This is a genomic window from Methanobacterium bryantii (assembly GCF_002287175.1).
Lineage (GTDB): Archaea > Methanobacteriota > Methanobacteria > Methanobacteriales > Methanobacteriaceae > Methanobacterium_D > Methanobacterium_D bryantii.
In genome coordinates this window covers 1-57,671 of the sequence record NZ_LMVM01000004.1, presented here as the reverse complement: position 1 = coordinate 57,671, position 57,671 = coordinate 1, and the positions used below count along the sequence as shown (strand labels likewise).

Annotated in this window: 52 protein-coding genes (1 of these 52 running past the window's edge); 21 read left to right on the top strand and 31 right to left on the bottom strand. The window is 30.9% G+C overall.

Annotated elements, in window-relative coordinates; translation table 11 throughout:
- The 3 genes from ASJ80_RS04580 to uvrB all read right to left on the bottom strand — a co-directional run.
- Window positions 1-401: the 5' end (the start) of a CHASE4 domain-containing protein gene (locus ASJ80_RS04580; RefSeq protein WP_083241047.1), read on the bottom strand. It extends 1,687 nt beyond the left edge of the window; only the first 401 of its 2,088 coding nucleotides appear in the window; its start codon is at window positions 399-401; its stop codon lies off the left edge, out of view.
- 227 nt (window positions 402-628) lie between these two features.
- Entirely contained in the window at window positions 629-3,535 is a 2,907-nt protein-coding gene (gene uvrA, locus ASJ80_RS04575; RefSeq protein WP_069585144.1) for an excinuclease ABC subunit UvrA, read from the bottom strand.
- The gene (uvrB, locus tag ASJ80_RS04570; RefSeq protein ID WP_069585147.1) at window positions 3,535-5,490 is read right to left on the bottom strand and encodes an excinuclease ABC subunit UvrB; all 1,956 of its coding nucleotides are present in this window, start codon (window positions 5,488-5,490) and stop codon (window positions 3,535-3,537) included. Before uvrB ends, uvrA begins: the two co-directional genes overlap by 1 nt.
- A gap of 686 nt (window positions 5,491-6,176) precedes the next feature.
- Between uvrB and ASJ80_RS04565 the strand changes: the two genes are divergently transcribed.
- The 4 genes from ASJ80_RS04565 (at window position 6,177) to ASJ80_RS04550 (ending at window position 10,832) form a co-directional block, all read left to right on the top strand.
- The gene (locus ASJ80_RS04565; protein ID WP_245837451.1) at window positions 6,177-6,902 is read left to right on the top strand and encodes a DUF169 domain-containing protein; all 726 of its coding nucleotides are present in this window, start codon (window positions 6,177-6,179) and stop codon (window positions 6,900-6,902) included.
- Between the two features lie 71 nt (window positions 6,903-6,973).
- Entirely contained in the window at window positions 6,974-8,749 is a 1,776-nt protein-coding gene (uvrC, locus tag ASJ80_RS04560) for an excinuclease ABC subunit UvrC (RefSeq protein ID WP_069585151.1), read from the top strand.
- Window positions 8,750-8,827: 78 nt separating this feature from the next.
- Window positions 8,828-10,078, top strand: coding sequence for a methanogen output domain 1-containing protein (locus ASJ80_RS04555; protein ID WP_069585153.1), 1,251 nt, complete (start codon window positions 8,828-8,830; stop codon window positions 10,076-10,078).
- A 46-nt stretch (window positions 10,079-10,124) separates the two neighbouring features.
- Window positions 10,125-10,832 carry an ATPase domain-containing protein gene (locus ASJ80_RS04550; RefSeq protein ID WP_069585155.1) on the top strand — a complete coding sequence of 236 codons (708 nt, stop codon included), beginning with the start codon at window positions 10,125-10,127 and terminating at the stop codon, window positions 10,830-10,832.
- 42 nt (window positions 10,833-10,874) lie between these two features.
- On the opposite strand, the gene ASJ80_RS04545 is transcribed toward ASJ80_RS04550, so the two are convergent.
- The 3 genes from ASJ80_RS04545 to ASJ80_RS04535 form a co-directional block, all read right to left on the bottom strand.
- A complete protein-coding gene (locus ASJ80_RS04545; RefSeq protein ID WP_069585158.1) occupies window positions 10,875-11,135 on the bottom strand; it encodes a hypothetical protein in 261 nt (86 codons plus the stop codon).
- Window positions 11,136-11,571: 436 nt separating this feature from the next.
- Complete coding sequence (locus ASJ80_RS04540) at window positions 11,572-12,600, bottom strand: M42 family metallopeptidase (protein ID WP_069585160.1); 1,029 nt, start codon at window positions 12,598-12,600, stop codon at window positions 11,572-11,574.
- A 110-nt stretch (window positions 12,601-12,710) separates the two neighbouring features.
- Complete coding sequence (locus ASJ80_RS04535) at window positions 12,711-12,965, bottom strand: hypothetical protein (RefSeq protein ID WP_069585162.1); 255 nt, start codon at window positions 12,963-12,965, stop codon at window positions 12,711-12,713.
- Between the two features lie 443 nt (window positions 12,966-13,408).
- Between ASJ80_RS04535 and ASJ80_RS04530 the strand changes: the two genes are divergently transcribed.
- The 3 genes from ASJ80_RS04530 to ASJ80_RS04520 all read left to right on the top strand — a co-directional run bounded on the left by ASJ80_RS04530 (window position 13,409) and on the right by ASJ80_RS04520 (window position 15,478).
- Complete coding sequence (locus ASJ80_RS04530; protein WP_069585164.1) at window positions 13,409-14,158, top strand: 4-phosphopantoate--beta-alanine ligase; 750 nt, start codon at window positions 13,409-13,411, stop codon at window positions 14,156-14,158.
- Between the two features lie 54 nt (window positions 14,159-14,212).
- Window positions 14,213-14,767 carry a nucleoside monophosphate kinase gene (locus ASJ80_RS04525; RefSeq protein WP_069585167.1) on the top strand — a complete coding sequence of 185 codons (555 nt, stop codon included), beginning with the start codon at window positions 14,213-14,215 and terminating at the stop codon, window positions 14,765-14,767.
- 324 nt (window positions 14,768-15,091) lie between these two features.
- Complete coding sequence (locus ASJ80_RS04520) at window positions 15,092-15,478, top strand: RNA-binding domain-containing protein (RefSeq protein WP_069585169.1); 387 nt, start codon at window positions 15,092-15,094, stop codon at window positions 15,476-15,478.
- Between the two features lie 203 nt (window positions 15,479-15,681).
- On the opposite strand, the gene ASJ80_RS04515 is transcribed toward ASJ80_RS04520, so the two are convergent.
- The 7 genes from ASJ80_RS04515 to ASJ80_RS04485 all read right to left on the bottom strand — a co-directional run bounded on the left by ASJ80_RS04515 (window position 15,682) and on the right by ASJ80_RS04485 (window position 22,514).
- Complete coding sequence (locus tag ASJ80_RS04515) at window positions 15,682-16,362, bottom strand: diphthine--ammonia ligase (protein ID WP_069585172.1); 681 nt, start codon at window positions 16,360-16,362, stop codon at window positions 15,682-15,684.
- A gap of 9 nt (window positions 16,363-16,371) precedes the next feature.
- Entirely contained in the window at window positions 16,372-17,166 is a 795-nt protein-coding gene (locus ASJ80_RS04510) for a hypothetical protein (protein WP_069585175.1), read from the bottom strand.
- Window positions 17,167-17,521: 355 nt separating this feature from the next.
- Window positions 17,522-17,941 carry a hypothetical protein gene (locus ASJ80_RS04505; RefSeq protein ID WP_069585178.1) on the bottom strand — a complete coding sequence of 140 codons (420 nt, stop codon included), beginning with the start codon at window positions 17,939-17,941 and terminating at the stop codon, window positions 17,522-17,524.
- A 21-nt stretch (window positions 17,942-17,962) separates the two neighbouring features.
- Window positions 17,963-18,367, bottom strand: coding sequence for a hypothetical protein (locus ASJ80_RS04500; RefSeq protein WP_069585180.1), 405 nt, complete (start codon window positions 18,365-18,367; stop codon window positions 17,963-17,965).
- 10 nt (window positions 18,368-18,377) lie between these two features.
- Window positions 18,378-19,460 carry a hypothetical protein gene (locus ASJ80_RS04495; protein WP_069585182.1) on the bottom strand — a complete coding sequence of 361 codons (1,083 nt, stop codon included), beginning with the start codon at window positions 19,458-19,460 and terminating at the stop codon, window positions 18,378-18,380.
- A 10-nt stretch (window positions 19,461-19,470) separates the two neighbouring features.
- On the bottom strand, window positions 19,471-21,621 hold the full coding sequence (locus ASJ80_RS04490) for a hypothetical protein (RefSeq protein WP_069585184.1): 2,151 nt from the start codon (window positions 21,619-21,621) through the stop codon (window positions 19,471-19,473).
- Entirely contained in the window at window positions 21,621-22,514 is an 894-nt protein-coding gene (locus ASJ80_RS04485; RefSeq protein WP_069585186.1) for a hypothetical protein, read from the bottom strand. Before ASJ80_RS04485 ends, ASJ80_RS04490 begins: the two co-directional genes overlap by 1 nt.
- A 220-nt stretch (window positions 22,515-22,734) precedes the next feature.
- Here ASJ80_RS04485 and ASJ80_RS04480 point away from each other — a divergent pair, with 220 nt between their 5' ends.
- The 3 genes from ASJ80_RS04480 (at window position 22,735) to ASJ80_RS17840 (ending at window position 24,006) form a co-directional block, all read left to right on the top strand.
- Window positions 22,735-23,160, top strand: a complete 426-nt coding sequence (locus ASJ80_RS04480) for a TadE family protein (protein WP_069585189.1) — start codon at window positions 22,735-22,737, stop codon at window positions 23,158-23,160.
- Window positions 23,161-23,347: 187 nt separating this feature from the next.
- Window positions 23,348-23,500: a hypothetical protein gene (locus tag ASJ80_RS16615; RefSeq protein WP_141705210.1), complete on the top strand. Its 153-nt coding sequence runs from the start codon at window positions 23,348-23,350 to the stop codon at window positions 23,498-23,500.
- Window positions 23,501-23,853: 353 nt separating this feature from the next.
- The gene (locus ASJ80_RS17840) at window positions 23,854-24,006 is read left to right on the top strand and encodes a transposase (protein ID WP_083241050.1); all 153 of its coding nucleotides are present in this window, start codon (window positions 23,854-23,856) and stop codon (window positions 24,004-24,006) included.
- A 201-nt stretch (window positions 24,007-24,207) separates the two neighbouring features.
- On the opposite strand, the gene ASJ80_RS04470 is transcribed toward ASJ80_RS17840, so the two are convergent.
- The 9 genes from ASJ80_RS04470 to asnB form a co-directional block, all read right to left on the bottom strand.
- On the bottom strand, window positions 24,208-25,095 hold the full coding sequence (locus ASJ80_RS04470; RefSeq protein WP_069585191.1) for a DUF2101 family protein: 888 nt from the start codon (window positions 25,093-25,095) through the stop codon (window positions 24,208-24,210).
- Between the two features lie 31 nt (window positions 25,096-25,126).
- Window positions 25,127-25,594: a class III signal peptide-containing protein gene (locus tag ASJ80_RS04465; protein WP_069585193.1), complete on the bottom strand. Its 468-nt coding sequence runs from the start codon at window positions 25,592-25,594 to the stop codon at window positions 25,127-25,129.
- Between the two features lie 94 nt (window positions 25,595-25,688).
- Complete coding sequence (locus tag ASJ80_RS04460; RefSeq protein ID WP_069585195.1) at window positions 25,689-26,852, bottom strand: A24 family peptidase C-terminal domain-containing protein; 1,164 nt, start codon at window positions 26,850-26,852, stop codon at window positions 25,689-25,691.
- A 48-nt stretch (window positions 26,853-26,900) separates the two neighbouring features.
- Window positions 26,901-28,499 (bottom strand): glutamine hydrolyzing CTP synthase, encoded by a 1,599-nt coding sequence (gene pyrG / locus ASJ80_RS04455; RefSeq protein ID WP_069585198.1) that lies wholly within the window; start codon window positions 28,497-28,499, stop codon window positions 26,901-26,903.
- A 160-nt stretch (window positions 28,500-28,659) separates the two neighbouring features.
- Window positions 28,660-29,853 (bottom strand): cofactor-independent phosphoglycerate mutase, encoded by a 1,194-nt coding sequence (locus ASJ80_RS04450; protein WP_069585200.1) that lies wholly within the window; start codon window positions 29,851-29,853, stop codon window positions 28,660-28,662.
- A 58-nt stretch (window positions 29,854-29,911) separates the two neighbouring features.
- Window positions 29,912-30,934, bottom strand: a complete 1,023-nt coding sequence (locus tag ASJ80_RS04445) for a homoserine dehydrogenase (RefSeq protein WP_069585202.1) — start codon at window positions 30,932-30,934, stop codon at window positions 29,912-29,914.
- 34 nt (window positions 30,935-30,968) lie between these two features.
- A complete protein-coding gene (locus ASJ80_RS04440) occupies window positions 30,969-31,457 on the bottom strand; it encodes an amino acid-binding protein (protein ID WP_069585204.1) in 489 nt (162 codons plus the stop codon).
- Between the two features lie 34 nt (window positions 31,458-31,491).
- Window positions 31,492-31,707: an Asp-tRNA(Asn) amidotransferase subunit GatC gene (gene gatC / locus ASJ80_RS04435; RefSeq protein WP_069585206.1), complete on the bottom strand. Its 216-nt coding sequence runs from the start codon at window positions 31,705-31,707 to the stop codon at window positions 31,492-31,494.
- 52 nt (window positions 31,708-31,759) lie between these two features.
- Window positions 31,760-33,238 (bottom strand): asparagine synthase (glutamine-hydrolyzing), encoded by a 1,479-nt coding sequence (gene asnB / locus ASJ80_RS04430; RefSeq protein ID WP_069585208.1) that lies wholly within the window; start codon window positions 33,236-33,238, stop codon window positions 31,760-31,762.
- A gap of 1,520 nt (window positions 33,239-34,758) precedes the next feature.
- On the opposite strand from asnB, the gene ASJ80_RS04420 reads away from it, so the two are divergent.
- From ASJ80_RS04420 to ASJ80_RS04410, 3 genes are all read left to right on the top strand, one after another.
- Window positions 34,759-35,469 carry a hypothetical protein gene (locus ASJ80_RS04420; protein ID WP_069585766.1) on the top strand — a complete coding sequence of 237 codons (711 nt, stop codon included), beginning with the start codon at window positions 34,759-34,761 and terminating at the stop codon, window positions 35,467-35,469.
- 566 nt (window positions 35,470-36,035) lie between these two features.
- A complete protein-coding gene (locus tag ASJ80_RS04415) occupies window positions 36,036-36,302 on the top strand; it encodes a hypothetical protein (protein ID WP_069585765.1) in 267 nt (88 codons plus the stop codon).
- Window positions 36,303-37,088: 786 nt separating this feature from the next.
- Window positions 37,089-37,595 (top strand): hypothetical protein, encoded by a 507-nt coding sequence (locus ASJ80_RS04410; RefSeq protein ID WP_069585764.1) that lies wholly within the window; start codon window positions 37,089-37,091, stop codon window positions 37,593-37,595.
- Between the two features lie 1,468 nt (window positions 37,596-39,063).
- On the opposite strand, the gene ASJ80_RS04405 is transcribed toward ASJ80_RS04410, so the two are convergent.
- Window positions 39,064-39,360, bottom strand: coding sequence for a hypothetical protein (locus ASJ80_RS04405; protein ID WP_048082527.1), 297 nt, complete (start codon window positions 39,358-39,360; stop codon window positions 39,064-39,066).
- Between the two features lie 485 nt (window positions 39,361-39,845).
- Here ASJ80_RS04405 and ASJ80_RS04400 point away from each other — a divergent pair, with 485 nt between their 5' ends.
- A complete protein-coding gene (locus ASJ80_RS04400) occupies window positions 39,846-41,036 on the top strand; it encodes an AAA family ATPase (protein ID WP_069585763.1) in 1,191 nt (396 codons plus the stop codon).
- A 517-nt stretch (window positions 41,037-41,553) separates the two neighbouring features.
- Here ASJ80_RS04400 and rbr read toward each other — a convergent pair.
- Window positions 41,554-42,135 (bottom strand): rubrerythrin, encoded by a 582-nt coding sequence (rbr, locus tag ASJ80_RS04395; RefSeq protein ID WP_069585762.1) that lies wholly within the window; start codon window positions 42,133-42,135, stop codon window positions 41,554-41,556.
- A gap of 368 nt (window positions 42,136-42,503) precedes the next feature.
- On the opposite strand from rbr, the gene ASJ80_RS04390 reads away from it, so the two are divergent.
- From ASJ80_RS04390 to ASJ80_RS04360, 7 genes are all read left to right on the top strand, one after another.
- The gene (locus ASJ80_RS04390) at window positions 42,504-43,328 is read left to right on the top strand and encodes an outer membrane protein assembly factor BamB family protein (RefSeq protein WP_338036861.1); all 825 of its coding nucleotides are present in this window, start codon (window positions 42,504-42,506) and stop codon (window positions 43,326-43,328) included.
- Between the two features lie 92 nt (window positions 43,329-43,420).
- Entirely contained in the window at window positions 43,421-44,149 is a 729-nt protein-coding gene (locus ASJ80_RS04385; protein ID WP_069585760.1) for a hypothetical protein, read from the top strand.
- 132 nt (window positions 44,150-44,281) lie between these two features.
- Entirely contained in the window at window positions 44,282-44,779 is a 498-nt protein-coding gene (locus tag ASJ80_RS04380; RefSeq protein WP_069585759.1) for a hypothetical protein, read from the top strand.
- Between the two features lie 9 nt (window positions 44,780-44,788).
- Entirely contained in the window at window positions 44,789-45,217 is a 429-nt protein-coding gene (gene hjc / locus ASJ80_RS04375; RefSeq protein ID WP_069585758.1) for a Holliday junction resolvase Hjc, read from the top strand.
- A complete protein-coding gene (locus ASJ80_RS04370; RefSeq protein WP_069585757.1) occupies window positions 45,217-45,846 on the top strand; it encodes a hypothetical protein in 630 nt (209 codons plus the stop codon). The genes hjc and ASJ80_RS04370 overlap by 1 nt, the downstream gene beginning before the upstream one ends.
- A 9-nt stretch (window positions 45,847-45,855) precedes the next feature.
- Complete coding sequence (locus tag ASJ80_RS04365; protein ID WP_069585756.1) at window positions 45,856-46,839, top strand: metal-dependent hydrolase; 984 nt, start codon at window positions 45,856-45,858, stop codon at window positions 46,837-46,839.
- A complete protein-coding gene (locus tag ASJ80_RS04360; RefSeq protein ID WP_069585755.1) occupies window positions 46,840-48,105 on the top strand; it encodes a CARDB domain-containing protein in 1,266 nt (421 codons plus the stop codon).
- 265 nt (window positions 48,106-48,370) lie between these two features.
- On the opposite strand, the gene ASJ80_RS04355 is transcribed toward ASJ80_RS04360, so the two are convergent.
- From ASJ80_RS04355 to ASJ80_RS16890, 7 genes are all read right to left on the bottom strand, one after another.
- Entirely contained in the window at window positions 48,371-48,847 is a 477-nt protein-coding gene (locus ASJ80_RS04355; RefSeq protein WP_069585754.1) for a RipA family octameric membrane protein, read from the bottom strand.
- Entirely contained in the window at window positions 48,844-49,254 is a 411-nt protein-coding gene (locus tag ASJ80_RS04350; RefSeq protein WP_069585753.1) for a TIR domain-containing protein, read from the bottom strand. Before ASJ80_RS04350 ends, ASJ80_RS04355 begins: the two co-directional genes overlap by 4 nt.
- 128 nt (window positions 49,255-49,382) lie before the next feature.
- On the bottom strand, window positions 49,383-50,690 hold the full coding sequence (locus ASJ80_RS04345) for a restriction endonuclease subunit S (RefSeq protein ID WP_069585752.1): 1,308 nt from the start codon (window positions 50,688-50,690) through the stop codon (window positions 49,383-49,385).
- A 9-nt stretch (window positions 50,691-50,699) separates the two neighbouring features.
- Complete coding sequence (locus ASJ80_RS04340) at window positions 50,700-52,244, bottom strand: type I restriction-modification system subunit M (RefSeq protein WP_069585751.1); 1,545 nt, start codon at window positions 52,242-52,244, stop codon at window positions 50,700-50,702.
- A 15-nt stretch (window positions 52,245-52,259) separates the two neighbouring features.
- A complete protein-coding gene (locus ASJ80_RS04335; RefSeq protein ID WP_069585750.1) occupies window positions 52,260-54,959 on the bottom strand; it encodes a type I restriction endonuclease subunit R in 2,700 nt (899 codons plus the stop codon).
- Window positions 54,960-55,006: 47 nt separating this feature from the next.
- A complete protein-coding gene (locus tag ASJ80_RS04330) occupies window positions 55,007-55,891 on the bottom strand; it encodes a DUF5655 domain-containing protein (RefSeq protein ID WP_218105081.1) in 885 nt (294 codons plus the stop codon).
- A 182-nt stretch (window positions 55,892-56,073) separates the two neighbouring features.
- Window positions 56,074-56,223, bottom strand: coding sequence for a hypothetical protein (locus ASJ80_RS16890; RefSeq protein WP_176720341.1), 150 nt, complete (start codon window positions 56,221-56,223; stop codon window positions 56,074-56,076).
- Window positions 56,224-57,671: the final 1,448 nt, after the last annotated feature.

Here is a 57,671-nt window from a genome sequence, read left to right as displayed (position 1 = left end):
TACTTCTTAATACTTGCAGAAACAGGTTTTTCTTCCTTTTTTTGAAGATCGAATTCTTTGCCATAGACAATATTTCCTGAATTATCAACATAAATAACCAGATTAAGCTTCAAACCAGTAAAAGTAGAATTTAAAAGATTACTTTGTATATATCTTGAATTATGATTCTGTATGAAGATATAGGTGTCATCCCAGACTGCCCAGTCATTAATAGTTTTATTTAAATCAGAAATTTCGCCTGAAAGCATATTTGTAGCTAGCTGGATATTCTGGAGTGTGTTCTGTTCTTCAAGTGTTTGAAATCCCCCCATTAAAACAACATTTGAAGCCATGTATATAACAATAATTGAACATATTATTGTTATTCCAAGGAGTACCAGTGTTTTCTCTCGTAATTTCATTGTTGCACACACACTTTAGATCTTAGAAATACACTTTTCATCACTGACACTATTTAGTGTTATATTAAAATCTTTCATTAATAAAACTAATAGTTTTAATAGGTTATTATACGATTTTAAACAAATCATACAAACTTATACTCAAAAAAAAGAAGTTTGAGATGAAATAAATAAGTTAAAAAAAGTAAATTTACTTTTTAGAATATTCTACAAACTACAGATTAAATTTACTTGTTACCCGAAGACCCCTCAGAGATTATGTCCTCGTCAGTTTCAATGGCAGAAATTAGTGGTTTTTCATTTAAAATTTTGTTTAAAAATTCTCCTGTATATGTACCGCTTAATGCAACTTCTTCAGGAGTACCTTCTGCAATAACAAGACCTCCCTCATCCCCTCCTTCGGGGCCCAGGTCTATAATATAATCTGCTGTTTTTATAACGTCCAGATTATGTTCTATGACCAGGACTGTGTTTCCAGAATCCCTTAATCTACCAAGAACCTGGAGAAGTTTTTTAATATCTGCAAAGTGAAGTCCTGTGGTTGGTTCATCTAGTATATAAAGGGTTTTACCAGTGCTCTGCCGGCTTAACTCTTTTGAAAGTTTCACACGCTGGGCTTCTCCACCTGAAAGTGTTGTTGCGGGCTGTCCAAGTTTAATATAGCCAAGCCCAACATCATCAAGGGTTTGAAGTTTTTTCTGTATACGTGGAACATTTCTGAAGAAGTGAAGTGCCTCTTCAACTGTCATATCCAGCACATCTGCAATGTTTTTACCTTTATACCTCACATCCAGAGTTTCCTTGTTGTAACGCTTCCCTTTGCATACTTCACACGGCACATATACATCTGCCAAGAAGTGCATCTCAATTTTAATTATTCCATCACCACTGCATGCTTCGCATCGTCCGCCTTTTACATTGAAACTAAACCTACCTGGTTTATAACCTCTCTTTTTAGATGCAAGAGTTTCAGCAAATATTTCTCTGATATATGTAAATACGCCGGTGTAAGTAGCTGGATTCGACCTAGGAGTACGTCCAATTGGGGATTGGTCAATTATAATTACCTTGTCAATATTAGAGACCCCTGTGATCTCATCATGTTTTCCTGTAGTTATAGGCTTTCTATTAAATTCCCCATAAAGACCTTTATAAAGCACATCATTTACTAAAGTACTTTTTCCAGAGCCAGAAACTCCAGTAACACATGTAAATACCCCAAGAGGTATTTTTACATCTATATTTTTTAGGTTATTCTGTCTTGCACCTTTTACAGTAATGAACTTCCCGTTAGGTTTTGTACGCTCTTCTGGAAATTCTATAGTCTCATTTCTAGATAGATATTTTCCTGTTATTGATTCAGGATTATTCATTATTTCTAGTGGTGTTCCACTTGCAGTTACCCTTCCACCATGCTCACCTGCTCCAGGACCTATATCCACAACATAGTCTGCAGAGAGTATAGTTTCTTCATCGTGTTCTACAACAATCAGAGTATTTCCAATATCCCTCAATTTTTTCAGCGTTTCAATAAGTCGAGTATTGTCCCTCTGGTGCAGTCCAATACTTGGTTCATCAAGTATATAAAGAACTCCCACTAGACCAGAGCCTATTTGTGTTGCAAGACGAATTCTCTGGGCTTCCCCTCCAGAAAGTGTACCAGAAGACCTATCCAAGGTAATATAATCAAGCCCAACATCAGATAGAAATCTTAAACGTTCCCTTATCTCTTTTAGGATTTCTTTTCCAATGAAATGCTGCATTTCTGTAAGTTCAAGCTCTTCAAAGAATTTATATGACTCTTTTATAGGCATTGCCACAACTGCAGATATAGTCCTGTCACCTACTGTAACAGATCTGCTCTCAGGGCGTAACCTTGTACCATTACATGCAGGGCACTTCCTATCACTCATAAACTGTCCTATGTAACTTCTCATGTAATTTGATTTGGTATCCATAAATAGACGTTCCATTCTCTTTACTACACCTTCAAATTTCCGTTTTACATGGTGCACTCTTCCTTTTCGTCTAAATGTAAAATCGATTCTTTCAGATGACCCGTAAAGAACTATGTTCTGGTATTTTTTAGGTAATTCGTCAAAGGGAATGTCCATGTTAAACCCATAGCAGTCTGCAACTGCTTCAAGCATCTGGTGGTAGTAATTATCCTTGTTCTTGGATTTACTCCATGGGAGGATTGCCCCTTCTTCAAGTGATAAACTACTATCAGGGACTACTAAGTCTGTATCTATCTCCATTTTACTTCCAAGCCCATTACACTCTGGACATGCCCCGTGCGGGTTGTTAAATGAAAATGTCCGGGGACTTATTTCTTCAAAGTTTATATTACAGTCCGTACATGCAAAGTGCTCGCTGAATACTTTTTCTTCCTTTTCGCCATTTTTTTCGTAGAGCACTACTATTAAGCCTTCACCAAGCTCAAGAGCAGTTTCAACTGAATCGGCAAGTCGCCTTTTAAAATCAACATCGTATCTTATAACTAATCTGTCTACAACGACTTCAACGGTGTGTTTTTTGTTCTTGTCAAGATCAATATTTTCATCCAGACTTAATATATCACCGTCAACCCTTACTCTTACAAATCCCTTTTTTTGGAGGTCTTCGAACATTTTTTGATGTTCTCCTTTCCTATCTTTAACAACAGGAGCCAGGATCTGTACTTTAGTCTTTTCTTCTTCTTTGTAGATATTATCAACTATCTGGCCTGAAGTTTGCTGAGCTATAGGTTTTCCACAGTTGTAACAGTGTGGAATACCAATCCGTGCATATAAAAGCCTTAAATAATCATATATCTCTGTTACTGTCCCTACTGTTGATCTAGGATTTACTTTAGTGGTTTTCTGGTCAATGGATATAGCAGGAGAAAGTCCTTCTATATAATCAACTTCAGGTTTTTTCATCTGCCCTAAAAATTGCCTCGCATAAGCTGAAAGAGATTCCACATATCTCCTCTGCCCTTCAGCATAAATTGTATCAAATGCAAGGGATGATTTTCCAGAACCGCTGAGTCCTGTAATTACAACGAATTTATCCCTTGGTAGTGTAACATCTATATTTTTAAGATTGTGTTCCCTTGCACCCTTTATGGTTATATTATCTTTCTTTGTATTCATTACTTTGAAACCCCTTCTAGAATGCTGATTTTATCTCTAAGCTTTGCAGCTTTTTCAAAATCAAGTTTTTTTGCTGCCAATGTCATTTCCTGCTCTAAATCCTTAATAAGTAAGCGAAGTTCATCTTTTGGCATGCTTTCAATATCATCTATTAATTCAATTTTATCCTTTTTCTCTTTTTCCTTAATGGATCTTACCACAGTTTTTGGTGTTATATTGTGCTTTTTATTATAATCTATCTGCAGTTTTCTCCTATTATTAGTAATTCTAACTGCCGATTCTACAGATTTTGTGATTTCATCAGCGTATATAACTACTTCTCCTTCTACGTTCCTTGCTGCCCGCCCTATTGTCTGTATAAGTGATGTTTCAGAACGGAGAAATCCTTCTTTATCTGCATCAAGAATTCCGATTAAAGATACCTCTGGAAGGTCCAGTCCTTCCCTGAGTAAGTTTACTCCCACAAGACAGTCAAATTCACCACGTCTGAGGTCATCGATAATTTCAATACGTTCCAGCGTACTTATTTCTGAATGGAGGTACCTTACTTTAACTCCAATTTTTGCATAATAATCTGTAAGGTCCTCTGCCATTTTTTTAGTTAATGTAGTTACCAGTATTCTCTGATTTTTCTTAATCCTTTTTTGAACTTCCCCTAAAAGGTGATCTACCTGTCCTTTAACTGGTTTGATTATCACCTTTGGATCAATAAGTCCTGTAGGTCTTATAATCTGTTCTACAGTATTCTGACTTTTTGCGAGTTCATAATTTGCAGGAGTTGCCGAAACATAAATCACCTGATTCATTATACTTTCAAACTCTTCAAAGTTGAGTGGGCGATTTTCACGGGCCGATGGAAGCCTGAATCCATAATCTACAAGTGAATTCTTACGTGCACGATCTCCCGCATACATTCCGCCAATTTGAGGCACTGTAACGTGGGATTCATCAATTATAGTTAAAAAATTCTCCGGAAAATATTTTATAAGCGTGTGAGGCATGCTGCCCCATTTTCTGCCGCTTAAATGCAGCGAATAATTTTCAACTCCAGGACAATATCCCATTTCCTGAAGCATTTCCATGTCAAACCTTGTTCTCTGTTCAAGGCGTTGTGCTTCCAGTAATTTATTTTGAGACCTTAAAATAGTTAACCTATCTTCCAGTTCGGTTTCAATTCCTTTTAATGCTTTTTGCATTTTACTATCCGAAATAACAAAGTGCTTTGCAGGAAATATGGTTATTCTATCGATTTTTTTAGCTATATTTCCCCTCAAAGGATCTATATAAGATATTCCATCTATCTCATCTCCAAAGAGTTCTATCCTTACAGGAAGTGACCCGTGAACTGGAAATATCTCTATAACATCTCCCCTAGCTCTAAATTTTCCCCTTGTAAAATCTATATCATTCCTTTCATACTGGATATGGACGAGTTTTGATAGTATTTCCTCTCGTTCCATCGTTTCTCCAACTCTCATATGTAGCAAGTGATCTCCATAGTCCTCAGGAGATCCAATACCATATATACATGAGACGCTTGAAACTACTATAACATCATCCCTTGAAAGCAGTGATTGTGTTGCCGAGTGTCTCATCTGGTCTATTTCGTCATTTATACTGGCTTCCTTATCTATAAACGTATCTGTATGTGGAATATATGCTTCTGGCTGGTAGTAATCATAATAACTTACAAAATATTCCACAGCATTTTCAGGGAAAAATTCTTTAAATTCTTCATAAAGCTGTGCAGCAAGTGTTTTATTGTGTGACATGACTAATGTGGGTTTATTTACTTCCTTAATTACATTTGCCATGGTAAATGTTTTTCCGGATCCTGTAACTCCAAGTAGTGTTTGATGCTTTAATCCATCATTTATACCATTTACAAGCGAATTTATTGCTTTTGGTTGATCTCCCAATGGTTTATAATTTGAATTGAGTTTAAATCCTGTCATTTCTCTTTCCTCTATTTAAAAAGGGTATTTTAATATTTTTCTAAAATCTTTTGATAGTTTAAGTTTTGTATTGATATAAAATAGGTTTTGAGTAAGAGCATTAGAAAAGTAATAGGTGCCCTGAATGTTATTTTGGAGCTGTAACACAAAGCCGTCTCTGATACTTAAATCACCTTATAAGTATTTTAATTTCTGATTTATTCGTTTTAATCTATTTAATATTGTTTTATTATTAGATACTTGCCTAAATCTTTTTATTTCTCTTTCCTCTTTTTTGAAAAAAAGATAACTTTTATATATATTATTATAACTTATAAGAAAATAACTTTATTAATATTGGGAAGTATGATATAAATAATTGATGGTATAACGAAGGTTGAGGAATTTTTGAAGGTTGAAGAAAAATTGCTACAGCGAAAAACAAAGATTACAAACCTTTGGTTTGTGCATTCAAAAACCAACGGTTTTTTAAAGTTTTTCGCATGCTATCGAAATTTTAGATTTCGATGCTCTCAAACACTCCGTGTTTGGAGCCACGAAACTACGTTTCGTATGGCACCGAAAATCGTAGATTTTCGAGTGCTATGCATTTTTCCAAACCGCGTAAATTATAAATTTATGAGGTGGTTAAAACGGAAAATAGTTCCATAAAAAAAATTGGAGAGAGTCTTAAAATTGGTGGAAAGTTGAGTACAAGCCCTTTAGCTGTTTATAGTTGCGAAACAATCCCTGAAGGGGCAGTGCCAATGTGTTCTCTTGATGCCTGTGTTGCTAAAGCCATAATGTTAACTTCTATAAATGAAGATCAACCTCCATTATATATTGGCAAGGATACCCTTAAAGGCTGCTGTCCTGGATCAATGACATATTTAGGATTCACTAAACCCCTCAAATTCATTAAATACTTCGTTTCTACAGGAAATGAAAAATTTAGAGGTGGGGAAGCAGAATATCTTAAAGCTGGACCTGAGTATGTTGAAGGATTTTTAGAATCCATTGGAGAAATAAAACCACTCGGAAAATACCTTATAATAGGGAGATGTGAAGATATAGAAAATAATACTGATGTTAAATCAATCATCTGCTTCGGTAATGGAGAACAAATAAGAAATTTAAGCAGTATTATACACTTTAGAACTAAAAACCCATTTAATGCAATTAATATGGCTTTTGGTCCTTCATGTGCGACTTTTGTTACTTACCCTGCAGGAATGGCTGAAAAAGCTCCAAAAGATACTGCATTTGTAGGCCCTGTAGATCCAACTGGAAATGTATGGTTCCCTCCAGAATACATGGTTATTGGCATACCATTAAAAATTGCAGAAGGGATGCATGAAGATTTGAATAATTCCTTCGCTGTAAAAAGACCGCAAGTTGCTTTTCCTAAAACAAGAGATAATATAATTTCTTAAAATAACACTTAAAATCAGTGTTTCTTTTTTTATTGCATTCAAAGACCATTAAAAATACAAGAGGCGATTAAATGTCAAATCGTTGCAGTAACCCTGATAATTTGCCTGATAAACCCGGCGTATATATAATGAGAAATATTGATGACGATGTAATCTACGTTGGAAAGGCTAAATCATTAATTAAAAGAGTCAAATCTTATTTCAGCAGATCAGAATTACCTTTAAAAACAAAATTGCTCATGAGTCATTTTCATAATTTAGAGTATATTATAACAGATACAGAAAAAGAAGCACTTATTCTGGAATCCAATCTTATAAAAAAGTACAAACCAAAGTATAACATTCGATTAAAGGATGACAAAAGATATCCCTACATTAAAATAACCAACGAAAAGTTTCCTAGGATTCTAATTACAAGAAATGTTAGAGATGATGGCGCATTTTACTACGGACCATTTACAGATGTTGGATCCGTAAGAAGAATGGTTAAATCATTAAAAGCTATTTTTAAAATAAGGGCCTGCAGGAAAATGGACGGCCCCTGTCTCAACTATCAAATTCATCTTTGCAGTGCTCCATGCGGAGGCAAAATTACTGAAATATCTTACAATGAAATCGTGGAGAAAATTAACCTGTTCTTTGAGGGCAAATATAATAAAATAATTGATATGTTACATGAGATGATGAGGGAAGCTGCAGAGAACCATGAATTCGAAAAGGCGGCAGTACTGCGGGATCAAATTTTATCTGTAGACAGCATCCTTGAAAAACAGAAAATAGAATTTGATAGAGGCCTTGAACAGGATGTAATCGCCTGTTCATACGATGAAAAATTAGCTTGTGTAGTTGTATTTTCCATAAGAGACGGTAAAATCATCGGAAAAGACGATTTCTTAATGAGCGGAACTGAAGGCACATTACCTGATAAAATACTTTCAGCATTTCTAAAACAGTACTATATGAGCCCAAGACATGTGCCATCAGAAATTATTATACAGTACAAACCTGATGAAAAGGATCTGATTGAAGAATGGCTGTCTACCAACCAGGAATATGAAGTAGCTCTTAGAACTCCTAAAAATGTAACAGAAACCCGTTTAGTTCAGATGGTCGCTAAAAATGCAGAAATAATTAAGAATCAGGAAAAAGAAGTCCGAAATACTTTGCTGGATCTTAAAAAATATATTAGACTTCCCAAAATTCCAAGACATATTGAATGTTTTGATATTTCAAATATCAGCGGCAAACATGCAGTTGGATCCATGGTTGTTTTTGAAGACGGTATGCCTAAAAAAAGTAAATATCGAAAATTTAAAGTAGACATTCCTGGTCCTGATGATTATGCCATGATGAGAGATGTTTTAAGCAGAAGGTACAGCAAGATTGCTATTGGAGATAATGATAAAAAACCAGATCTTATCATAGTAGATGGAGGAAAAGGACAGCTCAACGTGGCAGTAAATGTTTTAAAATCATTTAATTTGGATGATATACCTGCTATTGGGTTAGCTAAAGAATTTGAGCATGTATTTGTCCCAAATAATTCAAGCCCCATAATTTTACCTAGAAATACTGAAGCATTACATCTCCTGCAGAGAATAAGGGATGAAGCACATAGATTTGCAGTTACTTACCATAAAAAACTTAGATCTCGCGAATTGAAGTATTCTGTACTCGATGGAATAAGGGGAGTAGGAGAAAAACGGAAAATAAAACTTCTTAAACATTTTGGAGACATCAATGGCATAAAAAATGCCAGTGTTGAAGAACTGGCAAGTGTTGAAAGCATTAATAAAAACTTAGCATTTACCATATATAAACATCTCCATAAAAGTACTACTGCTTGATACAAATCTTGTAAACCCATTATGATTGTGTGCAAAAGGCAATATTAATATATTTAAAGCATTAAAATACTATGCATTATGGCGTCTTTTAAAATTCTTGTAGTTGAAGATGAAAGTATTGTAGCCATGGATATTAAAGACCGGCTGGAAAATATGGGTTATATCGTGCCTGCAATCACGTCTTCAGGTGAAGAAGCTGTAGAAAAAGCTTCAGAAACTAATCCGGATCTAGTACTAATGGATATTGTACTAAAAGGAGAAATGGACGGTATTGATGCTGCCCAACAAATAAAAGATAATTTTGATATCCCTGTTGTATATTTAACAGCATATTCAGATGAAAGAACCCTTAAGAGAGCTAAAATAACAGGTCCTTTTGGTTACATCATTAAACCCTTTGAAGATAGAGAACTGCACAGTGCCATTGAAGTTGCGCTCTACAAGTATGAAATGGAAAGCAAATTAAAAGCAAATGAGAAATGGCTTTCTACAACTCTTGAGAGTATTGGTGATGCTGTAATTACCACGGATAAAAATGGGTATATCACATTTATGAACCCCATTGCTCAAAAGATAACAGAATGGAAACAGGATGAAGCTTTAGGAAACCCATTGGAAAATATTTTTAAAATTATTAATGAAGAAACTGGCAATCCTGTAGAAAGTCCAGTTACAAAAGTGCTTCAAAAAGGTTCCATAACTGGTATAAAAGACCACACTATTTTGATAACTAAAAATGGGAGACAGATACCAATTGATAACACAAGCTCCCCTATTAAAGATGATAAAAATAATATAAATGGTATTGTACTTATATTTCAGGATATAACCGAACGTAAAAGTGCTGAAAAAGAAAAAGAACAGCTTTTAAAAGAAAAAGCTAGAGGTGAGCTTTTCGGTTTTCTTTTAAGTGCTATGCCTGTATTTGCATCAAATATACCCCCCCACATAAGAAATAATATTGCAAAAAGTTTTTCTGACCGTTTTGAAATAAATATGAAACCAAAGTTTGAAGAAGGTACGCCCAATTTAAATGAAAATATCTTAAATTATTATACTAAATGGATAAAAGGATTTCTATCAAATCTGGGTATTGAAGCAGAGGCTACATTAGAAAATCACCAAAATTATCTTAAATTTTCAAATTGTCCCTGGGAAAAAGAAGCAGAATACAGTCCTATGTTCTGCATGATATGTAGAATAATTATATTACGTAGTTTTACATGGACATCTATTAAAGGCAATGTGGAACAGATATCATGCATGGCTGAAGGTTCAAATAAATGTACATTTGAATTTATACTGGCTAAAGACCATATACTTAAATAATGAAGTTAACTTATTTTATTTATATAGAGTTAAAGGAGATATAACATTGGAAAGAGTAAAAACAGGTATATCAGTATTAGATCACATTACCGGAGGATTTCCGGCAAGTAGGACGATGCTTCTTACAGGGGATGCAGGTTCCGGAAAAACAATATTTGGACTTCATTTTGCAAAAAACAGTTGTGATCAAGGACTTAAAACAGCATACATAACTACAGAAGAAGATGCTCATGATCTTAATACGCAGGGTAACTCTTTCAACTGGAATTTAGAAAAATTCCAGGAAAACGGTCTTTTAAATTTCATTGAACTGGCAGGAGCCAGAGCCAAGGTAACTGAGGCTGCAATGAGTATAGATATTGGTACTATGAAGGGCAACTTCGCTAAAATTCTACAAAATATTCCTGAAGATATTGAAGTCATTATTTTAGACAGCCTTGGAAGTTACACCGCTAAGTTAACACCTTACGAATTCAGAGACCGCTTCGATCTGCTGGTATATGAACTAAAAAAGAGGGACATTACTGCACTTGTGATACTTGACAGTGCTACTTCCCATGAATTCAATGAACTGGCATTATTTTCAGTTTATGGAGCTATAAATCTTATGAAACGTGAAAATCCATACACTGGCCGTAGGGAAAGAGTAATGGATATCGTAAAAATGAGGAGCACTAAAACACCTACTCAATTCATGACCTATGAAATAAATTCAAATGGAATTGAAATATTATCCAGTTCAGAACCTAAATAAGCATAGTTATATCTAATTTACATTACCATTCTACTTTTTTAATTACTCTTCGTCTCCATAATTTAAAAATGCGAGCCTAACATCAATCAAAGCTTCGCATACCGCCATATCCTTTATAGATTTTAACAACAACTCCACATCTTCATCTTGTTCTTTACTCCATTTATCCCCATATAAAGGCTTAAATAATTTCTTTAAAACAACAAGTGCTTCTTCTTTGTTTTTAGCTAGATGTTCTTCCAGTTCTTTATTTCCTTCTTCAAATTCATTTAAATCTATATCATTATGTTCATGCTCTACCAACTTAACCACCATATTCATAATAGTCTATAGTACACAGTAACTTGAAAATAGGTTACAACGTGCTATATAAACTATATTTATTAAACTCATATTTAACATATGAAAAATTATACTTGATACAAACTAAATAAAGTTACATATTCAAAATAACGCTCATGTCTATGATCCTGTGTATGAGTTATACTTTGTATTAACTTGTAGTTTTAATTGATTATATGGGATTTATCTTAAAAAAATACAATTTATTTAACCAGACACACGAGTGAAGTGATATTATTTACACAACATTCGGGGCATGAGCGCAAAATAATTAATATATAAAACTTAATTTTAATAATTCCTAGAAAAGGATTCCTATACTTTAATTCTATTTTTAAATGATTTAAAAACAAAATTGTGTTTAAAAATAAAAAAATTAAATTATAACGTTTAATTTTTAAGCATTTTCAAGTGCAGCTACCAGTAATTTTATAGTGTTTTCAACATCATCAAGGTCTACAACCTCAACCGGTGTGTGAATATACCTTGTTGGAGCTGATAAAACACCTGTAGGAATTCCTTCCCTTGTAAGGTGAATTGCTGTTGCGTCTGTGGTACCGCCTTCACTTACTTCAAGCTGGTATGGAATTTCTTCTCTTTCCGCTGCTTCAATAAGGAGCTTTTTGACTTTAGAATGGGTTATTATACCTCTTCCACTGGCATCAGTTAAAATTATAGCCGGTCCGCCTCCAAGTTTTGCAGGGGCTTCGTCTTCCTTAATTCCAGGGTGGTCTCCAGATATTGTAACATCTAAAGCTATAGCTAAATCAGGATTTATTTTAAATGCTGAAGTTTTTGCTCCTTTAAGTCCAACTTCTTCCTGTACAGTTCCAACGGCATATATGGTAGCGTCGCTTTTAATCCTTTTCATAACTTCAATAAGCACTAAACAGCCTACCCTATTATCAAATGCCTTTCCTGCTACAATAGAACCTCTAAGTGTGGAAAATTCACGTTTGATTGTTGCAACATCACCAACATTGACTATTTTCTCTGCTTCTTCTTTGTCCTTTGCCCCGATGTCTATAAACATATTCTCATATTCAACAGCTTTTTTTCTCTCTGCTGCTTTCATCCTGTGGGGTGGTTTTGAACCTAAAACTCCCAGAACTTTTCCATTATCTGTGTAGATATAAACTTCCTGATTTAGAAGCATCTGGTCATTTATTCCTCCAATTTTAGAGAATTTAATGAATCCATCTTTATCAATATACCTTACCATCAGCCCAATTTCATCCATATGGGCTGCAAGCATTATCTTTTTCCCATTTTCTTTCCCTTTTTTAACCATTATGAGGTTACCAAGATTATCGGTTTCGATTTCATCCACATAGTCTTTTACTTCATCTGTTATAATTTCTCGAATATTTTCTTCAAAACCGGATACTCCAGCTGCATTTGATAATTTTTCTAATATACCTTTCATATAAACGCCTCTTACCTTTGTGGTTTAAACAAGATTTCATTAACCTCAAATTTTATTTAGTTCAAAAAATGTCCAAATTTAGTACTTAAACAATTTTTTCTAAAAATATCTTATCTAGATAGTGATTTTATTAAAATTAATAGTCCAATCAGCACGACTAAAATTGGGCCGGCCTGCTGTTTTATAAATTCCATAGGAATATATCCCATGTTTATAGCATACCAAATTAAACCAGCCACAATAACAATGATACTTAGATATACGCCCCACTTGTTAACTCTGTTTTTTTTTATTTCTCTTCCCTCAGGTCTTCCAATTGGTTCATTATCATTATCTGGCCTGTTTATTTCTATTCTTTCTTTCATGTTATCCCCATATTATTTTATATCATACTGGTTAAAAATATCTTTGCATTAAAACAATTCATATAATAGTTTTAATTTCTTTTAAATATGTTTCATATATGACTTGCTAGTTTAAATATTTAATTAAGGCCATATTATAAACAGAAAAGCTGTAATTAAAATTTTTATGAAAATTAATTAACAGAAAAACCTGGAGTGCATTTCAATTAATTATGTTAAACTCTGAGGCTATAAGTATGTGTTTATACAATAGTTAATGTAACAAAAAATTAGGAATATAGATCTTTTTGACTATCTTATAAAATCATATCTGGGTTAATAGAAGTATCGGTAATTATACAGACACTTGGATATTAAATAATCCCCCATACTTTATTAATATAATAAAATAGCCATGATATAGAATTTTTACTGATTAATTAAATTTTACAGGACTAATTAATATGATACCAAAGAGCCATCCAAGATATAAATCTTTACTTTCAAGAGATAAAATTGTAAATGCATATAAATCTGGAATTTTAGCCGATTCTGGAATGATAGCCCATGGAAGAGGCGAAGCTTTTGATTATTTAATTGGAGAAAAAACAACTGAAACAGCTGAAAAAGCTATAGAAGCAGCGGCTGCAGCTTTAATCCTTGCAAAAAATCCAGTTATATCTGTAAATGGTAACACCACTGCCCTTGTTCCAGAGCATGTTGTAAAATTAGCAGAAGTTTTAGGTGCAAAAATTGAGATAAACCTTTTTTACCGAACTCCTAAAAGAGTTAAAACCATATGGAAATTTTTAAAAGATCAGGGAGCCGGAGAAATTTTAGGTACAGAAGAGGAAGATTTCAAACATATTGAAGGCCTGGATAGTCCGAGGGGAAGCGTCAGCCCTGAAGGTATGTATAAAGCAGATGTGATACTGGTTCCACTGGAAGATGGTGACAGAACAGAAGTGCTGGTAAATGAAGGTAAATTTGTAATAGCTGTAGACTTAAATCCATTATCACGTACAGCTAAAACCGCATCATTAACTATAGTCGACAATATTACAAGGGCAATGCCGTGTCTTACCCGTAAAGTAAATAAACTTAAGACTAAGAACCCAGATGAACTAAAAAAACTGATGGATAATTTTAACAATATTAATAACCTTAAAGAATCATTGAAGATTATGCTAAATTCCATTAATGAATTTGAATAACGATGAAATTTCAAAACAATGGACTTATCACTGAAATCATTAAAGAGTGAGATCATGCAGGTAATAGGAGTAACAGGACTACCAGGATCAGGTAAGAGCATCGTAGCAAGAGTTGCTAAGAATATGGATGTCAATATAATACGAATGGGCGATGTTATAAGAGATGAAGCAATAAAAAGAAACGCTGAAATTGGGGAAACTGCAGTTAAACTACGTGAAGAGTATGGCGACTATGTAGTTGCAGAAAGATGTGTAGAACTAATTAAAGAGCATTCAAATGATGAAAATGCAGAATGTGAATTAAAATTTATAATCGAAGGTATAAGAAGCCCGTATGAAGTAAAAATATTTAAGAAAAATTTTAAAACATTTAAAATTATCGCTATCCATTCCAGCCCCAAAACACGCTTTAGTAGGTTAAAAAGAAGAAAAAGAGAAGATGATTCCAGTAATGTAGCAGAATTCAAAAAAAGAGATAATAGAGAACTTAAATTTGGGATAGGTAACGTTATAGCCACATCAGATTATATGATAGTAAATGAAGGGCCAGTCTGGAAGTTTAAAAATTCAATACGCAACATATTAAAAAATGAAGTTAAAAAACACTAAGCAAAAATTGTAAATTTTTGCTTGTGGTTTTTACACCGAAAATCGAAGATTTTCGATGTTAAAAAACATTAATCGAAATCCTCAAAAAATTCATAGAATTTTTTGGGAATTACGAAACGAAGTTTCGTAAACTTGAAACGACAGTTTTAAGAGTTAGAAAATACATGGTATTTTCTAAAAATTTACAATTTTCGATTTGTTTTTTACATGCAAAAACCGCAGGTTTTTGCGGTTGAGAAACATAGTTTCTCAAACACCGAAAATCGAAGATTTTCCATGTTAAAAAATCTAAAAATTAATTCACACCAGCAGGAGTTTATAAAGATGAACTGTAAGATATATGCTAAGACTGAATTGAATCCCACAGAAGATATTGATAAAGTCACCAAAACACTGAAAAACATGTTTGATTATGATGATATGGAAATAGGAGAAAATTATGTCCTTGTATCTGGTGAAAAAGAATCAATTACAAATTTACGTAAGGAACTCAAGGAAAGGAAAATCAGAAGTGTTGCCAGGAAAATGATGTTAAAAGGAATTGGTGCAAATAAAATTCATTTCAAATTAAGTAAACAGGCAGCGTTCGTTGGGGTTCCAAATTTTGTAGAAGATGATCTATCTCCACTGGGAGAAATTGACGTTGAAATTGAAACTAATGATGTTCAAAGATTTATAGACTGGATCGCTCCAGAAATTAAAAGTGTCTAAAAATAGATTCTTGATAATTTTGAACTAATTTAATAAAGAATCAATTAATGTTTGTTTTTAATAAATTTAATTTAAGGACGCAACATTTGCAAAAACTTATTTTTCTTCTAATTTTACGTTGTGGAGATTAAAAACAAATTTAAAATCGCTATTTTGAAATTTAGAATCAATATAATTTAAAAAAAGTAATAAAACTGATTAATTTATTTTTCTTCTAATTCAGCTTTTTTAATTAAAAAATAACCGCTGTCTCCTTCCCAAATATTTTCTGATTCCATCACTTTAATTTTTTTATTAAAGATAGGACCATTTAAAACAAGAGTTTCAGCTTCACCGCCTTCAAAGCCAATGTGTATTTTATATTTTTTATTTAGTTCAATAATCTCAAGGAGAGAGTCATTATCAACTTTTCTACCAAGCCATGACTCATCAAAGCCTTCAGCAGCTACACTAGTTATTATAACCTCAAATCCAAGGTCAATGATCTCTTCCATGTACTCTGTAGGATCTCTATGCCATAGTGGCGCGCATGATTCAAGCCCCAACTCTCCACAGAGTGCATCTATTCTTGACTTTTGATATACAGAAAAAAGAGCACCTGAATAAATAGCTTCGATCCCTTTATCTTTCAATTCAATTAGAATATTTTTAAGATCTTCTAATTCTTCTTCTTTAATTCCCTTTGTAACTTTTTTAATGAGCTTGATTCCCATTGCTTCAGCTGAAAGTTCTGTAATATGTATATTTGCAACATGGAACATGTACGATGCAGGATTATCCGAAAATACCGAAACAAGATACTCCACCTCATGTCCCTCCTTAATGGCACTGTATGCTGCCATGGTACTGTCTTTACCCCCTGAAAAAAGAACTGCTGCTTTCATATTCACTCCTCATTTTTTAACTACTTTTCCCTTGATATTTTCAAAAATACCAAGAATGCTATCTATAAATACCCCTGCTAAGCCAACAAACATTCCAATAAATCCACATAAAATGACTACATTGGATTGGTTTGGAAGTATTGCCTTTAAAGAATTGATTTTATCCTGTGTAGGGCCCTCTATACTTGTTACTACTACAGTTTGTGACAGTTGATCTCTAACCTGATCAGTTTTAGAAGGATCAGCTTGAACAGTTACATGCACAGCACTGTATGATGAACTTATTCCGGCTATTAACATCAGCCAGTCATCTAAACTTTTAATTGTATCTTTAGCATTGCTTCCATTTTGAATCTGGATATTTAAAGTATCATTTCCCTGAATCTGTACCGATGTTATATTAGTATTTGAAGCAGGTATACGATCTGGAAGCGTATTTTTCCAATAATCAGAGAAACCTGACGTTTTAATCGTTATTCCTGTCACATTAACGCCCTTAACTCCATCTATATCTTTTACAGTATTTATAAACTGATTAACATCTACACTATCTGGAATATCTAAATATATAGTATCTAAATCCGTAGATGTACTCTGATAAAATGCAGAAGCAATATTGGGGATATCATCCATTATTGGAGATATGAAAAATGCCCCGCCAATGATACCTACTATAAAACCCATTAATACTACAAATATAAGATTTTTTTTGCCTATAATTGGCGTTAAAAGAGCAGTTGAAAATACAAATACCATTAGTACTAAAAATAATACAACCATTAATATAACTGCGATAGTTTCCATGATTACGTCCCACGACTATTCAATCTCTGTATTACACTAAGTTTCACTTTACAACTATTATTCCTTTGATAAATCAACATATATCTTTTTTGCTACTGCACTTTTATTTTCTAAATGAGAACAAATATTTTCATGCCAGAGAAATCCCAAATAATAATTTATTATATTTTATCAATATACACTTATAAAATTTTTTAATTATTTAACTTTGTACTAACCATAGTATAAGTGAATTAATCCTCTAATTTATTTTCAAAAATAGTTAAAATAACTAAATTCATTTTAAGCCATTATAATACTTTTAATAAAAAAAATGGAAAAATAATTGAAAAATAAATTTACATCTATATTCAGGTTATGCATTTCCAACTACTGTCCCAGTGGATAAATCAACATAAACCTTCTTAGTTATAGATGCCTGAGTAATAGGAACTATCCATACAGAATACAAAGTACTGTTTATAGTAACATTTCCTTGAGTTGGTTGTCCTGCAGTATAGCCCGGATAAGCTCCTGCAGCTATATTCTTAGCTACATCTGCAGATATTTGAAATGTACCGTTATTTGTTGAATTAACCGTGGTGTTATTTGCTGTAGAATTATTAGTTGTCACAGCGGGAGCTGAAGGTGCTGCAACTGCATTATCTGTAGATTCATTTTGAACTTCTACATTAGAATTACTGTGAAACGGATTAAATGCATAAACTACAATAATAACAAAAATTATAGCTACTACAATTAAAGCTTTTTTTTCCCATCCGGGTTTTAGATCCATAGAAATCACCGATTAAATAATTTAACTTTGAGTAAATGTTATTGTGCCATTAACATTTTTAACTATATAACTTTGACCAGGGCTTATAGTAACAGGCTCAGTACTGTTAACAGGTATCAGTTTAATTGTAATATTCTGGTTATTATACTCCATGCTTATATTTCCAGCACCAGATACATATGCAGTATAATCAAACGTCTTATTAGGCATAGTTAAATTAATGGAATATCCATTTCCATTTATATAAACTGTATTAATAGTTTCAGCTACAGATTCACCTATCATCCTAACTTGAGCAATGCTTCCAGTATCTGCTTTATTCATTTCAGAACCTGTTAATTGAATCATACCTGCAGCAATAACTAAAAATATTACAGTTACAAATATTAATTCTGCACTTGCTTGTCCATTCTTATCTAAGAGCAATTTTAATCACCTAATTGTTATACCAATCGTCCAGACCAAAGAAATCTTTATATTTTTTTGATAGGTAAAATACAGCCGTACCGGATGAATCTTGCATTGGTTCTTTATCATTTCCTGTTCCTATGTATATAGGGCCAACATTTGTAGTAACACCACTGAAATATTCGTGATCCAATCTTGATACAATTTCATTACCAGCATGTTCATCCTTCAATGGATCTCCAAGAATAAATGTACTCATCCATGTCTTATTATTTGAATCACTGGATGTACTTCTGTTTTCTAGTCTATCAAAAAATGTTAATCCACCAAGAGGATCTGGGAAATAATAAGGACGTGGAGTAATTTGGCTTGGATTATCAGTACCATTTAAGCATTCCCATAAAAAGTTTAATCTGTGGTCATCCACACTTACGTTTTCATCGAAAAAATATGAATTCTCATAATCTTTATAATAAGGATATTCATAGATAATATTACTTGTTCTTTGTTTAGAATTGACCCAAATATATGGATCTTCCATACCCCTAATAGATACATAAGATGAAATTGATGGTAATGTTCCTTCATAAACTTGATCTTTTTGTACGACTTTTATGGGTATTCCTCCCCTTAAATTAATATAAAATCCGAACGGTTCTGTTTGAGTTATAGTTATATCGCTAGCACTAAATGTTGCGTTGGTATAATTGGTGATTTTAATATTATTAATATAAATTTCTCTTCCAGTTTGTTTTTCCATATCTAAACATGTAGCAATAACGTTAGCATTTAAAACAGGTAATGTATTATCTATAATATACTTTTTACTTTGACCACTTGCAAAGAATGGATTAGGATTGCTAAGATTACTACTTTTATCTATTACCACTCTTGTTGCATTGTAGGCGGCACTCCTACCTGCATCTTGTCCACCTTTTTCAGTAGCGGATATTATATTAGTTACTGTAGAATAAGTTACATCTCCCCCCATTGCAATAGCCACTATTGAATTCGCTTCATGAACAACATCATCAAAATCAACTGCAATTATCATAATAGGTATAAAAAGTAAAAAAACCAAAGGGGTGAATGCATATCCTTTTTCGTCCATTCTAATCTCCTCAATGTTTCCATAAATCTAATCTTACAGGAATTGAATTTGGTAAATCACCAGTATATAGAGCTTCACTTCTAATTAAATCGGGATCAGGAGTAATACCTGATTGAGTAAGTCTATTAACTAGATCCTGTTGAGCTTGTTGTTTTGCAACGTTAGGATCACTTGAATATGATGTAGTCCACATATTCTGTAAAAATTCAGGATATAAAACTGATACTCTTGTACCTGAAAATATTTCAGCGTCATTATCTCCTGATTCCCATTCATTTGAAGAGCTGGTAACAGTTACCCTCGTTCTGTAATTAGTCCCTTTTTTAATTGTATAATTTCCTGCATCACCATTTGTAAAGATGTGATATCCTTTTCCAGCATCTAATTGTGCTAAATTTATATAATAAGGGATAGTATCACTGTCATATACTGTTTTCCAGCTACCCCCTGAAGGAGTTCTAACATCAATAGTTATATGTCTTGCATCACTTCCTGCACTTACAAATAAATAGACTTCCCTAGCATTATCATCAGTTGAAAATGTACGTGTTGAACTATAAGTATTACCCTCGTTCTGATAACTATTATATGCAAAATTTTCCCATCTTATTGGTAATCTAGTATAACTTACATGAGTATATGAATTAACAAGCCCTACCAAATCATAATCAGAACTTGGGACCTGATCCCATATCGTTATTCTGACTTTATTGTGGCCTGTTCTTAATTTATCTCCAATATATAAAATACCTGGAATATTACCATAACCATCTCCAATTTTACTATAATCTGTTGTAGATATGGAAGATGGAGTTTCTTTGAAATCAAATGAACAGAAAACTGTTCTCCATTGAGTTCCATCCCATACCTCAACCATAGCATTATCTACAGCCCCAAATGTATTTAGTACAACATATCCATCAAGGATCCGGACATTATCTGAGGGTATATCAAATTCTTGCACAACACTTACTGCAGATCCATCTTCTCCATTTACATTATCAATAACAAAGGGGACTCCATTATCATACTCATCCAGTTCATTTCGATCTATTGAAGAAAATGTACTCCAGCTCATTACTCTCCTGTCTGTAAAAGAAGACATAGACCCATTACTTAAATAATAAATTCTTCCATATTCATTAGAGTGTCCATCCCCGCTTAAATCCTGAGCATTTGGCACAGCTAACCCTGCAGCATCTGTAAAATTAAATTGATCATTTAAAACTCCCTGTGGAACTTTAAATGTAGTAGTATAATTCGCAATTAATGCAAACCAAGGCATATCATTGTATCTTGTTGCATTAATGAAATTAACATAAAAACCATTCACTCCCGTGTGAATTTGCCCATAATTAGGAAATACCTGATAATTATACATTGTTTGCTGAGTTCCAGGCCTAAAATTTAAGAAAGTAAAACTTGAATTTTTTATAATATTATAATTACCATTTATTACTACATTTGCTGCATAGGACTTACCTTTACTTTGACTGCTGGAAGAACCTAATAAAAAAGTAAGTCCGTTAATCACTGCATTATCTGGTACAGAAAAATCTATATTTTGAGCAGAACTTCCTTTACCCCAGTAAGAGTAATCTTCTAAATGATAATAATTGTTCCAAGGATTAAAATTAGTTAACCAGTTGTGGAAGTTCCATAAAGTTGTTGTAACATTTGTAGGCTGATCTATAAATTCTGCTTTTTCCACTTTATACCATGCTCTACCCATCCATCCTTCTTTTGGTCCAGATATTACATTTACTCTAGATACAACATCATTAGCGTATAGAAGCCCTCTATCATTTTCAACTGAAGGATAATCACTCATTGTTATTCTAAAACCTGTGTCGGCCGGTATTAAATATGATAAATTACCATTTAAAATGTTTGTGGCATTCGTAAGGTGTTTTTGAGCTTCTACAGTGTCTCCCCTGTTTTTTGCATCTTCATAAAGTTGATATTCACTTGAAGCCACATAAAGTGTACCGTCATTTTCTAATACTTGCAGCGCATCTGCCGCTAATTTCTCAAGATGCTCGTGATCATCTCCCAAGTAATTTGGAAGAAAGTAATATGATACAAATGCAGTACTGAATACCATAAAAATAACCAACGCTAGTGTTGCATCAGCGGTAAAAATAAACCCTCGATTATCCATCATTTCACCCATACGTACAATTCAAAAATACAATTCCTTACTTTAATATTATTCAAATCAATTTCATCTTCAGATGTCCCTTTAGGTGCAGATACTACATAAACATCCATAGAATTTCCAGGATTACTTTCTGCCGTAACGCTCACTATATTATCTAAGAAGTTCGTTTCATTTTTTAAATAAGTATCATTTATCAATTCTATATGTTCAGTAACATCCTGTTTTATTATATCATGAGGTACAACAGGATTTCCATTAACATTTATAATAACTGAATTATATCCTCTATTTATAACCAAAACATAATAATCATACGACTCAACATAGTTTTTATCTGTGAGAAAATTTGTTTCATAAGTTTTTGGTTTACCTGTAGCTCTAATCAACCCTTCCAATGAAGTTTCCAATTGTAAACCAGATGTTGTTACTAGCCTTTCAACTTTCACTATGTTTTTAGCACTGTCGTTGTAAGTCCCTATAGGACTTCTAACCAGAATAGATTTATCATCGGCCCTTGAAATTTTAAGATAAAACCCATAGTTAGGCCCAAGTAACTCTTCCATATGAGTTTCATTTAAAGCATTGAGCTTATGAGGGGATAAATAATTTTCTACAGACATATTCAAGCCAGGATCATATTTTGCAAGTCCAACAACTCCCGAATCTCCAGATTGTTCCCAGTCTGGAGGAGTTCCAGATGTTTCAATTAAAGTACTTGCAGCATCTGCAGCAACCCTTTCTGTAGAACTTTGAAAGACAGTATTCTGTGTTAAGTAAAGTATATTATCCATATCCGAGCCCACCATGCCCAAAATGATTACAAGAGGTATAAGAGCAACTAATATATCCAAAGAAAATATTTGGCCTCTTGAATCATCTTTTATCAATCCCAAAATATGAGCCCCCTACAATATAACAGTATTTATCCTAATTGATATTTTATATGGCCCAATAATCTTTATATATGTTTGTAAAATCTTAATCAATCTTAAAATAGTATTATTATAGCAAAAATGTAGATACTACTAAATTAAATGTGTATAAACTGCTTAAATTGTATTACTAATATTAAATAGTAAAAAATATAATTTAGTACAAAAAAATAAGACTATTATGAAAGAAATAGATCAAAAAGGACAGATTTCAATAGAATTTGTCCTTATACTTGCATTAATGTTAGTACTAGTACTGATATTTGTTCCATATATCGGTGAACAAAATGAACTGAATACTATTTCTCTAGCTGCACGAGAAGGAGCTATGAACACAGCATCTGATCTTGTCCTAAATGGTACTGTGAATCCTTTGAGAGTTAAGGATATAATCTTAGAAAATGAAAAGAGTCAAAATGTAACTATTCAAATAGACCTTTCAGGATCTCCATCTCAAAATCAAACAGAGTCTATAATAAATGGAACTTTAAATTCAATTGCAGCTCAAGGATATACCAGAAACGATGGTGATATGAGCAATAGTTCAGAGGACGACTTCATTGTAACCAGCAGACACAGATACAACGTTACAATAGTTTCAAGTTGAACTATACTATTTTTCCAATTTTGTAGAATAGTGTATTACAAAACTTTTTTTAAATGATTAGTTACAAACATTTTTTTATAGCTGGGAAAAGTAAAATTAAAATTGAAAAACATTTGTCGATTAAATAGTTGGATGAGATTATTTCTAAGCTTAAAATTGACGTTAAGGTAACCAAAGGGCTATTTTTTTGAAACTTGTCATGCAGAATAATCCTATTTCTCATGCAGCGGAATTTGTAGGTGTTACTAAAGAAACTGGTTTTAATTGGCCAATAATATATAATGAAAAAGGTTTTGATGGTTTAATTTCTAATTATGATGGTAGAAGACTAATTTTTTAATAGATAAACAATTTGAAGAGTTAAAAGAGAAATTGATTAATTCTAAAAAGAATTACAGTATTCAGTATTCAGGAGGTTCAAAAATTAATTAAGATAAATATGGTGTTAATTATTCCCATAAACAGGCTTAAGAGATACCTAAAAAGAAATTAAACTTAAATTATGATAAATCATTCTCTATTTAAGATAAAAAACCCGATAATGCTGAGAAATATTAAAAAAAATAGAACACAAATGAAAAAATCCAAAAAATCAGTAAAACGATACATAAAGAAAAATAAACAAATATCCGCAAAATTGACAAGATAAAATGAGATAAAATACTATAAGATCTAAATAAAAGAAATAATCAAATTTTTAAAAAAGAAAAGGCATTAAACATCGTTTTAGATAACTACAGGATGCACAAAACTAAATTAGTCCAAAAAATAGCTGAAATATTGAATATTAATCTAATGTTTTTACCACCATACTCTCCAGATTTAAATCCAATTGAAGATATCTAAAGAAAAATGAAAGGAATAATATCAATAAAGATAATTTTAAGGACAAAAAAATTAAAAAAAAGCGTTTAAAAACATATTCTAAAAAATAATACAAGAAAAATCATTTATGAAAAATGGATCCAAAAATTCTTATAAACAGTGAAAAAAATAGGTAATGTACCAAGTTAAAAAAAGAGAATTTGAAATTAAAGATAAATTATATTACATATTTATAGTTTCAAGTATACAAATAGGTTTATTTCCACTTCTACTCAATAATTTTTCTTCTACTTGAAGTTTAACTATTTCACCTTCATTAGCACCATAACTGTTGTCTACGATATACGTATCAGGCTTTACATTTGAACAAATATCATAATCTACCGTTACATAAGCTGTTTTTTTACCTGCCTCAATTACAGTCCCATAGGTATAATTACGATGATATCTAATTCTAAAAATTAAAAAAACAGCTATAGAAAATATCACCGCAAACAGTAAAACAGTAAACGATGGGAAAAAGTCAAATGAAAATGCCATAACTAAGTTTGAATTAGTACCAAATAAGACTAAAATTATGCCGGCTGCAACATACATTAAGAAGAAGTCCCGATAAGCATTGAAATCAGCATGATACATTAATTTGACCTTGGAAAATAGAATATACACCATACATCCAACTAACAAAACTCCTAAAATACAATAGATAACAAATGATAAAAAGTTAAATAAATAAAGTATAGATAGAGCTAAAAAGCCCAGTGATAAAAGCTGAAGTACAAATACAGTTCTTTCTTTTTGTTTTGATGTAAAATCTTTATTAATTTCAAAACTCTGTACTTTCGATTTATCTATATTCTCTTTATTATTTACAATAAATATTTCAGCAGCTTCTGTTTTAGATATTTTTAAAGAATTATTTTTAATTTTTACATCGTTCTTTATTTGGGATACATTCTCTCTGATTTTTTCAGTATCTATTTTCTCTTTGAAACTTTCAGAGTTAATTCCCCTTAATTTATCTGGAATGTTGGGTATTTCTAAAATTAACTTTCCAACAAAATTAAACATTCTTATAATCAAATCACCAAATATAGCAAATATATTCATTGGTATCTCCTTAGCTTTATCTATAATAATCTTATGCTGTAATTGTAATATTATTAGTTGTAGTATTCCAGTACACTTGAACTGTATGCCAACCTTTTGAAAGAGGCAGTGTTGAAGGGCTTATATCTATATTTGCAGCAATATTTATTTTAGCGTTTAAAGTTTTAGAATTTGCTGGATTTCCATTATAATTCAAGTTATTTATGGTTGTTTCAACTATTTGACTATCCGTATTAAAGTTTAAATCCAAATCTTGGGGAATATTAATATCTATTGTCCTTTTAGCCCCCGGCCCATTAGCATAAACAATATTTACAGCATCTGCAATGCTTTCAATTGCTATTTTTGCATCTGATGCCTTTGAGACACTATTACTTGCATCTATTGTGGGCCCAATAAAATTGTTTATCATAAAAAGAAATACAGTTAAAATTACTACGAATAGTAATAGATATTCTGCAGAAATCTGCCCTCTATTATCAAGTCTTATAATGCTCATTTTTCTCACTTTTTATGTTATTTATATCTTATATAAATAATTAAGTGTACATATCTCAAGATAAGTTCTATTAATTATTATATGATACTATAAATCAATATAGTATTACATATAATGTTTTCTGGAGTATGACAGCTAAATCTCCTATAAATAGGGAAATTAAAAGGCCTATCAAGATTGAAGGTGCAAACGGCACTCCCCTTTTGATTTTAATTTTAGGATCTATTTTATTTTCTTCAAATAACTTTTTAAGAAGAATTATATTATCTTCAGTTAAACCTGCTGCCATGGAACTTATTAAAAGCTTACCTTTATGGGCGGTAATTCCCGCAGTAGGATCCCCATTTTTTAAAGATTCTTTTATTTTATCAAAAAAACCTTTATCATCCACATAAACTTCATCTGCCCTTTCATACATGTTATAAGCAGGTATCATCCCTTCTTTTAAATCAGAAATTTCATAGTCATCCTGGAGAGCTTTTCTATTTACAGATGTAATCAATTTTCTAATAATTCCAATAACTGTTATTGATAAGAATATAGCAACTATACCGATTACTGTTACTTGTATATTTGTGTATAACGCAAATACTGTGAAGAAAAACAGAATAACAGCCTTTACCATATCAGGCAGTTTCGAGATAATGAAAGATAAGACAATAATAAGAACTAATGAAACTACTATTGTCCTGTAAGGTAGATAAGGCAGTATGATATACGTCAATGAAACTGCTGCTGTTGTAACCAGTGCAAGTACAATATTCTTTTTATATTCTTTAACTGGAGCCAATAATTCATCCACAAGATAATGTTTTCTCCGTATTGCTATAAATAACACGTAAATTAAGAGGAAAGGAAGTATAGAAAGCAAACTATTTATTATAAGAGTAATAGGGAACCCGTAGATAGAAACAATTGGGAAAGCTGCACCCCATATATTGTAACTTAAAGTTAATGGGTAGAAAGGGAGTAAAGCTGCCAGTGCTGTAAATAATTTAACATCTCCACCTGCCCATGCCCCTAATTTCCAGAAAATGTAGCCCAGAGCAAAGATCACCGCTGTAAATATTACACCAGTTACAATAAACCAGATATCATTAATCATAAATGCATATACTGCATTTAGAATAATCCCTAAACCAATTAATGAGAAAGTAAGTTTATTCTGGATAATTCCAGATTTTAAATCTGTATAACTTGCATACAAACATGTTATAATTGCTATGAATGTACAGACTAAAGGTATATCGAAAACCATGATAATCACTTGACCTGTTGTAGATATTAGATATTTGAATTAAATAGCCTAAGATTTATTCTTTTTATTTTCAAATGATGCATTCATAAATGATACAAAGATAGGATGAGCATTATTTGGTCTTGATTTAAATTCTGGATGGAACTGGCAGCCTAAAAACCACGGATGATCTTTAAGTTCTATCATTTCAACAAGTAAATCATTAGGAGATACGCCTGAAATTATTAAACCTTTTTCCTGCAATATTTCACGGTATTCATTGTTGAATTCAAATCTATGCCTGTGTCGTTCATCCACAGACTTTTTTTGATAAGCTTCATATGCCTGTGTTCCAGTTTTAACATTACATGGATAAGAACCAAGCCTCATTGTCCCGCCCATATATTCCACTTTTATCTGTTCAGGCATGATGTCAATAACAGGATTTTTAGTCTCTGGATCAAATTCAGTACTGTTTGCATCTTCAAAACCATTTAATCTTGCAAATTCAATTACCATACACTGCATTCCAAGGCAAATTCCAAATAGTGGGACTTTCTGCTCTATTGAATATTTTACCGCCTCTAATTTTCCAGAGATACCTCTCTCACCAAAACCGCCGGGTATAAGTAGTCCATCCAATCCCCCAAGTTTGTTAGTATCAAGTGAATTTCCAGCATTTATCCAGTCTATATGAACTTTAACTCCAATATTAGCAGCTGCATGTTTTAAAGACTCTCTGATGCTTATATAAGCATCTTCTAGCTCTACATACTTCCCTATAATTCCTATATTTACTACTGGCTCCTCTTTTTTTAAGGATTTCACAATTTTTTGCCAGTCTTTAAGGTCTGGCTGTCGAGATTCCATTTTTAATCTTTTAAGTACATATTCCCCTACATTTTCTTTACTTAAAATTAAAGGAACTTCATAAATTGAACTAACATCAGGACAATTTATAACAGCATTTCTTTCAACGTCACAAAAATGAGCTATTTTTTGTTTTAGGGGAGCATCAATAGATAATTCAGACCTGCAAATTATCATATCTGGAATAATACCCGTACTTCTTAATTCTTTAGTACTGTGCTGAGTAGGTTTAGTTTTAAATTCACCAGCAGCATTCAGGTAAGGTACATAGGTTACATGGACAAACATTACATTGTCATGCCCCTCTTCATTACGCAGCTGTCTCACAGCTTCTAAAAACGGCTGACTTTCTATATCCCCAACAGTTCCACCTATTTCAACTAAAACTACATCAGCATCGCTTTTACTTGAAATTTTTCTTATCATTGACTTAATTTCGTCAGTTATATGGGGAATTATCTGTACGCATGATCCAAGATAATCTCCTTTCCTTTCCTTATCAATAACAGATGAATAAACTTTACCTGTAGTTATATTAGAATCACCGGAGAGTTCTACGTCTAAAAACCTTTCATAATGCCCTAAATCTAAATCAGTTTCCATACCGTCTTCTGTAACAAACACTTCCCCATGTTGATACGGATTAAGCGTTCCTGAATCCCAGTTTAAATAAGGATCTATCTTTATTGCAGTTACATCAATCCCATATGACCTTAATATCCTACCAATTGATGCTGCAGTTATTCCTTTTCCGATTGAACTTACAACTCCACCAGTTACCACTATATATTTTGACAGCTAAACCATCTCCTAATTAATATCGATGTATATCATTAAAAATCTTATATCGAGTTAAAAATTATAATCTACAATCTGGATTTATAAAGCATTATTTATAACATTAATGGAATGCTCTAAAATTAATTCTAACAAATAATAGGGATATTAAAATTATAGTTTAAATATCCAAAAAACTTTTCATAAATTTATGCCCTTCAATGGTGCCCAAAGAACCCATTTTTGCTGAAAATTCATTATACTGGTTGACATTGTCTTTAACACCATTTGTAGAGCACATTGCATAAGGAATTGCATCAGTTGTATGTGTTTTAACAGATATAGGGGTCGCATGATCAGGCAGTATAGAAATAGCATAATTATCAAATTTTGGAAGTTCATCGAGAAGTTTTCCAATGATCTTTTCATCTATACTTTCTATAGCTTTGATCTTTTCTGTGATGTCACCAGCATGGCCTGCTTCATCTGGAGCTTCAACATGAACAAACACTAAATCATGGTCATTTAATGTATCCACTGCATAATTCGCTTTTTGACTGTAATCCGTGTCAAAATAACCAGTTGCCCCCGGAACATTGATATTAGTCAGCCCAAGATAAGATCCAAGACCTTTTATGAGATCTACACCTGTAATGGTAGCGCCTTTTAATCCATATTTTTCAATAAACGGATCCATATTAGGTTTAGTTCCCTGTCCCCATAACCATATCATATTTGCAGGATACTTACCATTTACAGTTCTTTTTTTATTTACAGGATGATCTTCCAGTATTTTCACCGAGTCACACATGACTTTATTTAACAATTCAGCATTTTTATCATCATAAGGCTTTAGAAGGTTTTCTTCAATGTTTTCTCCAACTACATCGTGAGGAGGAGTGGATTTCAAAGATGCCGACTCCACATCATTCATTACAAACAAATGTCTGTAGCTTACACCAAGATAAAATTTTCCAATTTCTGCAAATTCCTGATTTAAAGTATCTATAAGCTCCTTTGCTTCTTCTGTAGAAATATGATTTGCATTAAAGTCTGCTAATTTTCCATCTTTTGCTGTTATAAAATTACATCTAAAAGCAACTTCTCCATTTTGAAGATCAGCACCTATACTTGCCGCTTCAAGCGGCCCTCTTCCAGTATAATATTTTTTAGGGTCATAACCCATTATCGAAAGGTTTGCAACATCAGACCCCGGCAGCATACCTTCAGGAACGGTTTTAAGTAATCCATTTGTACCATTAGATGCTATAAAATCCATATTGGGAATCACAGAAGCTTGAAGAACAGTTTTATTATTTAATTCTTCAAGGGGATAATCTGCCATTCCATCTCCTATTACAACTACGTATTTCATTTTTAAAAGTCTCCAAGTTAATATTGATCCAAACTGATATCGTGTTATTTTAGTTGGTTTACCCGTTGCATTGTTTAATCTTGTAAATACTTATTATATCACTTAAAATAGCAGAAGCAGTTTCAAGTGGCCCTGCACCTTTTCCAACAACAGTTACATCTTCGGCAAGATCTGTTTTAAGTGTCGCCACATTCAGTGTACCGTCTACTGCAAAAGGAGATCCTTCCCTTACAAGTCTTGGTGAAACTTCAAGAACATCTCCAGATACTTCCCCAATTAATTTAATGAGATAACCTTCATTTTTGGCAAGAGAAATAGATTCAGGAGTAATTTTTGATATTCCAATTACTTCCACATCTTTATAACTCACATCTCTACCTATAAGTGAATTTGCAAGAATTACAGTTTTACAGGCCGCATCTATACCTTCAACGTCTTGTGCAGGATTAGTTTCAGCTATTCCCAGCTCTTGGGATTCTTTTAAAATCTGTTCATATGATGAACCTTCTTTAGCCATCCTTGAGAGTATATAATTAGTTGTACCATTTAATATTCCCACTATAGAATCTATATCGCAGCTGGACAGAGTTTCATGGGCAAAGTTTATAATTGGCATTGCCCCACCTACTGAAGCTTCAAATTTAAACTGAACTCCATTATTCATTGCAGATTCATTTAGTTCTTTGAAGTATAAAGCTAAAGGTCCCTTATTTGAGGTAACCACATCTCTTTTGTCCTCAAATGCCTTTAAAATATGTGTTTTAGCAGGTTCACCGTTGCAGATATCAGTAGGAGTTACTTCAACAAGACAGTCATATTCAGCATTCTCAAGTACCTGCATATTTGACATTCCAGAAACTCCATATCCCGGATAATTAGAAACCTTTCCAGTTTTTTCTTTAATTTCAAGGAGTAAATCAAGATCTAACCCCTTATTAGAGATTGCAGCTCCTGAAGTATCTGTAACTGCTACCACCTTAAGATCTAATCCATATTTTTCTTTAAATCTATCATTTTTCAGGGAAATGGCCTTTACTACACCCTTTCCAACTGCACCAAAACCTAAAATACAAATTTTCATTTATTTACTCTCCTAAGTAGCAGCGAATCAACGTCTAAACTTCATTTATAACTAAAAATCCTTTAGATTTTCCAATTTCTTTTATTTTTCCCAGTATTTCTTTTCTTTTACCGGAATCTGCTTCAAGGATGATCTTAGATGCTGATCTTTCTGGATCATCCCCAATTTTTAAATTAAAATCAATTACTCTTACACCTTCAATGTTATTAAGCCTGCCAAGTGCATCTTTAACATCTTTCTCAACGATATTTCCAATAAAGATTGTTCTTATTTTTTCTTTCCTTAAAACACCATCTATTTCCATTATCTGAATATTCTGACTTTCAAGAGAGTCTATAACCTTGTCCAATGTATCTTTATCTCCTTCAATTGTAATTTGGACAGGTATTGTACCCCTTTCAGTTTTAACATCCCTCTGGTGAATTACAGTGACTATATTAGCCCCAAGCCTACTAATAGGCTTAAAAGCATCAGTAAGTTGTCCAGGGATATCTAAAAGTTCTAAAACCAAATTTAACCTCATTCCATCATACCTCATTAAAAAGGATAAACGGTTTTTATTTTACCCATTTTCCTTTTTCTGCAATAATATTTCCATTTTCATCCAGTTCTGCATTTCTAAGAATTTTTTCAGGGTTTTTATCTTTTCCACAATCTGGACGCGTTAGATTAACATTATCAACAATATATTGAGTTTCTTCAAGTTCAGGAATGTCTTGAAGGGCTTCCCGAAATTTTTCTAATATTTTTTCAGCATCTTTTTCTATTTTCATGTTTTTCCCCTCTAAATTAGTTAAATATATAAACTTAACTTTATTTGTTAATTTAAATACTGTATTTATTGAATCTTTTTTCTATATCTCTAAATGATTCTTCCTTTAAAACTTTCTTAACGAGTATTTTGTGGATACCTGATCCATATTGAGCTGCTTTTTTAGGCCTCTTTACGATTTCTTCAGGTACTCCCAGTTCAGCGCCTATTTCCCTGAGGATACATTTTCTCAGGGTATCGCCTCTATTTATTTTATATTTCATAGGTATGTTCATAGCAATATTTATAATATCGGGATCAAGATAAGGCACCCTGAGTTCAATTGAATTTGCCATAGTGACAGCATCATCTCTCTGTAAGTTTACATGATACAGGTTTAAAATATCATTCTTCAAGTCTTCCTGTGCCCTTTCACCTTTCTCCTCATAGAACTTTAAATAACGATTATATCCTCCAAAAAGTTCATCTGCTCCCTGTCCTGAAAGGATGACTTTTAAATTATCTTCATGTGCCATTTCTGCTGCAATATATGCCGGCATTCCCACTCCAATTTTCATAATATTGAATTCTTCTACTGCATCCAATACAGGTATCACATATTCCCTGACATCTTCTACATCTATTACCTTAGTCTTAAGAGATAAATTCATTTCTTCAGCAGTTTTCCTTGCAAACTTAAGATCAGCAGAATCTTTATGGCCAACACTGTAAAGGCGCGTTTTAATTCCAAGATCATTTGTTATTTTGGCAATTATTGTGCTATCTATGCCCCCTGAAAAAAGTATACCCACTTCAGAAAGTCCGGATACTCTCTTTTTTACAGATGTTATCAAAAGCTCCTTTAACTGCTTTCTTAGTGTCTCTTTAGATAAATTAGATTGGCTTCCTAAATTCTGTATATTAACATTTTCATTTAATTTATTGTTTATTTTTACCAGTTCTTTATTATATAACATTGAATCTGGTGGAAGTGTTTTTACATCGGTTATACCTATTTTCCAGAGTGCTTTCTTCTCAGAAGCAAATGCAAAAATTTTTTCATCATTTTCTCCAAAATAAAGGGGTTTTACCCCAACAGGGTCTCGCGCTGCTGCAAAGTTTCTACCATCATACACCGCAAATGCATAATCTCCATCTAATTGTTCAATGGTTTTTATTACTGCATCGTAAAGTGAGCCCTCATAAAAGATTTTAATAAGACTTATAATAATTTCACAATCAGAATCTGTTTTAAAATCTATATTAAACTTGTTTTTAAGTTCTTTAAAATTGTATATTTCCCCATTACATACTAAAACATAATTATCATAGACTATGGGTTGTGAATCAGGTTCACACCCAACTATAGAAAGTAAATTATGTCCAAGTCCAAATGATCCTTCAGAAATTTCTAAATTATTTAAATTTCCATAAGATGTAACACCATCTACAAAAACGCCGGTTCCATCAGGACCTCTATGTTTTAAAGAGATAAGCATATCATATAGTTTTTTTGATATATCTGTTCCCATTACTCCTGCTATTCCGCACATACTCAACTTCCCAATTTAAAAAATTAAAAATATTCCTCAAATTAGTATTTATTTTATAGTAAATAACATGTGAAAATTCCCTCAAAATCCTCAAAAATCTAGATTTTTGGGCCCTCGAAATTCATAGAATTTCGGGGCATGTAAAAACATTCGGTTTTTACGGTTGTGAAGCTTGCTTCACAAACACCGAAAATTTATATAAAAATTTTCGAGTGTTCAGAAAATCTCAAGGAGATTTTCTTCAACCTCAAAAAATTCTATGAATTTTTTGGGACTGTCAAACGCGGAGCGTTTGAGCATGTAAAAAATCTCCGATTTTTTACGGTTGCAAATTTTCAATTTGCAAACATTGGAAATCAAAGATTTCCAAAGGTTAGAAAATACTGCGTATTTTCTAAAAATCAATGATTTTTTGGGGCATGGAAAAAATTTCTAATTTTTTCCGGTTGCGAAACATAGTTTCGCAAACATCAAAAATGTTGTCAAATCCCTCAAAAATTCAAAGAATTTTTGGGGCACGAATCAAAGATTAGTAAGCTCTGATTTGACACAGCAAAAATCGTAGATTTTTGCATGCTTTGCATCTTTGACGTTGAAGGAAAACCATAGTTAGAGAAAAATGCGTAGCATTTTTCTTCAGCTTCGTTCCGTAAACACAACTTATTAAACGTTTATTTTTGAGTTAAAATTTAAAGCATATCCACAAATTTCTTATAAATACTTGTCAAAAATATTTCCATAATAAATCAATATTTGAAGTAGATTTTTCATATTTATTTACTTTTTCCCACAGAAGATATGGGCTATTACTGAATTTTATTAGCTATTTAAACAACTATCATAACCATTTTACATATTCGATATTAAAAATTTTAATATGTTTAATTATTTTATTTACCCACTGTCCTATTTAATACTTTTATCATAATATTTAAAGATTTTAATGGTTTTTATTCTAAAAATATCTGATAATTACGTGACAATCTTTTAATTATATTAAATATATCCTATTTTCTTATAAATAACAAAAAAACAATTGAATTAATTTAATATTTTTTATCTAAATTTTATTTTATAATTTTGTTTTTTTTAATTTACTTAATTCGAAAGAAAATATTAATGTAATTTTGTTTAATAATGTTCAAATTACTAATTTTTTGTTGAATGATTAGTTTAGTATATTTATATAATTTAAAATATTATTACTAATAGTAAATTTTTTATTACATATGTAATATAATAATTAATTAAAGTATTACATTGAAGGATACAATGAATACCACTACCAAAAAGAAAATCTTGGAAATATGTTATGCACCAAAAATTGAGATTTTTTTTCATAACCACATCTAATTTTCTATGGACTTTTATATCATACAAAATGTCCCACTACGTGCATAATAAAAATTAGATATTTTTAACTCCTATTTTAACTAAATAAACAATTTAATAGGAGTAACGAATTGATTTGGAGAATTTAATGGTTAATTCTGTGCTGAAAAATAACAGGGGGAAACTGAATGAAAAAAGTTTTGGTTTTATTTCTAACCATAGCTGTGGTAGCAGGTACCAGCATTGGATTCGGCGCAACTTTAAATTCAAATACAAATGATCCTGGAAATACAATTAACACAGCCGCCAATGATGGAAGCAATATTGATAATTCTCAAAATGATGGAAACGGTGATAATATAAATCAAAATAGGGATGACACTGATAATGGTCAAGGGAAAAATGATGGAAACAACTTTGACCAAGATTATGGAAACAACTATCATGGAAATGACAAAGATAACTGGTACGACGGGTTCTGGAATAAAAAAGATAAAGGATTCGATAAATGCTACGATAAAGATTATGATACGCTGTGGAACTGCCATGATACAGATGAATGCTGTGACGACGACGATTGGTGTAATGATGAATACTGTGACAACGACGATTGGTGTGATGATGACGATGAATGTTACAATGCTAATTACATAAATAATCAAATAGCCATTAATAATGATATAAACAATGTAAACGTGAATACTGCATCTAATGCAGGAACTGAACTTGCTTCAGGTAGCAAAGCTAGTCAGATATACGGTGAAATTCAGGAATATAATTATAAAAATAGATCTGCCAATGAATTACCTATGCAGAAAACAGGTTTACCAGTTGTACCTGCACTTTTATCCACATTACTTGTAGGCAGCGGTTTATTGTATAGAAAATTAAGGAAATAATCCACTCCTTAATTTTTATATTTTTCAGTATAAAATTTTCATACAGTAATAAATCTTTTAGTTTAATTTATTGGTTTTTAAAGATATTTAATTGTTAGATATGTTAATTCTAAATTTCATCTATATTTTTTTATTATTTGACATAAACCAGTTTATTAATTTATTTACTATTAAAAAAATAGATAATAAAAATTTTATTTTTATTATAAGGATTATTATACTTTAATAAATTAATTAAATTATTGTACTATTTTTATTCCTTTTTTTAGTAAAAATAAGAAAGTTTTTATTGTATTATTAATATAATAATCAATTATAGTATTAACATAATGGGCATGGATAATCCTGTTAAAAAGGAAAGCATAAATAATCCATATTTCACAATTTATAGGTATTAACAACTTAAGTTCTCCCAAAATTCATTTAATACAATAAAATACATTTATAAAAATTTAAGCCGGTTAAATTTCCTTTTTAATAAATTAGTTCCAACATGTTATCCAGCCTGAGGGCTTTTAATCATTTCAAGATGATGCCCTGCACAAAAAATTAAGGGAGGGAACCTCATGAATAAAACATTGGTTTTATTTCTAGCTTTTATCGTTACGATAAATGTTAGTCTCGGAGTTAGTGCAGCTGCAGCACAAGATTCAAACGATGTCGGAAATATAACTATTGATTCATATAACCTAAACTTAGATCCCAACACAAATCATCAGAAAGATCCTGGAAAAACATTGCCACTACAGAAAACTGGTTTACCAGTTGTACCTGCACTTTTATCCATATTACTTGTACTTAGTGGCTCATTATATGTAAAAATAAGGAAATAATTCTTATTTTTTTTATTTTTTTAATTTTATAGGTTTAAATTTGTTAATATATACTAAAAACTTTTTTTATCAATTCATCTGATTTAAATACAGTACAATTACAATTTAAGCTCCTTTTTTATTTTCACATTCCCCCAGTAGTCTTAATTATCCAAAACATTAAATAGATTTAGCTTTTAAATCGTTTATTTTCATGAAATATTGGTCATTATTGATTTATACGTTTCAATATACAAAATAAAGTTCATTTCATTATAATTACTGCAAAATAAATCAAATTTATTTAGAAGTTTCTAATTGCACTCTATTTTTTAAACTTTATTTTTTTAAATTTGTTAGTACTAAAGAGGGTTGCAAAAAATGCTTTCTTAATATTAGTTAAATTACTATTTTTTTATTGGTTAATCTGCTGGGTATATTAATATTATTTTTCCTTTTAATACAAATAGTAAAGTTTTTATTATATTAATAATATAATAAGCTACAATAGTAATAACATGATACTTGCAAGAAATACAGCTATCAAAGGGGAAGATATGTTACAATCCATCAAATCTAAAAAATCAATAATTTCCACAATTAGTTTTACGCATCCATTGATCTCTCCCTTAACTAGAAGATCCTTATAAACAAAAACTAAAAAATAATGGCATTTAATGTCCCATTTTTGATATTGAATCAGATAATTAGGGACTCAAAGCAAATAAATCGTTAAGTAGGGTATCTTAAATATAGATGGAGTTTTACTAACCCTGCCCTACGCCTAAAATACTGGAGGAAAAGAATATGAAAAAAGCATTAGTATTACTTCTAGCATTTGTAATGGTTATAGGTGCTGGAATGGGATTTGGTGCTGCAGCAGATACAGATTCAGGTACAGGCGACACAACTGTACAGGATACTGATCAAGGTCAAGATGCTGTAGATAATGGCGATGATGGTCAATCTGATGAAAATGATGATCAACAAGATGGTGATGACCAGTCTGAAATAGATGATGGCCAGGATGCAAACGATGGCGATGATGGAAAAGAAGATGGAAAAGACGATGAAACAACCATCATAATCATCCAAAAGAAAATCATGTACTACTTATACTACAGCGGCTACTGTGGAAATGGCTGTGGATCCAGTGGAGGTAACAGTGGTGGTAACAACGCTGCAAACAACGCTGCAAACAAATCTGCTGGACAAACAGTACCTATGCAAAAAACTGGTTTACCTATATTACCTGCTGTTTTATCAACATTGATGATAGGTAGTGGTTTATTGTATGGTAGATTAAGGAACTAACTTCCTTAATCATACCTTTTATTATTTTAAAACAAAAATTGAAATTATTTAAATGCTCTTTTTTAGGATGATATTTAATTATTTAATAACTGGATTAATATAATGAATTATATATAAATTATTTTTTTATATCTATTAAAAAAACTATTAGATTTCATTACTAAGTCCTATTCCTACTTCATTTTGTACATTAATTTTTTTTAAATTTAATTATATCAAAGAGAATTATAAAATAGATTCTATCAATATTACTTAAATTAGTAGTTAATTAATAACTAATTAAAATATTATATTAATATTATTTTTGTATTTAATACTAATCGTAAAGTTTTTATTATATTACTGATATAATAAGCAAGTAATAACACACAAATAAGCAAGTAATAACACAACTTACCAAATATAATCATCACGGAAAATAATCTGCAATCAGTTTACATTAAAAATTCAAAACAAGACAAAAAACTGCTTTAAACATATCATTAATCATTAGTAGAGCAATTGCGTTGTTAAGGGTGTCATAACCCCGCTCTGCACCAAAAAATAGGAGGTTACCATATGAACAAGATATTGATAACATCATTTTTGAAAGTGAACAAGATACATACCACAAATTGAAGAAATTATAAGAAAAAAGTAAACTTAAATGCTCTATAACAAATATATCAAAAATTCATAACTAATATTTTTATATCATTTTTCTATTGTCAACTTAATCTGGTTTAACTCCATAAAATTCTAAAAGTTTTTTCAATGATTTAATATACGGTTTAGGTGGTTTAATATCTTTTTGCTCATTATAAAATTTTAAAAGCTTATTAACATATTTAGACATTTTAATTCCTTCTATTTTTAATTTGAAGTTATAATATTTCCTTTTTCATGGTTCATTTAGAAGTTTACTAAAATGTTAAACATTTTGTTGGATTTATCCTGAAGTTAGCTAAAATGTTAAACATTTTGTGCATATTTTATTATACAAACTTAATGAATTATTATTACTAAATTAATTTTATTTATTTTAGTATTACTTATTAGATAGTTTTTATACATCATATATACAAAATTAAACCGGATAGAAGTAAATAAATAGAAAAATAATGGTTTTAAAGGATTATTAGTTGAAAATAGTAGTAAATACAGCTTTTTATTTAATAAACAGAATTTTAAAGATAATTGAGTTTGAATGATTTTCCAAATAAAATAGAATGTAATATGCTTTTTTTCCATACTCACACACATTTTTCATCATTGTTTAATTGTAATTTAATGTTTTTTCGGTAAGATGGGCTATATGATATAATGTAAAATTGGCTTTTTTGAATAACAGTTCTACCAGTTAATATTTTTCATAATTTCTTCCTCTAATTAAAGAACATTGTTTTAATCATTCTAAAAATTTTTTTAATGTAATTCTTTATACTCTCATCATTTTGGGGATAGCAAATTTTACATTCTATGCAAGTTCCTATTCCACAGGAATACCTACATCTTTTATACATTTACTCACCTTTAAAAGCTCTTTTGCTAATATTTCTAATCTTCCATTCTCATTTTCAAAATTTTTTATATGTTGGCTTATTAATTCCCCTGCAATCTTGCTTTCACTTTTATTTGTCACAAAACTTAGCAGTGTTAGTTTTGCATCCTTTTTTCTGTTTAGATAGACTTTATTTAGAAAATTTTTTCGCATTGGTTTTCCTGTTTTTCTTTCAAGCTGATTTAGTGCAGCTAAAATTCTTCTTTCATCTACTCTGCAAGACAATTTTACACCTCTTTAAAACACTTGAGCATTGTAAGTACTTACGGTACTATAAGATCATACTATATTAAAAAGATATACTATTTAATGAAAAGTAGAAAAGCTTAAATGCAAATTTTAAAGCTTTACAGTACAATAATTAGATTAATTAGGATTATTAAGTTATAAAATCATGTAATCATAGATTTAATATAAAATTAATCAAAATAAAATACTAAAAATGATTTAAACAGTACAAAAATTAATTTATCTTTATTGTAAATAATATAATTTTTATTATTTTATTTAAATATATGATCTAAAATAGGATATATATTGTAAAAAGGATTCCATAGTATACATGATCTATTTTGGATCATGTATTCTAATTTGAAATATAAACAACACATGATCCAAAAAGGAATACATATTGTAAAACACACTACATATAGTACCTGATCTAAAATAGAATATATATTACAAAAAAGAGTAGGTACTCAGGTGATTATATGGATGACTTAGCATGGGGAACAGATGCAGAATTAACCGATGAACAATTTTACAATAGGGAAGAAGATATTTCGTTAATTAAAACATTATTAGAATCAACTTCTACTGGATCTGCTCCAACGCTTATGATAGCCGGTATTAGGGGAGTAGGAAAGACAGTTTTACTTAAAAAAATAAAAAAAGAACTTGAAAATAATTATCTGATTTGTTATGCTGATCTGTCTGCTACATCTGGTTATCAAATGGGTAACTTAACTGAAATGGGCATAATGATACATTTTTATGAATGTTGGATGGAATCATGCAAAAATAAGGGGTTTTCTAAAATATTAAATAAGGTAAAAAGACAATTGACAACAAAAAATTTTGGAATACGAGAGTTTGTAGATGCTGGAGGATATCCTATACCCATACCTAAAGCAGAAGATGATTATAAAAAGCTTTCAAAATTTGTTTTAGAACTACCACAACTAATTTATGAAGACCATTCTGATGAAATTAAAGGATCCATTCTCATTATTGATGAATTTCAGGTTCTTAAGGATCTGGGTGATAGATTAAATACATTTTTATGGTTCCTTAGAAGCGTAATTCAAAGTCAAAAAAACGTAGCCTATGTTTTCTCAGGATCTGTAAATTCAAGAGATTCTATAACTGAACAAATAGCAGGTAAAGATGGTGCTTTTGGAGGTAGAATGTTAAATATAGAAATACACCCATTCACTAAGCAAACAGTACAAAATTATCTAAATGAAAAATTACCTTCTCTAAATTTGGATGATGGAGGATTTGAAAGATTTTACAAATGCACAAATGGAATACCATTTTATGTAAATACATTTGCTAAATTACTTCCAACAGATATTCTTTTAGATGAAAACAAAGTAAAAAAAGAATTTAAAAGGACATTACCACTAATTGCAGTTCATTTATCGAATCAATGGAATAGATTGACCTTACAAGAACAAAATATTATAACAACCATTATTAATGGCCCTATTAAACGGAAAGACATTGCAAATAAATTGAATATAACTCCAGGTTCATTAAGTAAACCATTAAATAAATTACAGAAATTAGAATTGATAGAACTAAACGAAGTAGGTTATGATATTGCAGAGCCTATTTTAAAAGCTTGGCTTAAAAAAGAATATGAAGAAAAAGGTGTTTTTCCATTTAGAAGTGTTTAAAGAGTTGTATTTTTCTAATAAATGCGTAGATGTTATAAATAGTCACTGTTATTATGTTAAATTAATATTTAGGGAATCATTAACCTTTTTTATTTTATTTGACATATTAACTTGCTTTAAACGCGTTGTATGTGCTAGCAGTTGTTGTACTATTCCAACAGCATAGATAATCTTATAAATTAAAACTTTTTTTGGTAAAGATTATACTACTATCACTATCACAAATAATAGATTTAAATAATAATTGAGAACTTCGTATTAGTTTAATTTAACGAAGTTCAGCCAAAAAAGTACAATAAAATGCCTCTTAAAAATAAACAATGTTCAAAAAAAAAGATATATATCTATAAAAAATTAAACATCGTTTAGAATTTATGATCTATTATTTTTAAAGATTAGGTGTAGATGTAAACTTGCAAAATTGAAAATTGTTCATTTTGAATAGATATATTCTTATAAAAATTTTAAAATTAATAAGATCCATAATATTCAAGTAAAAAAATTAAAAGAAATTTTATTAATATTCTTCACATAATATTTGGAAATATTTAGTTGGATGGTCACAAGAAGGACATTCTTCTGGTGGTTTCATACCTACGTGAACATAACCACATTTTCTGCAAACCCATTCAACTTCTTTATCCTTTTTGAAAACTGTGCCTGCTTCTATTTTTTCCAAAATCTTTTTAAATCTTCCCTCATGGTGTTCTTCTACATTACCAATTGCCCTTAATCTTTTGGCAATATCAGTTAAACCTTCTTTTTCAGCCATGTTAGCAAATTCAGGGTACATTACAGTATATTCATGATTTTCGCCAGCAATTGTTGCTTTGAGGTTTTCAACTGTAGTTCCAAGAGTTGTAGGAGCATCTGCAGTAACAATAATTTCTTCTGGTTCTCCATTCTCATTTTTTAAACTGTTTATCATCTTCATTGCCCATTTTGCATGCTCTCTTTCATTTTCTGCAGTGTTTAAAAAGATTTCAGAAAGCTGTTCATACCCTTCCTTTTTTGCAACTTTTGCATATATTGTATACCTATTTCTTGCCTGACTTTCACCAATAAAAGCTTTTGCTAAATTTTCTAACGTTTTTTGCATATTAATTCACCAATATTGTGTATCTACTTCTGCTTATTAATTTTTTTATAAAAAAATACTTTAAATTGATATATAATATGAAAAAATGAAAAATATAATAATTTTACATCTTAAAAAAGATAAATAGAATTATATAAATGTAATCTGTTATTCTGCTTCTTCTAATGAGTTCTATACCACTAATTTAATGGTTTTAAGAAAATAATAAAATTTTTATTTTATTTTAAACGGAAAATTATCATATGATCTATGCTATAAATCAATTTTTTAATTTTTGGGCCCATAATTCTACTTTTTAGTCCCATAACAGGTATTTAATGACTTCCTTATAATTATGTGTCTTTTATAAATTATGCGGAGGTGATAATCTGAAACTTAAAAGACAAAGCCTGTTAATAGCTTTCATTGTTTGCCTTGTTGCATCACTAGGTGCTGCAAGTGCTTGGACTCAAGCATGGAACGCTCCTGTAGGTCAACCTAACAGCATTACCAGCGATGGAGTAGATATTTTCTCTGCATCTGCTTCTGGATTGGCATCTGTAGGCCCTAATGGTACAACACTATGGAAAACTTCCAATATTGTTTCCTCAAATGGATCTGCAATGAAAGCGGGAAAATACCTCTTCATTGGAGAAGGTAACGATGTCAAAGCGTTAAATAAAACTACAGGTGCTGTTAAATGGATATCTACTGCCCCATTAGGTGCGGGACAGGTTGCTAAATACATACTAGTTAAAGGCGCTTATGTTCTCATTGCAAGTAATTCTAAACTCGTAATTCTTAACAGAGAAGATGGAACAGTTCAAACACCAGTCACTGATTTCACATCAACTAGTGAACCTATATTATTCGGAGGATATCTAATTGGTGGTACTTCTTCTGGTGTACAGGCTTATCAAGCTATTATGATGCCCGATTTAAGGATTTCTTCGATAACTAAAACAAGCAACTCTACAACAGCCAAAATTGAAAACATTGGACTGGGCAATGCCAACAAAGTACTAGTTAAATGGGTAGTACAGAAAACCGACGGAACATATAGAACTATACATATATCTGCTGGTACAATAAACGCTGGAGAAACAAAAAACGTCACTATTACAGGTGATTTCAATAAAGGAACCGCTACAGTTGACCCTTATTACGTAATCTCTGAACTAAATGAGAACAATAACGAAAGGTACTTTTCATGAGCAATAATTAATTTTTATCCCCATATTTTTTTCCTTTTTTTGGGAACTTGAATGAATGAAAATATTGTACAAATTTAAAAGGAGAATTAAAAATGCAATTTCCTGATAATTTCCCTTTTAAATACGTTCTTATCCTTGCTATTGCAATTGTTACTGTTGGTGGTGTTGGATATGGCGTAATGATGGGAAATCAACCAAATACACATACTTTGCAGGTAGCTCAACCTGTACATAATGGCACTGTGTTAAAAGACAGTGAAAAAATGAATAATCTTACTAATGGAACAGATAATCAGAATGCTAAAATTAATGAAGCTTCTGATAATCAAGGTTATATTGATGATCAATGTACTTTAGGCTTAATAACCTCTTTAAAAAAAGCTCCAAAGAACAATAAGATGTCTAAACCAATTAATAAACCGGTTATAAAACCAAAACCTCCAGTACAACCGAATAAGGGCAATCAAACAACTAACAACACTAATGGTAATAACAGTAATCAAGATGTAAATTCTGGAGCTGATGACAATAATACTGATAACGATAATTCAAATGTTAATTCAGGAAATAACGACAATAGCACAGAAAATAATAATTCTGAAATAGATTCAGGAGATAGCAACAATAATACGGGTAATAATGATAATTCCACTGTCGATCCTAGTGAGAATAATGATAATACTGGTGAAGATCTTGATGATGGTCAGCAACATGAAAGTGATTATGATCCTTTAGAACCTGGAACTGGTTATAATCCTGATGAAGATTATAGTGATGATGGTTTAACTGATGAAGGGGGAGATGGCTCTATATTTGAGTAATTCTGTCAATATTTCTTTTTGGGATAAAATGAAGCTTGAAATAGTATATAATGTTTGGAATATGACTCTTTTAGTTGAACTATGGGTTAATTATCAATATTTAGAGCCTTTATTCTGTATGGATGTGTTATCATGAATAAAAAACTAATTGTTATTATTCTAGTTTGCATCTTTGGAATTACTTTTACAAGTTCAGTAATGGCCTATGAAAATCTTCCTAATACAGACGATGAAGGCTGTGATATTATTTCAGATGATTCTGGATTTGATCAGCTTGCTCCTGGTGAAATGATTATTGATCCAACATCCGGCATTAGTGGTAATTTAACTAATCTAAATGGTGCTAATGGTCTTAAAATACTTGGAGATTACATTTACTATAATTTTGATTGGAAACATGGAGCTGCAACTACTGCTCAAGGAGTTATTGATACTGGATATGGGGACTGTTGGGGATTGACTGACTTTTCAAAAATGATATTAGAAGCCAATAGTTATACTGTTAAGGTTCAGCAGCTTAAAACAAAGGAATCAAATAACCACAGGAGATTACTAGTCAAATTAAATGATAAATGGGTTACATTTGATCCTTCTTTATGCACTAAACATTATAAATTCAAGCCATATTAAGGTGATTCAATGAGCACCAGACTAATAACAATCAGTAATATGAAAAAAGAAGGCATTAAACATGAACAGGAGCTTGTAAAATCATTTAAAGAAAATGGTTTTGTAGCATGTCGTTTTCCCGCCTCTGGAGCTTCATGCCCTGATTTAATTGCAGGAGACGGAGATTCTATTTTTGTCATGGAAGTTAAAACTACTCTAAATACTCTAATTAAGATTAGAAAAAAACAAATAGGCACCTTAAACAGCTTCGCCAATGGGTTAAAAGCTAAATCTTTTATTGCGATTAAATTTATCAATCGTGAAGATTGGAGATTCTTAAAGATCATGGATCTTAAAATTCATGGAAAATCATATTCTATTGATTATAACACAGCCATGCTTCAAGGAATAGAATTTGATCAACTAATTTCAGATGAATACCAAAAAAGGCTGATTTAATGGAAAATATAGAGATTTTAAACGGAATATTGAACAATATACGTGAAGGCACAAATACTTTAATCTGGAAAAAGAACACTCTACCCTTTTTTGATAGAATTAATGAAAAATATAGATATTCTGTTTATATTAATGAGATGGCACCAATAAAAACTAAAATTATTGATATAATCATTAAAGTTTCTCAATTAAAAAATAGAAAAAACATTAAAACAAAATCAGAGCTCAATAAAAATACAATTGTTCAATTAAAAGAAATTTTAAAAAAAACAATTCAAAAAGATAAATTAGTTATCGTTTTTAACCGTTTTGAGAACATAACTAAATCAGTTGCTCAATTTTGGCTTTCTGTGTCTGGAAATAAGTTCATTGTTTTTGTAGGTTCAATTTGGGGCATTTACAAAAAAGAAGCGCATGGATTTCATAAAACTTTCATTTTAGTTAACAAAGAAGAAAAAGAAAACTACGGAACTGAAATGAACGTCACCATACCATTTATTTTTATTATAGGGGCATTTATATTTGTTATATTATTTAAATTAGGCTTAACTACTAGTAGAGCTTTCATGAGTGCACTTATCATGGCTATTCTCATAGTTAGGAGTTTGATGTTTTTTATAGATAAATAGGTGATTAATATGAAGTTTTATACACATATTGCAGGAGGAATTCTACTTTTTACTCTTTTGGTTTGGATTTTTAATTTACCTTTCTCAATAGCAGGACTACTTTTCACTGGTTGGATATCTGTCTTACCTGACCTTGTGGATCGTGTAATTGGTGAGCATAGAGGTTGGGGCCATTCTGTTATCTGGCTTATTCCAATAGTTTTTTCATTTTTTCTTAATTCTACGCTTGGGATAGCATTTTTATCTGGTTACATGATGCACATACTCTTTGACATAGTAACCAAAAAAGGAGTTCCTTTTTTATACCCCTTCTCTGCCACTCGATTAGTTATGCCAAAAAAAGAGAAATCAAGGATTATAACCGGTTCAAAACAAGAAATTGCATTATTCATAGTGGCCATACTGCTTTTTGCCCCTGTAGCCTATGGAGTTGTTTGTGGATATGATTTAGGCTCTGCTTTAGGTGCAGCTGCTGGAGGCACTTTAAACAAAACTAACAAAACAAACGGTACTTTAAGTAATTTAATTAGATATGCAACAGGTAACTTAAGATCCAATAGTTCTTACCCTCAATCCAGTTATGGTTCTAAATATAATTCTGGTTATAAATCGGGTAATTCCAAAAAGAACAGTTCTTCTACATCTCAAAATAGTTCTACTAATTCAAATTCTGATCAAGGTTTGTTAGACTGGCTCATCAATAACCATCCCACAGAAGACACAAGTAGCGATACTAATCAAACTAATGACAATACTAACTCCAATATCATTACTGATGTACTTTTTAATGATATGGGTGCAGGTTCGCCTTATGATAACTTACAAGAAGGCCAATATATAGAATCGCCCTTCAACGCATCAAGTGATAACAGCAGTATTGACTTTTTAGATGATTTTGGCTTCGGGAATGCTGGAGATGAGGGATATTTTGATAGTGATGACTGGTCCAGTTACATAGTAGAAACTTTTCTATTGAATCATGGAGGCATATAAATGTCAAATTATAAAATTGCCATAAGTTTTTTAATAAGTACATTACTATTAACTTCCTTTTTTACTATTCCATGTTCTAATGCTTCTTATATACCTGATCTAACCATTACGAGGGTTTCACATTACGATGTTTGGTCATCAGGTTTAGACAAAAATGGTTTCCCCTATCAGTACCACAAATTAGTTCCAGGATATACAGTAACAGTCTATAACTGGGGGACAGGTGCTTCCCAAAACACTACCTTGAATTTTTACATTAAGACATTTGACAACAAGACACTTGCTAAATATATTAAAGTGCCTGCTATGAACCCCGGTCAAACTAAAAGAATTAGTTTTTCTATGAATGCTGGAACTGATGGAAGTTTTAAAGAAGGTTATGCAATTATAAATCCTTTAAATACATTTAAAGAGGTTTCATATAAAAATAATATTCGTAAATTTGGATTACAAGAATTAATGCTAAAAAATTCCACCAAAAACGTCACCGAAATATATCAAGTCTCAGAATCACCTATTACATGGAATGGTACAACTAACAATTATACTAGCCCCTTATCTGGCAAAACAGGGATTACTAGTCTTGATTGTAAAATTAATTTTGGAGAACATGATATTGAAATTCTTAATATAACCGTTCCTATTCCTGGTTACCTTCATAATAATGTTACTATGACCGCTTCAGGAGATCAATTTAAATCTAGCAGCCCTACATCATGGAACGACACTTCATGTACTTATAAAGTTGATTCATATTTTGGAACCCTTAATTACATAGAAATAAAGGTTGTTGGGGATAATTTAGAGTCTAAAAATGTTTTTAAAGAACCAATCCAAGTCATCCAAGAAAAATGGGAACCATATAAAGAAAAATGGATTTATTCGAATATAGCAGCTGGCAAAACTAGAAATATTCAAGAAATTTATACAGGAACTACTTTAAAAAATGCATCTTATTATGGAACTTCATTTAATTACAAGGTTCATCATGACAATGTTGTTTCTATTATAGTTAAAGGTGATAATAGGGGCTTGTATACTGCAGGATGGTTTATAACTCCTTTGGGTTCTGTTAGTAAAGTTACCTCCCTTTTTGGAGATAATAAGCTTCCTGCAACTGTCGTGTCTAATGGTTGTTATGGAATTAATCATAGAATGCGAGATGTTAGCTATATTGGATTTGAAATTAATGGCACAAATTTACAAGGATTTAATAATTTTAAAAGTTTAGGTTTTAATTCATGGACTTGGCAATCTAATTCTTAATTTAATTTATCATTTTTTCAATTATTTTAAAAGAAGATTAAGACTTGTTTTCAAGCCTTATTTAGTCAAAAAATTTAAATAATTTGCTTTTTATAATTATGTTTGGTGCAATTTTCCATAGTTGCACCAACTTTACCATTCTTTTTTAAAATATTTAAAATCACTTTAAAGTTAATAATGGATGTATTTTCATGCAACTTCACTATTTTTATAAAATTCTTTATTCTCTAAACAGTAGGTATACACCTACGAAAAAACTTTTTTATCAAATTAGAGAAAGTAATATATGAATATTAGCCCTATTTAAGTACAATAGAAGTATAATATAAAGAATTCCTATAAAAAGAGGCACACATTTTTCAATATCTGTTAATCCTTTATAAGATTCATTTTTTAAGATTTCCCACTCTTTACTGAAGCCCTGATAAGGAAGATCTTTTTCTATTTCATTAATAACCTTAAATTTAGCAGAATTAAGTTTTTTATATGATTTAATATGGGTGAACCATATGAAACATGTTAATAATCCAAAAATAGGCAATAGTGAAATAAACTCCAGATTAATTGAACCTAATTTAACTGTTATTAAGGAGAACAAAGCAATTAACGCTGATGAAAGTGATATATAAAAACTATTTGTTTGATGCCTTCTTTTACTAACATCATTGGACATTTCGACATATAATTTATATTGTTCAAAAAGATTTTCATGGGAATCATTCCCATGATCTTTTTTATTCATAATGAATTTCTCCTGATTGCGGAGATTATGGAACTAGATTGCCAATTTACCATCTCATCAGCAGCATCTTTTACCGCAGCAGGGGTTCTTTCATTACCCCATGGTTTGATACCCACAATAGGTTTGCCATAATCTTGTGCAATATCTATTTCCTTTTGAATCCATTTTCTGTGGTTTACATACATCCCTGCTAAAACTAAAACAATATGTGTTGGACTCATTTGATTTTTAAGTGCTTTCTCAAGCTCATCATCATCATCAGCATGTTTTGGATCATGCTCTGGAACACTATAGTTTCTCCAGTCAAAGTTACTTGCATCATTCAACATTCTAACAATTCTATTATATCCCGAGCTGTATTGCCATGCATGGCTTATAAATATTCTATATGTTTTAAGACTTGGCATAATTAACCTCCATTGACTAATTTAAATTATTAATTAATAAATTTATTTATTAACAAATCACCTGTGGAATACACTTATTTAATCCTTTATTAAATTGGTATTGTATTTTAATTAAAGGAAGCTATCTATTAAATGACATCAGATTGTTCACCATGTTTATCCAGTAGTTTAGAGAAATCTTTAGTTTTTATATCTTCTGATTTTTTATCAAATGGGAACATTTGTCGTAATAGTCCTTTTTTGAATTCCTTGTTGAATTCAAGTTTTTTGTTTATTTGTTTTATCTTTTTATCGATTGCTAAGAGAAAATTTGCTATTTTTGTTTGTTCTTCTAATGAAGGTAATGAAATCTTTATTTCTTTCAACTCTTTGACACTAACAACATTTTTTATTGCTGCTCCTCTTCCACCAAAGATATGTCTAGTTATTTCACTATTTTGCAACAATTCTTTTAAAAATAAGTTATTTATATCCGAATTCACTCTTATTTTTAATAGTGCTTGATTAATTATGCCTTCTGGATATTTTTCAGGGATAATTAAGATTTTACCTATAGTTCCTGAACAACTTACTAATAAATCTCCTTTACTAACACTGAATCTAATCATTTCTTTATATTTTTCTTCAGAAATGTAATAATTACCTACATTTAAAGAATTTTGAATTGCATTTTTTTGTTCGTATACTTTATAACCTGAATTAACAAACATGGATTTCTTTAGCGATCCTCCAAAAGGCCCTCTTGTGAAAATAGCTGTATCTTTTAGCACTTTTTCTTCCCAATTTGGATAGTCATTTCCCGTTTCGTCTTTAAACCTTAATTTACGACTAAAAAGTTGTTGTATCATCACTTTTCTATAAATTTGCCATAGTTGCTCTTTTTTATCTAATTTTTCAATTTTTTCATCTATTTTTAACAGAAATGAAGCTATTTTTTCTTGTTCTGTTATTGTGGGGATTATTATTTTGAATTTTTTTAATTCAGATGCTAATATATGTTGAATAGTATTACCTGTGATTAATTTATGGATTTGGCGTTTTCCTATACTTGAATTAATATAATATGCACAAAAATGAGAATTGATCTGATTAGTTGGTGACATAACTATTAATGCATGACAATTTGCACCTTCAAACTCTTCGGGAACAACAGCACATTCACCAGCATGACCCGATTGAACCATTAAAATATCCTCTTTTTTTAAAATGGATTTCTTATTTTTTTCATGAAACTCATTAGTTACATAAACTAATTTTCTTTTATCAATTCTATTTCTTCTAATATTGTTACTTTGTAAATAAGGTATACCTTCTTTAACATAATATGGGGTTGCTGTTCCAACAAAGCCATTTCTTACATGGGTAAATAAATTATCTACTTTATAAACTTTCCATTCTCCATTAAATTCTGGAAACCTCAATTTGGGCACGTTCATCCACTCACCTCATAATATTGGAGCATCAATGCCCAATTCATCACAGTATTTTTTGATTTCCTGATCTATAGATTTGATTTCTGTTTCAAGGCTTTCAAGTTCTTTAATTACTGCATCAAGCTCAACTGTTTCTTCTTCCTCAAAAGTATCCACATATCGAGGGATATTTAAATTATAATCATTCTCTCTAATTTCATCCTTTGAAGCCAAATGAGAAAACTTTTCAATCTCTTTCCTATTCTTATATGTATTTACTATTCTCTCAACATCTTCATCTTTGAGCATATTCTGGTTTTTAGCCTTTTCAAAGTATTTGGAAGCATCGATAAACAGTATATCTACATCATCTTCTCTGCACTTCTTGAAAACAAGGATTACAGTAGGAATAGTGGTTCCATAAAATATATTTGCAGGTAAACCAATCACAGCATCTAGATAGTTCTTATCTTCAACAAGATACTTTCTAATTACACCTTCAGCAGCACCTCTAAATAATACTCCATGAGGTAGAACAACAGCCATTGTTCCATTTTCATCCAGATGATAGATCATATGTTGGACAAATGCAAAATCCGCTTTGGATTTAGGTGCTAATTTACCATAGGCGTTGAAACGTTCGTCATCAAGGAAATATTTAGCTGCTGACCATTTGGCAGAGAATGGAGGATTGGCTACTACTGCTTCAAAAGGTCTTTTTTCTATATGTTGTGGATTTTCAAGTGAATCACCTTGTTGAATGTCAAAATCTTCAAATTTAATATCATGAAGAATCATATTCATCCGTGCAAGGTTGTATGTGGTCTGATTTAGTTCCTGACCATAAAAATCTGATATTTCAGCTTCTTTGGAAACCCTCAAAAGCAGTGAACCTGAACCGCAAGTAGGGTCGTAAACTGATTTAAGCTGTTTTTTGCCCATGGTTACGATTTTTGCAAGTATTTTTGAGACTTGCTGAGGAGTATAAAATTCTCCCGCCTTTTTACCTGCACTTGAAGCAAATTTACTGATTAAATATTCATAGGCATCTCCAAGAATATCTTTTTCTTTATCTTCAAGTTTAAAATCAATTTCTGATAAATGTAATAAAATTTTAGATATCAACTTATTTTTATCGTCTTCACTTTTTCCAAGCTTAGATGATTGCAAATCAACATCTTCAAAGAGATTAACAAAGTCTTCTTCACTCTCCTGCCCTGTTGCAGAATCACCTATCTTATTCAATGCTTTTCCAAGGTTTTCAATAATAAAATCACCATTTTTAGCTCCAACTACTAAATTTTGGAACAAGCATTTTGGTTCTAAGAAATAACCTAAATTTTCAAGGGCTTCAGCTTCTACTTCGGCTTTGAAATCTTCATTTTCAAATGCTTCGTTAAAAGTTAACCCGTCTGCTTCCAGTTCTTTGTTTAAGTAAAGTTCTATCTTTTCAGATAAGTATTTGTAAAAAATAAAACCTAAAATGTAATTTTTGAATTCGTTGGCGTCCATATTGCCCCTTAATTCATCTGCAATGGCCCATAGTTTGCTTTCTAGTTTGTTTTGATAGTCTGACAAAATTTCACTCCCTGTCTACCAGCTGAATTTATCCACTAAATTAATGATATGTTCTTTAATTAATTTTAATTTAGATCGCTTCTCTATTAACCCCATCTTTTCAGTAAATGAATTTTTAATGAGGTCATTTCTCATTTTACCTGAAAACTCATATTCTGCTATTATACCTTTTGTAATATCTTCTTTTAATTTTTCATCTTCGATCAAATCATTAATGGCCTGTTTTTTTTCTTTTTCAATGAAATCTTCAAATTCAGATTCTATAGTTTCTCTATTACAAATTTCAGGAATATTTTCATTTATAAACCGTTCAATGAGTTCCATTTTACTTCGAAGCTCATGCGATTTTTCCATAGTATCTAAAATGAATTTCTTATCCTTATCAAAGGAAGGGCTATTATAATCCAGTTCTTTTAAAAGAGTTAAAATATAGGCTACATTGATGTCGTCTCGTCGTATGAGTTCTATTTCAAAATCAACGTCATCTAATATAGAAACTTTTTCAGTAGAGTTAGATTCAATGTATAAGTCTAAATATTTGCTCTTGAAGTCTTCAAAGTCCTGTTCATTAATATCTAAATCATCAAAGGTAAATTCTGTAAAAATATAAAGCCTTGTGATTATTCGCAGTAGTGCTCTGAAAATTTGTACAAATTGTTTCAGTTCTACTTCAGAAGGAAGGTTATCCACGTCATAAACATCTGAAGTTAATTCAAATAATTCTACTAAAATCTTGTTGAATTCTTCAACATATACAGCATAAGGTTTCATTAAAACAATTTCTGCGGCATCTTCATCGGAATAAAGCTGGATAGCTTTATCCGTGAACTTTTTAAGGTTTCTGAAACATACAATATTTCCATGCTTCTTTTTCTCATTTAACAAACGGTTAGTTCTGGAAAATGCCTGTATAAGGCTGTGGTACTTCAAGTTTTTATCCACGTAAAGAGTGTTAAGGAATTTATTATCAAAACCTGTTAAAAACATGTTAACAACTATTAATATGTCAATTTGCTTGTCTTTAGCTCTTTTGGAAACATCCACATAGTACTGGCTGAAAGTATTTGTGGAAAAGTTGGTTCCAAATATTTCATTGTAATCAGCAATGTACTCATCTAATTTATCTCTAGAGTGCTTATCTCCCTGAATTTCTTCATTATCATCATAAGAAAAGATAGTGGCAATTTTCAGGTCATGCTCCTTGTTTTTAAAAGTATCATAATATTTTTTGAGTACATTTACAGAACTAACAGCCAAAATAGCATTGAATTCTTTATTATATGTTTTTCTTTTATGATTAGCAATGATAAAATCAACTATTTTTTCAATTCGGACATCAGCATCCATTACTTCTTTTCTGTCGATGTCTTCAACTTCAATGTCGATTTTGACATTGCTTTTAATAGTATTCAGGTATTCCACACAAAATCCAAGAACATTCTGGTCTCTGATAGCATCTTTAATAACATACGTATGTAATTTATCCCCAAATATGTCACGTGTGGTTCTATTTTTATTGGCATTCACCGCAAAGATTGGAGTTCCTGTAAATCCAAAAAACTGCAAATTAGTAAAAAACCCGGTTATTTTTTTATGCATATCTCCAAACTGGCTTCGATGGCACTCATCAAACATTAAAATAACTTTTTTATCTTTTACATTGTCTAAATGTTTTTCATGTTTAACAATGGCTTTTGTAAGTTTTTGGATAGTGGTAATTATTAGTTTATTAGGTCCTAAAAGCTGCTTTACCAGTGAACGGGTGTTATCTGTTCCATCAACTGAATCATTGCAAAAACTGTTAAACTCTTTTGTTGTCTGATAATCAAGATCCTTTCTATCCACTACAAAGATAATTTTATCAATATTTTCATTTTCAGAAAGCAACTGGCTGACTTTAAAAGAAGTCAGAGTTTTACCACTTCCAGTGGTATGCCATACATAACCGTTCTGTTTAGTATTTAAAGCCTTATCTAATATTGCCTCCACAGCATAATACTGGTAAGCCCTTAAAACCATCAGTGCTTTTTCTGTTTCATTAAGAACAATATATTTAGAAATCATTTTAGAGAGATGGCATTTCTCTAAGAAAGTATCTGCAAATTCATCCAGATTAGAAATATTCCGATTATCTTTATCCTTCCAGTAAAATGAATACTTGAAGCTTAAATTTCTATTATTAGCATAGTAACGAGTGTTTACACCATTACTTATAACAAATATTTGAACATATTGAAAAAGTCCACTAAATGAATGATACTGATATCTATTAATCTGGTTAAAAGCCTTTTTTAATTCAATACCTCTTTTTTTGAGTTCTATCTGAACTAAAGGAAGACCATTAATTAAAATGGTTACATCATATCGGTTTTTATATTTCCCTTCCATTGTAATTTGATTAGTTACTTGGAAAATATTCTTACACCAATCCTTTTTATTTAAAAATTGGATATATTTAACAGGTTCACCTTCCCTTTTGAGAGCGTATCTATCTCTAAGCTTTTTAGCTTTATCAAATACAGTTCCTCCATCTAAAAAGGTTAAAATCTGATTAAATTCACTTTCTTCCAAGGTAATCTTATTGAATTTTTCCAGTTGACTTTTAAAATTTCTCTTAAGATCAGTTACATCATCAATTTTAACACGCTGATATCCACCATCAGCGAGTTTTTTGATCAAAGATTCTTCCAGAGCCACTTCACTTTGTGTAGCCATTATTTATCCCCTTTTAATCTTCAAAATAAAAAAATGAATTTCATAAATTATGAGTTTCTTTTGTAAGATTGCTTTATTAAAGTCATTAAATAATCTAAATCATCATTAGGGGTTAATGTAATCTCATAATCCCCGTTACCATGATGCCCTGTGCTTGAAACATCTTTTGCCATATATTTTGGATCATCTAAAGTTCCTTTTTTTAAATTAAGCCATAATTTCATTGTATTTTTCATAAATTCAATATCAACAAAATTTCTAGTTGATTTAAATGCAATATAAATTTTTAAAGGCTTAATTTCAATGTTATCTCCTAACTCAAGAATTCTTTCTTTTAATTGCAAATATAATTCTTTTAATTCCTCAGAAGTGATATCTAAATGGTCTTCTTCACTATATTTTTTCACTTCGGTACTAACTTTTTGAACAGCTTTACTCTTTGAACTAACTGTATTTATGGATTCACTTGTATCTGGAGATTTTAATTGATTAAAAAGAATAGTTTCATTTGTATATTTACTTATTTCCCATAATTCAATAGGTAGATCTTTAAATTCGATTGCCTGTTGCTGATATCTTGTGAATTGAGGTGAAACAAAAATAACTCTTGATTGTGACCAGTCAATGTCTTCTCTTCTTAAAAACTTTTCTCTTCGCTCGTTATATTCTAAAATAAAGTCAGCTTTATTATTTAAAAGCAAAGCAAGATAAGCATAACCTTGATCTATTACGCTGAAGTTCTTTTCTCTTTTATATTCAATAATTACAAAAGAATTAGTTTCACTATCAAAAGCGAGGGTATCTACCCTTAAATTATTTAATTGGAATTCAGTTCTCACTAATTCTAAACCAAAAATCTCGTTTAAATTCTCTTCTGTGAGTTTTTGTATATCTTTTTCTAATTTAAAATCAACTTTGTTTATTCTATCCAATTTATGGTTATTAAGCGAGAATAATGGCATGTTACTAAATTCAGTTAATGTATATAAAATAATTTTCTTTTTTAGCTTGGATGAATCGTAATTTTAATAATAAAATATACATAAATATTATTTTACCTTAGAATATAATTTCCATTTGTTTCAACTAATAAAAAATAAAAAAAATAATATTTTTATTTACTTTTATTGGATATGTACTCTAAAAGATCATAATTCAATAGATCTCTTTGCATTTGATCTGTAGTCATTAATATACCACTTATTTCTTCATATCTATCTTCTTCAGATTCTGCCAGTTTTACTAATTCTTTCCATAGTTCCATTTTAACACCAACTTTACCAGAGTTATTATAACTCTGAATATATCTATTATTAACATTATATATAAATATAACGACTTTAAATCAAATAAAAAGCTTTATATATTAATTTTAATCATTTGTTCATTCCCATCGGACAGTATAGCGACCCATCGCTTCAAAGAGCATTTTTTAAGAATTAAATGATTTTTATTAAAAATAGATTTCAATAGTTGAATTGTTTTGAGATCCGAAATTTGATAAAAAAATTCTTTCCCATCGGTATAGTTTCGCAGACCCATCGCCTGTTTTTTCTGAACTTCATCTGCAATAAGGGTATTGTAGAAAAATTTTTTATTTTTCGTAGATACCCTTATGCTTGATGAAAGTTCCTCATTTCTCGATGGTTCTGCATTTACCGATGGAAAAGTTAAATTAAAACTCAAATTTCATAGCATTTACAATTTAAAATAAATCCCTTAAATTTCAACATCAAAATTAGAATTTAATCTTTAAAATCACCTATGAAACTCATTAATTTATCCTTTATAAAATCCCGCAATTTTAAGTACCCTATTTTTTAGGACACACTAAAAGAATTCGTTGTAGGCTTAACCAAGTAATCTCAATATGTCCACAAATTTTGAAAATATTTTGGATAAAATCAATTCAATTTTAATTTAATCATCAATATTTTATCTAAATAATTATTCAAATTAGGACACGTTATTAAATTCATCACAGGCTTCATTAAAATAAATACAATAAAATCCATTTATTGTATGGCTATCATTTTTCTATCTGCACATATTTATTTCTAACACTACTGAAAGAACCAGTTCTGAGCCTTCTTTTGGACTTGAATTATCATCGATTTTATCATATACTGTCACAAACACCCCCCGTGAATGAGGGGACCTCATGAATTGCATGCGTAATTAGGAACAACCATATAATAATTTTCTCATTAAATTTGATATTAAATCTCACATTTTCACATATCTTTACATTCATCATTTACGATTGTACACTCTAGAACAAATTCACTAAAATGAAATTATAAATAAGTCAAAAATCAGTATTAAATTACCCATTAATATTTCATTACTGGACATTACATATTTAATGTCCAGCCATCTCATTTACATAGAATTAAATTAGTTTATATTTATTAAACCATAATTAACCTAATTGAAGGGCGAATTTTAATTTAAAAAGGGTAAATTATGAATATCTGAGACGATATTTCGCCCTTCGATTCTATTATTATATTTAATATTTATCATATTTTGCGGTACTAAAAAAATAAGATTAAAACCGATTGTTTTATCTTTACTCATATTTTAAAATACTTATTTGCACATGTAATTAATTCTAAAAATCTGCAAATGGCCATATTACTACCATTTTCAAAGAATTAATGCTAATTTAACTTTTTTAAGACTTTTTTAGTAAAAACATTACTAATAGTC

Bases quoted from the DNA above. Each gene is read 5' to 3' on its own strand.
- uvrA (WP_069585144.1), bottom strand. From the start codon at position 3,535: ATGAATACAAAGAAAGATAATATAACCATAAAGGGTGCAAGGGAACAC.
- uvrB (WP_069585147.1), bottom strand. From the start codon at position 5,490: ATGACAGGATTTAAACTCAATTCAAATTATAAACCATTGGGAGATCAA.
- uvrC (WP_069585151.1), top strand. From the start codon at position 6,974: ATGTCAAATCGTTGCAGTAACCCTGATAATTTGCCTGATAAACCCGGC.
- ASJ80_RS04555 (WP_069585153.1), top strand. From the start codon at position 8,828: ATGGCGTCTTTTAAAATTCTTGTAGTTGAAGATGAAAGTATTGTAGCC.
- ASJ80_RS04540 (WP_069585160.1), bottom strand. From the start codon at position 12,600: ATGAAAGGTATATTAGAAAAATTATCAAATGCAGCTGGAGTATCCGGT.
- ASJ80_RS04535 (WP_069585162.1), bottom strand. From the start codon at position 12,965: ATGAAAGAAAGAATAGAAATAAACAGGCCAGATAATGATAATGAACCA.
- ASJ80_RS04530 (WP_069585164.1), top strand. From the start codon at position 13,409: ATGATACCAAAGAGCCATCCAAGATATAAATCTTTACTTTCAAGAGAT.
- ASJ80_RS04525 (WP_069585167.1), top strand. From the start codon at position 14,213: ATGCAGGTAATAGGAGTAACAGGACTACCAGGATCAGGTAAGAGCATC.
- ASJ80_RS04520 (WP_069585169.1), top strand. From the start codon at position 15,092: ATGAACTGTAAGATATATGCTAAGACTGAATTGAATCCCACAGAAGAT.
- ASJ80_RS04515 (WP_069585172.1), bottom strand. From the start codon at position 16,362: ATGAAAGCAGCAGTTCTTTTTTCAGGGGGTAAAGACAGTACCATGGCA.
- ASJ80_RS04510 (WP_069585175.1), bottom strand. From the start codon at position 17,166: ATGGAAACTATCGCAGTTATATTAATGGTTGTATTATTTTTAGTACTA.
- ASJ80_RS04505 (WP_069585178.1), bottom strand. From the start codon at position 17,941: ATGGATCTAAAACCCGGATGGGAAAAAAAAGCTTTAATTGTAGTAGCT.
- ASJ80_RS04495 (WP_069585182.1), bottom strand. From the start codon at position 19,460: ATGGACGAAAAAGGATATGCATTCACCCCTTTGGTTTTTTTACTTTTT.
- ASJ80_RS04490 (WP_069585184.1), bottom strand. From the start codon at position 21,621: ATGGATAATCGAGGGTTTATTTTTACCGCTGATGCAACACTAGCGTTG.
- ASJ80_RS04480 (WP_069585189.1), top strand. From the start codon at position 22,735: ATGAAAGAAATAGATCAAAAAGGACAGATTTCAATAGAATTTGTCCTT.
- ASJ80_RS04470 (WP_069585191.1), bottom strand. From the start codon at position 25,095: ATGAATATATTTGCTATATTTGGTGATTTGATTATAAGAATGTTTAAT.
- ASJ80_RS04465 (WP_069585193.1), bottom strand. From the start codon at position 25,594: ATGAGCATTATAAGACTTGATAATAGAGGGCAGATTTCTGCAGAATAT.
- ASJ80_RS04460 (WP_069585195.1), bottom strand. From the start codon at position 26,852: ATGGTTTTCGATATACCTTTAGTCTGTACATTCATAGCAATTATAACA.
- ASJ80_RS04450 (WP_069585200.1), bottom strand. From the start codon at position 29,853: ATGAAATACGTAGTTGTAATAGGAGATGGAATGGCAGATTATCCCCTT.
- ASJ80_RS04445 (WP_069585202.1), bottom strand. From the start codon at position 30,934: ATGAAAATTTGTATTTTAGGTTTTGGTGCAGTTGGAAAGGGTGTAGTA.
- ASJ80_RS04440 (WP_069585204.1), bottom strand. From the start codon at position 31,457: ATGAGGTTAAATTTGGTTTTAGAACTTTTAGATATCCCTGGACAACTT.
- gatC (WP_069585206.1), bottom strand. From the start codon at position 31,707: ATGAAAATAGAAAAAGATGCTGAAAAAATATTAGAAAAATTTCGGGAA.
- asnB (WP_069585208.1), bottom strand. From the start codon at position 33,238: ATGTGCGGAATAGCAGGAGTAATGGGAACAGATATATCAAAAAAACTA.
- ASJ80_RS04420 (WP_069585766.1), top strand. From the start codon at position 34,759: ATGAAAAAAGTTTTGGTTTTATTTCTAACCATAGCTGTGGTAGCAGGT.
- ASJ80_RS04415 (WP_069585765.1), top strand. From the start codon at position 36,036: ATGAATAAAACATTGGTTTTATTTCTAGCTTTTATCGTTACGATAAAT.
- ASJ80_RS04410 (WP_069585764.1), top strand. From the start codon at position 37,089: ATGAAAAAAGCATTAGTATTACTTCTAGCATTTGTAATGGTTATAGGT.
- ASJ80_RS04400 (WP_069585763.1), top strand. From the start codon at position 39,846: ATGGATGACTTAGCATGGGGAACAGATGCAGAATTAACCGATGAACAA.
- rbr (WP_069585762.1), bottom strand. From the start codon at position 42,135: ATGCAAAAAACGTTAGAAAATTTAGCAAAAGCTTTTATTGGTGAAAGT.
- ASJ80_RS04385 (WP_069585760.1), top strand. From the start codon at position 43,421: ATGCAATTTCCTGATAATTTCCCTTTTAAATACGTTCTTATCCTTGCT.
- ASJ80_RS04380 (WP_069585759.1), top strand. From the start codon at position 44,282: ATGAATAAAAAACTAATTGTTATTATTCTAGTTTGCATCTTTGGAATT.
- hjc (WP_069585758.1), top strand. From the start codon at position 44,789: ATGAGCACCAGACTAATAACAATCAGTAATATGAAAAAAGAAGGCATT.
- ASJ80_RS04370 (WP_069585757.1), top strand. From the start codon at position 45,217: ATGGAAAATATAGAGATTTTAAACGGAATATTGAACAATATACGTGAA.
- ASJ80_RS04365 (WP_069585756.1), top strand. From the start codon at position 45,856: ATGAAGTTTTATACACATATTGCAGGAGGAATTCTACTTTTTACTCTT.
- ASJ80_RS04360 (WP_069585755.1), top strand. From the start codon at position 46,840: ATGTCAAATTATAAAATTGCCATAAGTTTTTTAATAAGTACATTACTA.
- ASJ80_RS04355 (WP_069585754.1), bottom strand. From the start codon at position 48,847: ATGAATAAAAAAGATCATGGGAATGATTCCCATGAAAATCTTTTTGAA.
- ASJ80_RS04350 (WP_069585753.1), bottom strand. From the start codon at position 49,254: ATGCCAAGTCTTAAAACATATAGAATATTTATAAGCCATGCATGGCAA.
- ASJ80_RS04345 (WP_069585752.1), bottom strand. From the start codon at position 50,690: ATGAACGTGCCCAAATTGAGGTTTCCAGAATTTAATGGAGAATGGAAA.
- ASJ80_RS04335 (WP_069585750.1), bottom strand. From the start codon at position 54,959: ATGGCTACACAAAGTGAAGTGGCTCTGGAAGAATCTTTGATCAAAAAA.
- ASJ80_RS16890 (WP_176720341.1), bottom strand. From the start codon at position 56,223: ATGGAACTATGGAAAGAATTAGTAAAACTGGCAGAATCTGAAGAAGAT.